Annotated in this window: 54 protein-coding genes, 3 tRNA genes, 1 pseudogene and 1 riboswitch (1 of these 59 only partly in view); of the genes and pseudogenes, 23 read left to right on the forward strand and 35 right to left on the reverse strand. The window is 72.8% G+C overall.

What is annotated here, in order from left to right:
* Positions 1–186: 186 nt before the first annotated feature.
* Positions 187–504, forward strand: coding sequence for a hypothetical protein (locus K304_RS0105055; RefSeq protein WP_027762862.1), 318 nt, complete (start codon positions 187–189; stop codon positions 502–504).
* Positions 498–797: a hypothetical protein gene (locus tag K304_RS0105060; protein WP_027762863.1), complete on the forward strand. Its 300-nt coding sequence runs from the start codon at positions 498–500 to the stop codon at positions 795–797. The genes K304_RS0105055 and K304_RS0105060 overlap by 7 nt, the downstream gene beginning before the upstream one ends.
* Positions 798–870: 73 nt before the next feature.
* Here K304_RS0105060 and K304_RS27355 read toward each other — a convergent pair whose 3' ends face one another.
* The 5 genes from K304_RS27355 to K304_RS0105085 form a co-directional block, all read right to left on the reverse strand.
* On the reverse strand, positions 871–1986 hold the full coding sequence (locus tag K304_RS27355; RefSeq protein WP_051307906.1) for a glycoside hydrolase family 5 protein: 1116 nt from the start codon (positions 1984–1986) through the stop codon (positions 871–873).
* A gap of 93 nt (positions 1987–2079) precedes the next feature.
* Positions 2080–2433: a DUF6256 family protein gene (locus K304_RS0105070; protein WP_027762864.1), complete on the reverse strand. Its 354-nt coding sequence runs from the start codon at positions 2431–2433 to the stop codon at positions 2080–2082.
* 13 nt (positions 2434–2446) lie between these two features.
* A complete protein-coding gene (locus K304_RS33230; RefSeq protein ID WP_158687297.1) occupies positions 2447–2665 on the reverse strand; it encodes a DUF6186 family protein in 219 nt (72 codons plus the stop codon).
* Positions 2666–2962: 297 nt separating this feature from the next.
* A tRNA-Ile gene (locus K304_RS0105080) sits at positions 2963–3036 on the reverse strand.
* Positions 3037–3270: 234 nt separating this feature from the next.
* A tRNA-Asn gene (locus K304_RS0105085) sits at positions 3271–3343 on the reverse strand.
* Between the two features lie 133 nt (positions 3344–3476).
* On the opposite strand from K304_RS0105085, the gene K304_RS0105090 reads away from it, so the two are divergent.
* The gene (locus K304_RS0105090; protein ID WP_027762865.1) at positions 3477–3776 is read left to right on the forward strand and encodes a hypothetical protein; all 300 of its coding nucleotides are present in this window, start codon (positions 3477–3479) and stop codon (positions 3774–3776) included.
* A gap of 254 nt (positions 3777–4030) precedes the next feature.
* On the opposite strand, the gene ligD is transcribed toward K304_RS0105090, so the two are convergent.
* Positions 4031–4921: a non-homologous end-joining DNA ligase gene (gene ligD, locus K304_RS0105095; RefSeq protein WP_027762866.1), complete on the reverse strand. Its 891-nt coding sequence runs from the start codon at positions 4919–4921 to the stop codon at positions 4031–4033.
* 32 nt (positions 4922–4953) lie between these two features.
* Here ligD and ku point away from each other — a divergent pair, with 32 nt between their 5' ends.
* Positions 4954–5958 carry a non-homologous end joining protein Ku gene (gene ku / locus K304_RS0105100; protein ID WP_027762867.1) on the forward strand — a complete coding sequence of 335 codons (1005 nt, stop codon included), beginning with the start codon at positions 4954–4956 and terminating at the stop codon, positions 5956–5958.
* A 5-nt stretch (positions 5959–5963) separates the two neighbouring features.
* On the opposite strand, the gene K304_RS0105105 is transcribed toward ku, so the two are convergent.
* The 13 genes from K304_RS0105105 to pgfA form a co-directional block, all read right to left on the reverse strand.
* Complete coding sequence (locus K304_RS0105105; protein WP_027762868.1) at positions 5964–6839, reverse strand: ATP-binding cassette domain-containing protein; 876 nt, start codon at positions 6837–6839, stop codon at positions 5964–5966.
* Complete coding sequence (cbiQ, locus tag K304_RS0105110) at positions 6839–7597, reverse strand: cobalt ECF transporter T component CbiQ (protein ID WP_027762869.1); 759 nt, start codon at positions 7595–7597, stop codon at positions 6839–6841. The genes K304_RS0105105 and cbiQ overlap by 1 nt, the downstream gene beginning before the upstream one ends.
* Before the next feature lie 6 nt (positions 7598–7603).
* Positions 7604–7996, reverse strand: coding sequence for an energy-coupling factor ABC transporter substrate-binding protein (locus tag K304_RS0105115; RefSeq protein WP_027762870.1), 393 nt, complete (start codon positions 7994–7996; stop codon positions 7604–7606).
* Entirely contained in the window at positions 7993–8724 is a 732-nt protein-coding gene (locus K304_RS0105120) for an energy-coupling factor ABC transporter permease (protein WP_027762871.1), read from the reverse strand. The genes K304_RS0105115 and K304_RS0105120 overlap by 4 nt, the downstream gene beginning before the upstream one ends.
* Positions 8725–8753: 29 nt before the next feature.
* A riboswitch (cobalamin riboswitch) is annotated at positions 8754–8950 on the reverse strand.
* Between the two features lie 97 nt (positions 8951–9047).
* Positions 9048–9812 (reverse strand): FkbM family methyltransferase, encoded by a 765-nt coding sequence (locus tag K304_RS0105125; RefSeq protein ID WP_027762872.1) that lies wholly within the window; start codon positions 9810–9812, stop codon positions 9048–9050.
* Complete coding sequence (locus K304_RS0105130) at positions 9809–10042, reverse strand: Trm112 family protein (RefSeq protein ID WP_027762873.1); 234 nt, start codon at positions 10040–10042, stop codon at positions 9809–9811. The genes K304_RS0105125 and K304_RS0105130 overlap by 4 nt, the downstream gene beginning before the upstream one ends.
* A complete protein-coding gene (locus tag K304_RS27365; protein WP_106965522.1) occupies positions 10029–11033 on the reverse strand; it encodes a DMT family transporter in 1005 nt (334 codons plus the stop codon). The genes K304_RS0105130 and K304_RS27365 overlap by 14 nt, the downstream gene beginning before the upstream one ends.
* A complete protein-coding gene (locus K304_RS27370) occupies positions 11033–11872 on the reverse strand; it encodes a class I SAM-dependent methyltransferase (protein ID WP_078528576.1) in 840 nt (279 codons plus the stop codon). Before K304_RS27370 ends, K304_RS27365 begins: the two co-directional genes overlap by 1 nt.
* Entirely contained in the window at positions 11869–13542 is a 1674-nt protein-coding gene (locus tag K304_RS27375) for a condensation protein (protein ID WP_486591575.1), read from the reverse strand. The genes K304_RS27370 and K304_RS27375 overlap by 4 nt, the downstream gene beginning before the upstream one ends.
* The gene (locus K304_RS0105150) at positions 13539–17858 is read right to left on the reverse strand and encodes an alpha-(1->3)-arabinofuranosyltransferase domain-containing protein (RefSeq protein WP_027762874.1); all 4320 of its coding nucleotides are present in this window, start codon (positions 17856–17858) and stop codon (positions 13539–13541) included. The genes K304_RS27375 and K304_RS0105150 overlap by 4 nt, the downstream gene beginning before the upstream one ends.
* Positions 17855–18565, reverse strand: a complete 711-nt coding sequence (locus K304_RS0105155; RefSeq protein ID WP_027762875.1) for a class I SAM-dependent methyltransferase — start codon at positions 18563–18565, stop codon at positions 17855–17857. Before K304_RS0105155 ends, K304_RS0105150 begins: the two co-directional genes overlap by 4 nt.
* A gap of 199 nt (positions 18566–18764) precedes the next feature.
* Positions 18765–19970, reverse strand: coding sequence for a glycosyltransferase family 4 protein (locus tag K304_RS0105160; protein WP_027762876.1), 1206 nt, complete (start codon positions 19968–19970; stop codon positions 18765–18767).
* 381 nt (positions 19971–20351) lie between these two features.
* Positions 20352–21326: a cell envelope lipid trafficking protein PgfA gene (pgfA, locus tag K304_RS27380; RefSeq protein ID WP_051307909.1), complete on the reverse strand. Its 975-nt coding sequence runs from the start codon at positions 21324–21326 to the stop codon at positions 20352–20354.
* A 501-nt stretch (positions 21327–21827) separates the two neighbouring features.
* Here pgfA and K304_RS27385 point away from each other — a divergent pair.
* Both K304_RS27385 and K304_RS31600 read left to right on the forward strand, forming a co-directional pair.
* Positions 21828–23105 carry a PucR family transcriptional regulator gene (locus tag K304_RS27385; protein ID WP_037789311.1) on the forward strand — a complete coding sequence of 426 codons (1278 nt, stop codon included), beginning with the start codon at positions 21828–21830 and terminating at the stop codon, positions 23103–23105.
* A gap of 311 nt (positions 23106–23416) precedes the next feature.
* On the forward strand, positions 23417–23608 hold the full coding sequence (locus K304_RS31600; protein ID WP_158687298.1) for an MDR/zinc-dependent alcohol dehydrogenase-like family protein: 192 nt from the start codon (positions 23417–23419) through the stop codon (positions 23606–23608).
* A gap of 173 nt (positions 23609–23781) precedes the next feature.
* Here the strand turns inward: K304_RS31600 and K304_RS0105180 are convergent, their stop codons facing one another.
* Together K304_RS0105180 and K304_RS0105185 are read right to left on the reverse strand one after the other, a co-directional pair.
* Positions 23782–24210 (reverse strand): organic hydroperoxide resistance protein, encoded by a 429-nt coding sequence (locus K304_RS0105180; protein ID WP_027762878.1) that lies wholly within the window; start codon positions 24208–24210, stop codon positions 23782–23784.
* Between the two features lie 149 nt (positions 24211–24359).
* On the reverse strand, positions 24360–25376 hold the full coding sequence (locus K304_RS0105185) for an MDR family NADP-dependent oxidoreductase (protein ID WP_027762879.1): 1017 nt from the start codon (positions 25374–25376) through the stop codon (positions 24360–24362).
* Positions 25377–25460: 84 nt separating this feature from the next.
* On the opposite strand from K304_RS0105185, the gene K304_RS0105190 reads away from it, so the two are divergent.
* The gene (locus K304_RS0105190) at positions 25461–25907 is read left to right on the forward strand and encodes a MarR family transcriptional regulator (protein WP_051307911.1); all 447 of its coding nucleotides are present in this window, start codon (positions 25461–25463) and stop codon (positions 25905–25907) included.
* Between the two features lie 78 nt (positions 25908–25985).
* Here K304_RS0105190 and K304_RS0105195 read toward each other — a convergent pair whose 3' ends face one another.
* Positions 25986–26915, reverse strand: coding sequence for an SGNH/GDSL hydrolase family protein (locus K304_RS0105195; protein ID WP_027762881.1), 930 nt, complete (start codon positions 26913–26915; stop codon positions 25986–25988).
* 304 nt (positions 26916–27219) lie between these two features.
* On the opposite strand from K304_RS0105195, the gene K304_RS0105200 reads away from it, so the two are divergent.
* Positions 27220–27714, forward strand: a complete 495-nt coding sequence (locus K304_RS0105200; RefSeq protein WP_027762882.1) for a DUF3145 domain-containing protein — start codon at positions 27220–27222, stop codon at positions 27712–27714.
* Positions 27715–27810: 96 nt separating this feature from the next.
* On the opposite strand, the gene K304_RS0105205 is transcribed toward K304_RS0105200, so the two are convergent.
* The 5 genes from K304_RS0105205 to K304_RS27395 form a co-directional block, all read right to left on the reverse strand.
* Positions 27811–29073: a beta-ketoacyl-[acyl-carrier-protein] synthase family protein gene (locus K304_RS0105205; RefSeq protein WP_027762883.1), complete on the reverse strand. Its 1263-nt coding sequence runs from the start codon at positions 29071–29073 to the stop codon at positions 27811–27813.
* Positions 29074–29146: 73 nt separating this feature from the next.
* Positions 29147–29395: an acyl carrier protein gene (locus tag K304_RS0105210; protein WP_027762884.1), complete on the reverse strand. Its 249-nt coding sequence runs from the start codon at positions 29393–29395 to the stop codon at positions 29147–29149.
* 119 nt (positions 29396–29514) lie between these two features.
* Positions 29515–30549, reverse strand: a complete 1035-nt coding sequence (locus tag K304_RS0105215) for a ketoacyl-ACP synthase III (protein ID WP_027762885.1) — start codon at positions 30547–30549, stop codon at positions 29515–29517.
* A 13-nt stretch (positions 30550–30562) separates the two neighbouring features.
* The gene (locus K304_RS0105220; RefSeq protein ID WP_027762886.1) at positions 30563–31498 is read right to left on the reverse strand and encodes an ACP S-malonyltransferase; all 936 of its coding nucleotides are present in this window, start codon (positions 31496–31498) and stop codon (positions 30563–30565) included.
* A gap of 101 nt (positions 31499–31599) precedes the next feature.
* A complete protein-coding gene (locus tag K304_RS27395) occupies positions 31600–32838 on the reverse strand; it encodes a PucR family transcriptional regulator (RefSeq protein WP_486591576.1) in 1239 nt (412 codons plus the stop codon).
* 42 nt (positions 32839–32880) lie between these two features.
* On the opposite strand from K304_RS27395, the gene K304_RS0105230 reads away from it, so the two are divergent.
* Positions 32881–33552 (forward strand): pirin family protein, encoded by a 672-nt coding sequence (locus K304_RS0105230; protein WP_027762887.1) that lies wholly within the window; start codon positions 32881–32883, stop codon positions 33550–33552.
* Positions 33553–33604: 52 nt separating this feature from the next.
* On the opposite strand, the gene K304_RS0105235 is transcribed toward K304_RS0105230, so the two are convergent.
* Both K304_RS0105235 and K304_RS27400 read right to left on the reverse strand, forming a co-directional pair.
* A complete protein-coding gene (locus tag K304_RS0105235; RefSeq protein WP_027762888.1) occupies positions 33605–34621 on the reverse strand; it encodes an aldo/keto reductase in 1017 nt (338 codons plus the stop codon).
* A 131-nt stretch (positions 34622–34752) separates the two neighbouring features.
* A pseudogene (locus K304_RS27400) lies at positions 34753–35217 on the reverse strand (MerR family transcriptional regulator); the annotation flags it as partial.
* A gap of 81 nt (positions 35218–35298) precedes the next feature.
* On the opposite strand from K304_RS27400, the gene K304_RS0105245 reads away from it, so the two are divergent.
* Positions 35299–36111, forward strand: a complete 813-nt coding sequence (locus tag K304_RS0105245; RefSeq protein WP_027762889.1) for a serine hydrolase domain-containing protein — start codon at positions 35299–35301, stop codon at positions 36109–36111.
* Between the two features lie 32 nt (positions 36112–36143).
* Here the strand turns inward: K304_RS0105245 and K304_RS0105250 are convergent, their stop codons facing one another.
* Together K304_RS0105250 and K304_RS0105255 are read right to left on the reverse strand one after the other, a co-directional pair.
* On the reverse strand, positions 36144–37055 hold the full coding sequence (locus K304_RS0105250; protein WP_027762890.1) for a DUF4429 domain-containing protein: 912 nt from the start codon (positions 37053–37055) through the stop codon (positions 36144–36146).
* Positions 37056–37134: 79 nt separating this feature from the next.
* Positions 37135–37758, reverse strand: coding sequence for a TetR family transcriptional regulator (locus tag K304_RS0105255; protein ID WP_027762891.1), 624 nt, complete (start codon positions 37756–37758; stop codon positions 37135–37137).
* A 112-nt stretch (positions 37759–37870) separates the two neighbouring features.
* On the opposite strand from K304_RS0105255, the gene K304_RS0105260 reads away from it, so the two are divergent.
* Positions 37871–39487: an MFS transporter gene (locus K304_RS0105260; RefSeq protein WP_027762892.1), complete on the forward strand. Its 1617-nt coding sequence runs from the start codon at positions 37871–37873 to the stop codon at positions 39485–39487.
* A gap of 375 nt (positions 39488–39862) precedes the next feature.
* A complete protein-coding gene (locus K304_RS0105265; RefSeq protein WP_027762893.1) occupies positions 39863–40255 on the forward strand; it encodes a peptidase inhibitor family I36 protein in 393 nt (130 codons plus the stop codon).
* 76 nt (positions 40256–40331) lie between these two features.
* On the opposite strand, the gene aceE is transcribed toward K304_RS0105265, so the two are convergent.
* Positions 40332–43064: a pyruvate dehydrogenase (acetyl-transferring), homodimeric type gene (aceE, locus tag K304_RS0105270; protein ID WP_027762894.1), complete on the reverse strand. Its 2733-nt coding sequence runs from the start codon at positions 43062–43064 to the stop codon at positions 40332–40334.
* A gap of 391 nt (positions 43065–43455) precedes the next feature.
* On the opposite strand from aceE, the gene K304_RS0105275 reads away from it, so the two are divergent.
* From K304_RS0105275 to K304_RS0105300, 6 genes are all read left to right on the forward strand, one after another.
* Positions 43456–43896 carry a DUF3052 domain-containing protein gene (locus K304_RS0105275; RefSeq protein ID WP_027762895.1) on the forward strand — a complete coding sequence of 147 codons (441 nt, stop codon included), beginning with the start codon at positions 43456–43458 and terminating at the stop codon, positions 43894–43896.
* A gap of 145 nt (positions 43897–44041) precedes the next feature.
* Positions 44042–44503, forward strand: a complete 462-nt coding sequence (locus K304_RS0105280) for a peroxiredoxin (protein ID WP_037789314.1) — start codon at positions 44042–44044, stop codon at positions 44501–44503.
* Between the two features lie 115 nt (positions 44504–44618).
* Positions 44619–45194: a TerD family protein gene (locus tag K304_RS0105285; protein WP_027762897.1), complete on the forward strand. Its 576-nt coding sequence runs from the start codon at positions 44619–44621 to the stop codon at positions 45192–45194.
* A 128-nt stretch (positions 45195–45322) separates the two neighbouring features.
* Positions 45323–45901: a TerD family protein gene (locus tag K304_RS0105290; protein WP_027762898.1), complete on the forward strand. Its 579-nt coding sequence runs from the start codon at positions 45323–45325 to the stop codon at positions 45899–45901.
* Between the two features lie 46 nt (positions 45902–45947).
* Positions 45948–47084, forward strand: coding sequence for a DUF475 domain-containing protein (locus tag K304_RS0105295; RefSeq protein ID WP_027762899.1), 1137 nt, complete (start codon positions 45948–45950; stop codon positions 47082–47084).
* A gap of 147 nt (positions 47085–47231) precedes the next feature.
* Positions 47232–47981, forward strand: coding sequence for a Tellurium resistance (locus K304_RS0105300; RefSeq protein WP_027762900.1), 750 nt, complete (start codon positions 47232–47234; stop codon positions 47979–47981).
* Between the two features lie 41 nt (positions 47982–48022).
* Here K304_RS0105300 and K304_RS0105305 read toward each other — a convergent pair whose 3' ends face one another.
* Entirely contained in the window at positions 48023–49000 is a 978-nt protein-coding gene (locus K304_RS0105305; RefSeq protein ID WP_027762901.1) for a TerD family protein, read from the reverse strand.
* A gap of 186 nt (positions 49001–49186) precedes the next feature.
* On the opposite strand from K304_RS0105305, the gene K304_RS0105310 reads away from it, so the two are divergent.
* From K304_RS0105310 to K304_RS0105320, 3 genes are read left to right on the forward strand one after another with little or no spacing between them, the layout of a single operon-like run.
* Positions 49187–50353, forward strand: a complete 1167-nt coding sequence (locus K304_RS0105310) for an HpcH/HpaI aldolase/citrate lyase family protein (protein ID WP_027762902.1) — start codon at positions 49187–49189, stop codon at positions 50351–50353.
* The gene (locus K304_RS0105315) at positions 50350–52917 is read left to right on the forward strand and encodes a phosphoribosyltransferase (protein ID WP_106965523.1); all 2568 of its coding nucleotides are present in this window, start codon (positions 50350–50352) and stop codon (positions 52915–52917) included. The genes K304_RS0105310 and K304_RS0105315 overlap by 4 nt, the downstream gene beginning before the upstream one ends.
* Before the next feature lie 2 nt (positions 52918–52919).
* Positions 52920–53741, forward strand: a complete 822-nt coding sequence (locus K304_RS0105320) for a hypothetical protein (protein ID WP_027762904.1) — start codon at positions 52920–52922, stop codon at positions 53739–53741.
* Between the two features lie 52 nt (positions 53742–53793).
* Here the strand turns inward: K304_RS0105320 and K304_RS31965 are convergent, their stop codons facing one another.
* The gene (locus tag K304_RS31965) at positions 53794–54015 is read right to left on the reverse strand and encodes an FmdB family zinc ribbon protein (protein ID WP_027762905.1); all 222 of its coding nucleotides are present in this window, start codon (positions 54013–54015) and stop codon (positions 53794–53796) included.
* A 66-nt stretch (positions 54016–54081) separates the two neighbouring features.
* On the reverse strand, positions 54082–55341 hold the full coding sequence (locus tag K304_RS0105330; protein WP_027762906.1) for a hypothetical protein: 1260 nt from the start codon (positions 55339–55341) through the stop codon (positions 54082–54084).
* Between the two features lie 129 nt (positions 55342–55470).
* Between K304_RS0105330 and K304_RS0105335 the strand changes: the two genes are divergently transcribed.
* Both K304_RS0105335 and K304_RS0105345 read left to right on the forward strand, forming a co-directional pair.
* Positions 55471–55545, forward strand: a tRNA-Val gene (locus K304_RS0105335).
* A gap of 699 nt (positions 55546–56244) precedes the next feature.
* Positions 56245–56514 carry the start of a M48 family metallopeptidase gene (locus tag K304_RS0105345; protein ID WP_027762907.1) on the forward strand. Its footprint extends 909 nt past the window's final position, so only the first 270 of its 1179 coding nucleotides appear in the window; the start codon lies at positions 56245–56247; its stop codon lies off the right edge, out of view.

Raw genomic sequence — 56514 nt, forward strand, 5'->3', positions numbered from 1 at the left:
GGCTGACGGGACGCGGCTGCATCTGTGGTCGTGTCACGGCGGCGCCAACCAGAAGTGGAACCTCCCCGACTGACCCGCGCCGCTGGCAGCTTGCTGCCAGAGCACGACCGTGTACACGTCAAAAGTAGGGGGTAGCTCCGCTTCCGGCGGCCGGGTCCACGGCCGCCGGAAGCGGAAAGGACCCCCATGCGAGCTCGAAGACTGGCGGCCCTGGGAGCGGCCGCCGTCGCCCCGTTGATCGCCCTGCCCACCGCCTCGGCACAGGCCGACCCCGTCGTCCCCGATCACGCGGTGATCGTGTGCCAGAGCGCCAGCTTCTACGCCAACTACGACAGCTCCTCCGGCCCGGTCGGTCTCAAGCGGACGCTGACGTACGGCAACAAGGTCGGTCACACCCGCGGCGCCCACCCCGTCTACAACGGCTGGGCCGCGACGTTCGACTTCGGGCCCAACGACTGGGGCTATGTCCGCGCCGAGTGCCTCGGAGGCTACGGATCATGGTGACCTCGCGTCTGCGCACCCGCGCCGTCTCCGTCGTGGCCACCGCCACGGCCACCGCCGCCGCCCTGCTGACCTTCGCCACGCCCGCCGGCGCGGCCGACGGCACCGTGGGCCAGCGCGAGACGGTCTGCGCCGACAGCCTCTTCGTCCGCACCGCGCCCGTCGGCGCCTGGATGGGCACGCTGCACAACCCGCAGACCTTCCTGGTCAAGCGGGTCCAGGGCGACTGGGTGTACGGCTTCGCCTACGGCGACATCAACCGCCACGGCTGGGTCCAGAACGGCTGGTTCTGCTGAACGGACCTGTCGCGCACTCCGTGCGGGGCCTCCGGGGCACGGGAGGCCCCGCACGGAGTGCGCACCCGTCGTTTCAGGACCTGATCCGGTCCCGGATCCAGCGGCCCGACTCCTTCAGCGCGTCCGCGCCGCCCCAGTCGCCCGCCGCGCAGGTGCCCTCCCGGAACACCGCACCCGAACGGTGGTCGTCCGAGTAGTTCCAGTTCGTCCAGGAGATGTTCTTCTCGGCCATCAGGTCGAGATAGCGCTGCGCCATCGTGAAGTCGTTCGGGCCTTCACCCGCGTAGTCCTGCGTGCCGAACTCCGTGACGAACACCGGCAGCCGTTCGGCCGCCTCCTCCAGCGTCCGCAGGTACTCCTCGCGGTGCGACGCCGCGTAGAAGTGGAAGGTGTACATGATGTTCTCGGCGTCGACCGGGTCCGCGACGACCTCCTGCTCGTCCGCGCCCTCCGAGACGCCGAAGGACGACCAGGCGCGGGTGCCGACCAGCACGACGCCGTCCGGGTCCTGGGCCCGTACCACCGGGACCAGTTCCTCGGCGTAGGACCTGATGCGCTGCCAGCCCACGCCGTTCGGCTCGTTCGCGATCTCGTAGAACACGTTCGGGTGGTCGGCGTACCGGGACGCCATGTCCGTGAAGAACCGCTTGGCCGATCCGGTGTTCGCGTGCGGGTCGCCGGAGCTGAGCATGTGCCAGTCGATCACGGCGTACATGCCGCGCTCGATCGCCTGGTCGACGATGCGCTGCGCGAGACGGGTGAAGCCCTCCGGGTCGGTCTCGTAGCCGCCCTCCTGCACGTAGGTCGAGACGCGCAGCACGTCCGCGTCCCACTCCTGGGCGAGAACGTCGAGCGAGCCCTCGGTCGCGCACTGGGCGTACCACTGCGTGCCGTGCGTGCTCATGCCGGTGAGCTGGACGGCCCGGCCGCGGCTGTCGCACAGCGTGCGTGCGCAGACCGACAGTCGTCCGTGCTCGGCGACCGGGGACCCGGCGGGCGCCGCGTCCGGCGGCGGGACGGCCGTCGCCGGTGCGGGCGGTGCGGGTGCGGGCGCTGTGGGTGGTGCGGGCGGTGCGGGTGCGGCGTCGGCGCGGAAGGCGTCGGTCGCGGCCGGTGCCGTCAGAGCGGTGAGGGTGAGCGCCAGGGCCGCCGCGCCGGTGCGGGCCCGGCCGAGGTGGTGGTGCCGCATGCGGGGTGCCTCCTTCGTGGGGGAGAAGGATCCCGGAACGCGGAGGGGAACTCCGGGAAGTGGCGTGCAAATTAGAGCGCTCTCATCCCCGCGTCAAGGGCGCCCGCGCCACCGCGCCACCACCCAGGACACCACCAGGAACACGGGCACCACCATGCCGATCAGCAGCAGGCTCTCGGTGACGGCGGCCGCGAGGAAGTCACCGCCGAGCCCCGCCACCCCCTCGTAGTAGCCGACGACCACGGCCATCAGTACGACGTACCCGCCGACGGCCGTCCCCGCCACCCGCCGCACCAGTCCCGGCCATCCGGTGGGCGTGGCCGGACGCCTGGGCGCCGGGCCATCCCGGCCCTGCCTCCGGGCGAGGCGCAGCCCGACGGCCAGGCACCCCATCACCAGCAGGTAACCCGTCGCCATCACCGCGAAGTTGAGCCACGGGGGCAGCATGCGCGGTGCTCCTCTACGACGGGTCCCGCAGCAGGAAGTGCCAGCCGCGCACGAACGTGTGCCAGCCGAACCAGAGCCACAGTGCGAACAGCGCCCACCGTCCGGCCGGATGGCGCATCAACGCGCCCAGGGTCTCGCTGAGGGTGGGGAAGCCGTCGCCGATCCGCATCAGCGCGAGCCCCTCCCACGCGAACAGCGCCCCGAACAGCACGGCCCACACCACATACCCCACGACCGGATGCTCCACCTGTCGTCGCCTCCCGTCTCGCCCGTACGCCGCACGGCCGTTGCGCACGCCGGCACGGTTCACGCGGCCCTGCGCGGCGGACCGCACCCCGCCGTTCGTGCCGGAGAGCATAGTGTCACCGCATGTCCGCTTCGTCGTCTTCCCGGTGCGTCGCGAGGACGGGGGACCGCGCCCGGCGCAGGCGCTCCGGGCGGGACGACGACAGGGCCGCCGCGTAACCCGCGGCGGCCCTGCTCGTTGACGTACACGCAGCTCGGAAGCCGACGGCTTCGTCGCTGCCGGTGGGGCGGGTGGGACTCGAACCCACGGCCGACGGATTATGAGTCCGCTGCTCTAACCGGCTGAGCTACCGCCCCTCGCGGCGCGCCGCACACGTCCGTGCGCGCCGTCTGCCGCAGCATAGCTGCTCATACGATCTCTCGCCCGTGACGGGTGCCATCGTGACGATCTCCGTACACCAGGACTCCGCGCACCCGCCGGACGGTTCCGCCGTACCCCGCGTGGATCGTGCGGGAGTTCCTCGTCCGCGCTCGCCGTACGCCTCCGCGCACGACGAAGGGCCCCGTCTCCGGGGCCCTTCGAGTGGCGTGCTCCCCCGACTGGATTCGAACCAGTAACCTGCCGGTTAACAGCCGGCTGCTCTGCCGATTGAGCTACAGGGGACTGCCCTCACGGGGATCACCGCCCGGTTCCCGGGGGCGTTCCCTCGCTGCGAGCAATACATTAGCGCATGCCACGGGGTACGCCGAAATCCGTTCCGGTCCGGCCCCGCGGAGGCATCGACGAAAGGGTTGTCATGCGGTACCGAGTCAGCTTCGTCCTCGGCCTGGGTATCGGGTTCGTCCTCGGCGCGCGGGCCGGCCGGGAGCGCTACGAGCAGCTCCGCCGGCAGGCCCAGCGGCTGAGCGAGAACCCCGCCGTGCGCAACGCCGCCGAGTCCGCGGCGACGAACGGCCGCCAGTTCGCGAGCCGGGCGTACGACACGGTGAACGAGCGGACCGGGCACCGCATGCCTGACGCGGTGAGCGACAAGGTCCACTCGCTGACCGACCGGCGCGCCGCGCAGAACGACGACTGGGGCTCCGGCAACGCCTGAGCCCATGCCGGTGAGGGCGGGCGTTTAGGACCTGTCCGGCGGATCTTCTCGGGCCCGCGACGACGGCTGCGGCACCTCTCCCCCGTGACCCTTCGGGCACGGGGGTGCCCCCACCGTTGTCGCCTCGTGCGAGTACGACAGGCACGAGCTGCGCGTCCTCCGCCTTGCGATGCGTCCCCACGGTCCTGGCGGACCTGGGGAGCCCCATGCACCAGACGCCGCGGGCCGACCCTCAAGGATCCGCCGGACAGGCCCTAGTCCCGGGGGAGGGCGGCGGCCCGCCGCTCGTCGAGCAGCGGCGCCATGAGATCGCCGAGGCGCCGCACCCGCCCGGGGACGTCCTCCGCGGTGAACACCAGGTCGTCGGGGGTGCCCGCGGCCGCCAGCTCCTCCCAGGTGACGGGAGCGGAGACGGTCGGCTGCGACCTGGCCCGCAGGGTGTAGGGGGCGGCGGTGGTCTTCGCCCACGAGTTCTGCGAGTGGTCGACGAAGACCTTCCCCGCCCGCAGGTGCCGGGCCATCCGGTGCAGGGCGCGCTCGGGCATCGCCAGCTCCGCCTCCTGCGCGAGCCGCTTGGCGTAGGCGGAGACCGCCGAGGAGTCCGTCGCCTCCACCGCGGCGAGCAGGTGCAGGCCCTTGGAGCCCGAGGTCTTCGCCAGCGCGGAGAAACCGTCCGCCGCGAGCCGGTCGCGCAGCCACACGCCGACCTCCCGGCAGTCCAGGATCGTCGCCCCCTCGCCGGGGTCCAGGTCGAAGACGATCCGGTCCGCCCGCCGCTGGGCGTCCACCCGCCACTGGTGGGTGTGCAGCTCCAGTGCGGCCAGGTTCGCCGCCCACACCAGTGTCGCCAGGTCCTCGATCACCACCTGGGTCTCCCGCTTCTCGCCCGTGCGCACCACCGCCGCCGTCCTCACCCAGTCGGGGGTGCCGGGCGGCACGTTCTTGGCGAAGAACGCGGCCGCGTCCACGCCGTCCGGGAAGCGCAGGAAGGACACCGCCCGCCCCTTCAGGTGGGGGAGGACGGCGTCGGCGACGGACACGTAGTAGTGGATCGCCTCACCCTTGGTGAACGCGGCCGCCGGATAGAGCACCTTGTCCAGGTTGCTGAGGGAGAGGCGGTGGCCGTCGATCTCCGTGATGGGCATACTCGAAAGAATCCCACAGAAGGGACAAATCGATGCGTTCCATCTGGAAGGGGGCCATCTCCTTCGGCCTGGTCTCCATCCCGATCAAGGTGGTCTCCGCCACCGAGAGCCACGGCGTCTCCTTCCGCCAGATCCACACCACCGACGGCGGCCGCATCCGCTACCGCAAGGTGTGCGAGCTGGACGGCGAGGAGGTGCCGAGCGAGGAGATCGGCAAGGCGTACGAGACCGTCGACGGCAGCCACGTCGAGATCACCGACGACGACCTCGCCGCCCTGCCGCTGCCCACGGCCAAGACCGTGGAGATCCTCGGCTTCCTCCCGGCCGAGGACATCGACCCCATCCGGCTGGACCGCTCGTACTTCCTCACCGGCGACGGGCAGAGTGCCGCCAAGCCGTACGTACTGCTGCGCGAGGCGCTGGCCCGCTCCGGCCGGGTCGCCGTCGCGAAGCTGGCGCTGCGCAACCGGGAGAGCCTCGGCATGCTCCGCGTCTACCAGGACACCCTCACCCTGCACACCATGCTCTGGCCGGACGAGGTCCGCTCCGCCGACGGGATGGCGCCCGGCGAGAACGTCAGCGTCCGCGACCAGGAGCTGGACCTGGCCGACGCGCTGATGGAGACCCTCGGCGAGTTGGACCTCGACGACCTGCACGACGAGTACCGCGAGGCGCTCGAGGCGATGGTCGACGCGAAGGAGGCGGGCGAGCCGCTGCCCGTCGGCGCGCCGGCACCCCGCGAGGGCAAGGTCGTCGACCTGATGTCCGTGCTGGAGAACTCGGTGCAGGCCGCCCGGCAGTCGCGTGGCGAGGACGACGGCGAAGCGGAGGTGCACCAGCTCCCGCAGAAGAAGACGGCGTCCAGGAAGGCCGCGAAGAAGGCCCCCGCCAAGAAGAGCACGGCGAGCAGGAAGAGCACGGCGGCCGAGAAGTCCACGGCGAAGAAGACCGCCAAGAAGACGACGGCGAAGACGGCGGCGAAGAAGACCGCCAAGAAGACCACCGCGACGAAGCGCAGCCCCCGCAAGTCCGCGTGACGGGCTCAGGCCCCCCGCACAGGGGGGCCGGGGCGGGCGGAGGCCGACCAGGCTGCGGTCTCCTCCGGGGTGCGGGGGCCGGCCGCACCGTCGGCGAGCAGGCCGTGGGCGCGCAGAGCGGCGGCCACGGCGGTGGCCCAGGGCAGGCGCAGCCCGGCCGACGCCGGCAGGTCCGGGTCGGCGAGGAGCGCCGCCGCCGGCCCGGTGCGCAGCCCGTTCGGGGTGAGCACCGCCGCGTCCTGCGCCCAGCGGACCGCCAGGTCGACGTCGTGCGTCGCCATCACCACGGTCGTTCCGGACCGCTGGAGCCCGCCGAGGACGGCGAGCAGCCGCTCCTGCCCGTGCGGGTCGAGGCCCGCCGTGGGCTCGTCGAGGATCAGCAGCCGCGGCCGCATCGCCACCGCCCCGGCGATCGCCGCCCGCTTCCGCTGCCCGTAGGAGAGCAGGTGTGTCGGCCGGTCGCGCAGCTCCGTGATGTCCAGCGCCTCCAGCGCCTCGGCCACCCGGCGGCGCACGTCCGGCTCGGGCACGCCCAGGTTCAGCGGGCCGAACGACACGTCCTGCCCGACCGAGGCGGCGAAAAGCTGGTCGTCCGGGTCCTGCACGACCAGCTGGACCGCCGCACGCAGCCGGGTGAGGCCGCGGCGGTCGTACGCGACCTCGCCGCCCTCCAGCAGCAGCCGCCCGGAGGTGGGCCGCAGACCGCCCGAGAGGACACGGAGCAGCGTGGTCTTGCCACTTCCGTTGCGGCCGAGGACGGCCAGCGAGCGGCCGGCGGGCACGGCGAAGTCGAGATCCTGCAGCACCGGCGGGCCGTCCTCGTAGCGGAAACCGGCGCTCTCCAGTGTGACGAGCGGCGGGTGCGGCGACGTCGGCATCATCAGGGGAACCTCCTCAGCGTGAGGGCGAGGACGGCCAGGCCCGCGAGCAGCAGCGCCGTGGCCGTCAGGAAGCGGGGCGAGAGCCGGGCCGGCGGTACGAGCACCCGCAGGGTCCCGTCGTACCCCCGCGCGGCCAGCCCGGTGTGGAGCCGCTGCGCCCGTTCGAAGGCGCGGACGAACGCGGTCGAGGCGAGCCCCGCGAGGGACCGCCAGGCCGCCGCCCGCGTGGTGTGGCCCAGCCGGGCGGCCTGGGCCTGACGGACCCGCCGCACGGAGTCGAGCAGCAGGAAACTCATCCGGTACATGACCAGCGCCACGTCGACCACGGCGGGCGGCACCCCGGCCCGTACCAGGCGCGGCACCACGTCCGAGACGGGCGTGGTGAACGCGAACAGCAGCAGGCCGAGGGAAGCCGCCGAAGTACGGGCCAGCAGCTCACCCGCACGGACGGGCCCGTCCGGGGCGAGCGCCAGCCACGGCACCGGGCCGCCTCCGGCGCCGCCCAGCTGGAAAAGAAGCGGAACGGCGCCGGTCACGCAGAAGCCCAGCGGCACCCGGAAGGCCCGCCACAGCGCGCGCCCGGCCACGCCGGCCGGGCCCAGCAGCACGGCCAGGGTCGCCGCCGCGACCAGGGGCGCGCCGGGCCACGGTGGCAGGCTGATCGCCAGCACCGTGAGGCCGAGGCCGAGCAGCGCCTTCTCCAGGGGATGGCGGTGGCGCCAGCGGCTGCTGTGCGCCGCCGCGTCGATGGGCAGCACGGTCGGTCAGGCCGAGGCGGGCGTGTCGCGGCCGCCGTCCGCCCCCTCCTCCGCGGACGGGCCCGACGGGTCGGGAGCACCCGCCGGGCCCGCCGCGGACCGCGCCTCGCCCTGGCGCCGGCCGCGGCGCAGCCCGAAGTAGTAGGCCAGCACGCCCGCGCCGAGTGCCGCCTGCAGCGCGAAGAGCGCCGACTCCACCTCGCCGGACGGCGGTTCGTACAGGGGGGAGAACCAGGGCTCGTAGTCCGGGGCGTTCTCCGTGATCGCCGTCTCCGCCTGCGCGTCGGCGCCCGCGAACGGCTCCTCCTCGTGGTCGCCGGGACCGAGGACCAGCGGCAGCACCGCGAGCGCCGCGACGACCGCGACGAGCAGCAGGTTGATCCGTGTGTCGCGCTTCATCGGGCCGTCTCCTCCTGCTCGGACTCGGTGCGGTCCGCGCCCCGTGCGGCGGCGGCCCGGTCGGCGATCCTCGTCAGCACCCCGAGACGCCGCAGCTCGCCCGCGCTGGACCGCGTCAGCAGTCGCATCACCAGCACGGTCAGCAGGCCCTCGCTCACCGCCAGCGGGATCTGGGTGAGGGCGAAGATCCCGCCGAACTTCGCCAGGGCGCCGGCGAACCCGGTTGCCGGGTCCGGGAAGGACAGCGCGAGCTGGACGCTGGTGACGCAGTACGTGCTCAGGTCGGCGACGAAGGCGCCGCAGAACACCGCGGCCATCAGCGGCGCACCGCTCCGCCGCAGCAGCCGGTAGACGCCGTACCCGGCCCAGGGCCCCACGATCGCCATCGAGAACGCGTTGGCGCCCAGCGTGGTCAGGCCGCCGTGTGCCAGCAGCAGCGCCTGGAAGAGCAGGGTGAGGGTGCCCAGTACCGCCATGATCGGCGGCCGGAACAGGATGGCGCCCAGGCCGGTGCCCGTGGGATGCGAGCAACTTCCCGTCACGGAAGGGATCTTGAGGGCGGACAGGACGAAGGTGAAGGCGCCGGAGGCGCCGAGCAGCAGGGTGGACTCCGGGTGTTCCCGGACCTCGCGGGTCAGTGTGCGGACGCCGTGGACGACGAACGGAGCGGCGGCGGCGCTCCAGGCGACCGCGTGCCACGGGGGCAGATACCCCTCGGCTATGTGCATGTCGGGTGAGACCTCTCCAGCACCTCGTGGATGGACGACGCGCCCCGGCCGGTCTCCTGGCTGACGGGTCATGCCGCCCGGTCTCCGCCTTCCCGGCCCGCGCGGTCTCCCGCGGCGTGCCAGTGGCTTCCCTCGACGGGGGAGGAGCCGGACTTCCCGATCACAGTGGCGAGGGCCGCACCGGTTCCGCACCGGTTTCCCGAACACCAAGGCCCTGCGACAGTAGACCGCCGCAGTTCACCGCCACAACCATCGCCGGCCCGACGGACCGCGGTTCCGGGTGGACGTTCGTCACACCGCGCGCCCCCGTCGCAGGCCGGGGGTCACCCGGCTCCGGGCCGACTCCCGGACGGGAGGAACAGCACCGAGTTGACGTACCGGCGGTGCGGGGCCAGAGAACGGCGAAGCAGGCCGTGTTCGGCCACGTGCGCGGTACGGGCCTGGTGCCCGGCGAGGTCGAACGACGCCAGCGGCAGCCACCGGCGGGCCGGCCGCACCCAGCCCGTGTAGCCCAGCGCGGACAGGTACGACAGCACCGGTCCGACCGGCTGGATACGCTGCTCCAACTCGACGAACAGCGCGGGCCGTTCGCGGCGCAGCGTCTCCTCCGCGCCGCGCAGCACGGCCGCTTCGCTGCCGTCCACGTCGACCTTGACGAGAGTGAGCCCGTGCAACTCCAGTTCGTCCAGGGCCAGGCAGGACACGTCGACCGCGCTGCGGTGGACCTCGCGGCGCACCAGCGAGGAGACCCCCCGGTCGCCGCGCCCGCCGTGCGGCAGCCAGAGGGTGGCGGTGCCGTGGTGGTCGGTGGCGGCGGCCTGGAGCACCTCGACGTTCGGGGGGCTCGTCGCCCGCAGCCGTCGCGCCAGATGCGGGACGGGCTCCACCGTCACCACCCGGTCCGCCCGCCGGGCCAGCCGGCGCGTCCACGGGCCGTACCAGCCGCCGACGTCGACGGCCGTCCCGCCGCGCGGGCAGAAGTCCGCCAGCCGGGCAAGCTCCGGCTCGAACCGCGGGTACAGCAGGTCCGTCGCGACGTTCACGGGCCGGGCCGGAAGACGCGGCGCCAGCCGCGCGGCGAGGGTCACGGAGCCGGCTCCTCCGGGACGTCGGGACCGAGTCGCTCCAGGATCGCGGCGTGCTCCCGCTCCGAGACCTGCTCCCCGGACGAGGGAAGCAGCTGCGGCACGGCGTCCACGACGCGGTAGCGGCGCCGCAACCGCGGGTTGTAGAGGACCTGTTCGTCCTCCAGCAGGGCCAGCGGGCCCTTGTCGAGCGGGCAGGCGAGGATACCGAGCAACGGGTCATCGGGGGACATGCGGGCGGCCTTCCGGGTGAGGGGTCAGGTGCGGGAGCAGCGGGGTGCGTCCGGTGGCGCTGAGAGTCCGCCCGACGAGCCGCGGCGCCGCCCGAGCCGCCGTCCCGGCTCGTGGCGCGGCGTCGTGCCGGGGGAGGGCGAGCAGCACCGAGACGGCCAGCGCCGAGCCGCCGAGCCGCAGCAGCAGCCGCACCGGCTCCGACGGCAGCGGCTCGGCGAACGCGAACGACCCGCTGACCACGGTGAACAGGAACGTCACGGTCGTGCACACCGGCACCACCAGCGAGGCGCGGCAGCGCTGGAGCGCCGTCTGCGACAGCACCAGTCCGCCGGCCCCGGTGCACAGCAGCAGGTACGGGTAGGGGGAGGCGAGCACCGCGGTGGCGGTGCCGGCGAGGTCGGCGACGTCCAGCAGCCCGGCGACGCCCTTGATCGCCAGCGAGCTGACGCCGTAGAGGAAACCGACCGCCACGCCGTAGGGGACCCCGGCCGTCGGCATCCGGTGCCGGCGCCGGGACCGGCGTTCGGCGGCGAGGAACAGCCCGACGCCGAAGATCAGCCCCGGTACCGCGATCAGCAGCATCACCGGGGCCGGGGCGGCACGGCCGATCTCCTCGTCGCTTCCGGGCAGCGACAGCACGATCATCACCAGCGCGGCCAGGATCGCCACCATGCCGCGCCGCTCCCGCCCGCTCGGCTGTTCCCCGAGGAAGAGAGCGGACAGCAGAAGCAGCATCACCAGCCCGGTGACGAACAGGCCCTGCGCGGCGACCAGCGGCAGCGTCCGGTAGACGACGAGCTGCGCGCCGAAGCCGAGCAGCAGGGCCGCGGCTCCCACCAGCCACAGCGGGCTGCGCAGCAGATGGACCAGGAGGGCGGCGGGGCGGGTGGCGGACAGCGGCGGCAGCGCGGACAGCGCCCGCTTCTCCACCACGAAACCGACGCTGAACAGCAGGTTGGCCAGCAGCGCCGCCGCGACACCCCAGAGCATCAGCCGCCCGCCCCCGCTCCGTGCCCCGCGCCGCCCGCTCCGTCCGCGTCCTCGTCCGGGCGGGGCAGTCTGCGCGCGTGCACCAGCAGGATCGAGGCGAGCGACGGTGCCCGGCAGGCGAGGCGGTCCAGCGGACGCAACGGGCGCGGCACGTCGTGGTACGGCGCGCCGGCGACCCCCAGCACCTCGAAGCCCGCGGCGGGCAGCATCGAGCGCAGCGCCCGGGCCGTGTAGAGCCGGAGGTGCCCCACCACCTGGGCGCCGGGCCGTCCGTGGACGCCCCGCAGGCTCACCTCGGTGAACACCGGCTGCACTCCGGCCAGCAGAAGGCCGCGGTTGTACCAGGCCGCCAGGTTGGGTGTGGACAGCAGCAGGTGGCCGCCCGGCCGCAGGACGCGGTGCAGTTCGTCCAGGGCCGCGTCCGGGTCGACCAGGTGCTCGATGACCTCGCTGAACAGCACGGCGTCCGCGACCCCGGCTGCGAACGGCAGCCCTGGACCGGTGAGTTCACCGCGTACGGCCGTCAGGTGGCGGGCCGCGCGGCGCAGCGCGTCCTGCGACCAGTCGACACCGACGACCCGGTGCGGTGCCAGCAGCGGACCGGCGACGGCCGCGGCCGAACCGTCTCCGCAGCCGACGTCGAGCACCGTCTGCGGCACCGGGCCGAGCGCCCGCGCCAGGATGCGCGCCTGCCGGCGGCTGCGGTCCGCACCGGAGGCGACCGGCGTGGCCGGGTCCTCGTACAGGCCGCGGAGTCCCTGCGGGGTGTCCGCGCCGGTGCTCGCGTGGACACCCCCGCCGCGGCCGTGCGCGGACCGGTGGGTGTGCGGCGTGCTCATCCTGCACCGCCTTCCCGGACCGGGCCGGGCCCGGTGCCAGGGGCATCCTGCGCGGTCGCTTCCAGCGACGCGGCGAACAGCGCGCCGAGCCGTGCCCCCGCACCGTCCCCCAGCCTCCGGTGCGACCAGCGCAGCGCGAGCTGGAGCCGGCCGCCGGTCGACACCGTCGTCACCGACAGACCGCGCGGCGCGCGGGTCGGGGCGGAGAACCAGACGGCTGTGGCGCGGCCCGCGTCGCCGAAGTCCAGCGGGTACGGCACGCGGCCGATGTTGGACAGCAGCGTGGTGGACGCCCACGGCCCGGCCGCCGCGCGCAGCGTCCGGGTCGCGGCCGCCCGGAGCCCGACGGGCAGCAGCGGCGACGTCAGCAGGCCGCCGCTGAAGCCCAGTTGGGGCCGGTCCAGGGCCTTCAGGGCCCGGGTGCGGGCGGACGTCGCCCGCACCAGGCGGGCCACCACGCCGGGGTCGGGGCCGCCCGGGGCGGTGAGCCGGTCGTGCAGCGCGCGCTCCTCCGGGCCGAAGGTCACCTCGACGAGGCGGGTGCCGTTGCCGATCGGCATGTCCGCGGTGCGCGGACGGTCGTCCACCGGCATGGTGATCCGCACCGGGCGCACCGGCCGGTCGTGCATGCGGTTCCAGCGCGCGGCCGTCAGCCAGGTGGCCACCAGCAGCTGGTCGTTGACGGTGTACGCGGCGGGCTCGCCGGGGACGCGTGGCGGGCGCGCGGGGACGGGCAGTTCGGTGACGAGCATGCCGTTGCCGGGCGTTCCCGGGCGCGCGTCCTCGGCGGCGACGCGGGCGGGCCGCCGCCACGGTGAGCCGCCCGGGGCGGGCGGCTCCGGCGCGTGGCCGGCCCCCGTCCCGGCCGTACGTACCGGCGGCGGGGCGGGGGAGTTGTCCGCACCGCCGTACAGTTCCGCGGCGGTGGCCAGGACGCGGAGGCAGGCCGGGCCGTCCAGCGCGGTGTGGTTGAGGGTGACCACCAGCACCCAGCCGCCCTCGTGCGCCACCACCTCGACACGGACCGGAGGCGACGCGTCCAGGGACGGGCAGCGGGTGAGCGCCCGGCGCCGCGCCTCGGCGAGCGTGCCGCCGGGGTATGACACCGGCGCACGGTCCGGGGCGTCCGTCAGCTCCCAGTGGTAGCGGGAATGCCACCACCGGGACGGCACCTGCCGCATGAGGAGGCGCGGATGGCGGCGCAGCGCCGCGTCCACGGCGGCCCGCAGCCGTTCCGGCTCGGGGCGGTGGGGCAGGTGGATCTCGATGTGCACGGTGTCGGGTTCGTCGTCGTCCCGGCAGTGCCGGGTGATCTCGTCGACCACGGGGAACGGCAGCCGCGCCGGCGGCTTCCGCCGCGCGGGCGGGACGGGAGCCGCCGCGCAGGGGTCGGGGCCGGTGCCGGGGCCGGGGGCGCCGGGGAACGACGGGGCCGGGCCTGCCGGTTCACCCCCACTGGCGCCGACGGCGCTCCGTCCGGGTGCGCCCGGCCCGGTGATGTCCGGCCCGGGCGGCCGCGCGGGCGCGTCCGGGCCGGGGGAACGGCTCTCGTCGCCGTGCCCGAGGCCGGGCGAACCCGGCTCCCGGCAGGCACTCTCGAGCTGCCCCACCCGGGCCGGGGGCCGGGCCGCTGCGGCGTCGGGGCCCGGCAGAGGTGGCGTCGCGGTCATCGGCGCGCCTCCCCACCCGGTACGGGACCGCCGCCCGGCACCGTGGGCATCGGCCTGGTCGGCGGGTCGCCGCCGGGCCGTCCGGGGCCCGGGGGCGGCGGCGCGCCGTCGGGAGCGGCATCGCTCCGCTCACGGCGGTCGGCGTCGCCGCTCTCGTGCCGGGCCGGGAGGGTGACCAGCGCGGCGGAGAGCGCCAGCAGGGCGAGGGCCTGCGCGACCGTGCCGAACGCCCCCTCGCCGTCGCCGATGCCGGGGCCGCCGCCGAGCACGCCGACCACCGCGGCGACTCCCGCACCGGCCATCGCGACCAGGGCGATCGGCACCAGCAGGCGGGTCCGGAAGCGGGCCACCAGCGCCAGCGCCGGCACCACCAGCGCGTACGGTCCGGACACCAGCACCATCACCGACGTCAGGACGAGCGTGCCCAGCACCCAGCTCGGTCGCGGCACGGCCGCGGGGTCGTCCTCGCCGAGCGGCTCGCCCGCCCGTCGCCGGAACAGCGCCAACCCGAGCAGCACCGCGATCCCGGCACCGCCCGCGAACAGCGAGGCCGTGTACCAGGGCGCCGGTTCGTACTCCAGGGTGATCAGGCCGCTCCCGCCCTCGGGCACCAGGAAGCCCTGCTGCCAGCCGTCCAGGCGGAGCGGGGCCAGCTCCTCGCCGTTCAGTGTGGCTCTCCAGCCCTCGTTGACGTTCTGGAACGTCTGGAGGTAGGCGGCCGCGCCGTCCCCGACGCGCACCGTGCGGCTGTCGCCGGACCAGTCCTCGACGGTCACGTCCCGCACCGCCGTCTCGGAGGAGCCACCCGCCCCGCCGGCGGAACCGCCGGGAACGTCGGCGGCCGTGCCCCGGGCGAGTGCGACCCCGGTGACGGCCAGGGGACCGTCACCGCCCGCCCGGACGGTGTGCCGCCCCTGCTGCAACGTGAGGCCGTCCGCGCAGAGTTCGACGTCCACCTCCCCGCCGCGCACGAGGTCGGCGACCGTGCCGGACGCCTTCGTCCGGTACCGGGTGCCGTCCACCTCGACGCGCGGTCCGTCGCCGCAGCGCAGCGAGAACCCCTCGTCCGGGTCGGGTGGCGGCGTGCGCAGCTCCTCCAGGGCCGGTACGTGCACCTCGGTCAGTCCGACGGGCAGTTGCAGGTGCCGGTCGGCGAAGGGGTTGTGGACCGTCTTGTCCTCGGCGGCGGTGACGGTGAGGTCGAGGGCGTCGGTGGTGATCGGGTCGAAACGGACCCAGCCGTTCTCGTCGACGCCGACCGTGGCGGCACCGTCCGGGGAGGAGATCCGCACCTCGGTCGGCCGGGAGGTGATGCCACCCGCACCCGCGAGCACCAGCCGGTCGATCTCCGTCTCCTTCTCCCAGCGCAACCGGACGGTCGGGTCGTCGCCCGCGATCCAGGCCGTGGTGAGGTCGCCGTCGACCAGGCTGCGCGGGCCGACGGTCGCGCCGAGCCGGCTGGTGGACTCCGCGGTGGCGGTGATCCGTGCCCGCTGTTCGGGCGCCACACGTGCCAGCAGTGCGTCGAGCGCGTCGCCCGGCACCGCACGTGCGGTCGCCGTCATGCGCCAGTCGCCCGCCGTCCCGGTCGCGAAGCGCCGGTTCATCGCGCCGCCCTCCTCGGCGACGGGCAGCAGCCCGCCCGAGTCGAACGCGCGGTGCAGCGAGACGATCTCGCCCGCGGCGGCGGTGTCCGACGCGTCCCGCGGGAGGCGCAGCAGCTTCTCCACCCGCACGTCCGGCACGGCGATCTCGGCGAAACCCGCCCCGGTCAGGCCGGGCGAGGCGCTCTCGGTCGCGGTGAGGGTGACACGGAGCCAGTCGGACGGACCCGCCGGGGCCCGTACCCGCTGCGTCGAGCCGTCCGGGCGCAGCGGGCTCTCCTCGCTGCCCTGCTCGGTGGTGACCCGGATGCGTGTCGGCGTGGCGCGCACCTGGTCGCCCGGCAGCGGCGTCACCTCCAGGCCCGGGGGGACGTCGGTGGTGCCGTCGAAGTCGACCTGCACCCACTGGCCGACCGGCTCCGCCGCGCTGCCCTCGGCCCACGCCGTGTCCGGGTCGCCGTCGAAGGCGTGCACCGGCTCGAACTGCGGGAGGTGGAACAGCCAGTTGCCGCTGCTGGACGCGCTCACCGACTCCGCGCCGCGCAGCGCGGCCGTCGTCTGATGCCGGACGCCCTCGACGGGCAGGATCTGCTTCGGCGGCTCGCCCGCGTCCTGCACGGCGTCCGGATGGTTGCGCTGCCCGGGCGTGTACACGGCGGACGTGTTGTGGTTGAGCAGACCGAAACGGGTGTCGGTGAGGCGCAGTCCGTCGCCGCGTACCTGGAGCGCGGGTTCGTCGAGGCCGGGATGCGCGTCGCCGGTCAGCACGGTGGGACGCCCGGCCAGCCGCGGGTCGCCGGCCAGCGGCAGCAGCGACTCCGGGCCGCCGCTGACGGACGCGGTCTCCGAAACCGCGCGTGCGGTGACCCTCCCCGGAGGCTCCACGCCGGTCGGCCGGTAGATCTCGACGGCCTGCGGGCGCGGGTACAGGGCGGCCACGTCGAGCGGGGTGTCCGCCGCGATCCGGCCGGCGGTCACCTTCGGCCCGAACGCGGCGACCCGTTCGTATCCGGAGGACTTCAGGGTGCGTTCCACCGTCTGCGGGGGGACGTACCCGACCTGGTCCGGGTCGAGGTCGTTGCGGACCACCACGTGGTGCAGGCCCGCGCGTGCCAGGTAGGCGGAGAGTCCGGGCACCTCGGTGCCGGACGCCATCGCCCGCTCGACGGCGTCCAGCGCCCGCCGGTTGCCCGGAGTGCCGAACGGCACGAAGTCCCGCTGAGCCCAGGGCGATGCGGCCAGCACGTGCAGCGGGTCGTCGATCGGCGAGCCCCAGGTGTAGATGCCGTGCGCGGTGGCCGGGGTGACGTACGCGCGGCTCTCCGGCGCGTGCTCCTCCAGCCAGTCGGCGGTCTGCTGCCAGTGCCGGGGCAGCTTCTCGAACGCCCCGGGCTGGAGAACGTCCACCCGGAGGAACGGCAGGGCGAGCCCGGGCAGCACCAGCAGCGCGGCCAGTCCCGGCAGCAGCCGCCGCGCGGGCAGACCCCGCGAACCGGCCCGCCGGGCGGCGACGCCCACCAGGTGCGCCAGCCCGAAGGCGAGCGCCAGCGCCAGGCCGGGCTGGAACTTGTAGATGTTGCGGAACGGCCGCAGCCGACCGTCCAGCCAGCCCTGCACCGTCGGAGCGAACGGGCCGCCCAGCGCACCGGCGTAACCGGCCAGCGTGACGGCGGCGACGGCGACGGCGGTCAGCACCAGCCAGCGTCGTTCGGGCAGGTCACGCCGCGCCAGCCCGGCCAGCCCGAGCGCCGCGGCCAGCGCGCTGCCCGCGATCGCGAGCACGCCGGTGGCCATCGTCCAGCCGGCCGGCAGCCAGGGCTCGCCGTGGAAGAGGTAGGCCGTCCAGTTCCCGGCACCGCGCAGCATCTCGGTGGCCGCCATCGTGCCGGTGGTGGTCTCGGCCTGTTCGACGTACGGCATGAAGTCCTCGCCGTAGCCGCCGAGGAGCAGCAGCGGCACCACCCACCACACGGTCGCCAGCAGCACGCCGGGCGTCCACCAGGCGATGAGGGCACGGCGGCGCCGGCCGGTGCGGCTGAGCAGGTACAGGCCGACCGGCAGCAGCGAGGCCAGTGTGGAGGCGGCGTTGACGCCGCCCATGAAGGGGATCAGCAGAGCCGACCGGGCGGCCGCCACACGCGGCGAGGCGGTCTTCGAGGTCAGCGGCAGCAGCACCCAGGGCAGCAGCGCGCCGGGCAGCGCGGCGGCCGAGGTCGAACCGACGACGATGGTGAACGTCGGCCACAGTGCGTAGCAGGCCGCGCCCAGCAGCCGGGAACGCGAGGTGCCCACCCCGAACCGTTCGGCCAGCCGCAACGCGCCCCAGAAGGCGGCGGTCACCACCAGCGACAGCCACAGGCGCTCCGCGAGCCAGACCGGCAGGCCCAGCAGGTCGGTCAGTGCGTGGTAGGGCAGCATCGGGAAGGCGTAGCCGACGTACTGGTCGGCGATGCCGCCGAAACCCGCCCGGTCGTGCCACAGTTCGCCGAGATCGCCGAGGAACCGCCACGGGTCCGTGACCACGCCCAGTTTGGTCTCGAACGTCATCCGGCCCGGGGACGGCACCAGGAAGCCGACGAGGGCGACGGCCCAGAAGCCCAGCAGCCAGCGCCTGCTCCGCCGTTCCGGCCGGTCGGGCGGCCCGGGCGTGCGCGCCGGCCGGGGCCGGCCCGGGTCCGGCGGGGACTGCGGAGGACTGAGCGTCGAGGTCATGGGCACCGCCGGAGGATGAGGAGGAGGTTCCAGGTGGCGATCTCGCGGAGCAGCGGAACGCGGGTGATCGCGCCCGGCAGGAACGGCCAGTAGCGGGAGCGGGCGGAGACGATCCGTACGTCCGGCCGGGCGCGCACCTGCCGCAGCGTGGGACCGATGTGCACGGCGAACAGGTTCTCGCCCAGGGTGTGTTTGGCCTCCCGCCCGGTACGCCGCCGGTAACGCGTGCGAGCCCGCGCCGCACCGAGGTAGTGCCAGGGCGCGGTCTCGTGGCCGCCCCAGGGGGAGTACCAGTTCGTGAAGGCGACGTAGATCAGTCCGCCGGGACGCGTCACCCGGACCATCTCGGAGAGGAACGTCTGCGGGTCCGCGACGTGTTCGAGGACGTTGGAGGAGAAGCAGACGTCCGCCGCGCCGTCCGCGAGCGGCAGCAGGTAGCCGTCGGCGAGCACCGCACCGTGCGGGCGCCGGTCGTCGGCGTGCAGCTCGGCGGGGTCCGGTTCGAAGAGGAACGCCCGGGCGCCGCGCCGGCGGAACTCCTCGGTGAAGTGGCCCGCCCCGCCGCCGACGTCGACCACGGTGGCGCCGGAGAGCGGGTGATGCCGCTCCACCTGGTCGGCGGCGTCCCGCGCCAGCAGGCCGTAGGCGTGGGCGGGGTCGGTCTGCTCCCGGAGGAAGGCGCGGAAGAGCGCCGCGGACCGGCGCAGCGACGGGTCGGGGTGGGAGGGCGCCCGCGGCGTGCCGGCCTGCGGGGGTGAGGACTGGGCCGGTGGCGTCTGGGTGGGTGGAGTCTGCGGGGGCCACGGGTGCCGGTCCGTGGTCTGCGGGGTCGTGGTCTGCGGAGTCGTGGTCTGCGGGGCGTGTGCGTGCTGCCCGTCTGCTGCCGTGTCCGTCACCTGCCGCCCCTCACGCCGTCCGGGCCGTGCCGGACCGCGCGTACGCCTCGGCCGCGACCGTCCGGAATCCCTGCACGGTGTTCTCCCAGCTCAGCCGCTGCGCCCGGAGCCGGGCGGCGGCGCCGAGCGCGTCGCGGCGTCGTGGCGACAGGGCGACGGAGCACCAGTGCGCGGCGAACGCGCTCTCGCCGCGGGCCAGCAGACCGGTGCGGCCGTCGTCGACCGAGTCGCGCAGTCCGGGGATGTCGAAGCCGACGGCCGGGGTGCCGCGGATCGCGGCCTCGGTCACGACCAGCCCCCAGCCCTCCACCAGCGACGGGTGCAGCAGCAGCCACGCGCGGCAGAGGAGCCGGTGCTTCTCCGCCTCGTCGACGCGCCCGGCGAACGTCACGCCCGGGCCGGCCATGGCCTCCAGCCGCGCGCGTTCGGGGCCGTCGCCCACGATCACGAGCCGTCCGCCGGTGACCGGGCGCACCCGTTCCCACAGGCGCAGCAGCAGATCGATCCGCTTGTACTCGACGAGCCGGCCCATCGCGAGGAACAGCGGCTCCTCGTCCTCGGCGTGCAGCGTGCCCGGCTCCTCGACGCCGTTGTGCACGACCCGGATCTCGTCGTCCGGAACGCCGAGTCCGGCCAGCGCCTGCGCGGTGGAGCCGGACACGGCGACCTTGAGGTTGCGGCGGTGGCTGCCGGCCAGCGCCCAGTGCTCCAGGCGGCGACCCAGCCGCGCGGCGGGAGCCGGATAGCGCATCGACCACAGGTCCGTGTGCACGTGGTTGACGAAGCACAGCGTCGGACCCCGGTGCCAGAGCGGCGCGAGATACGGCATGCCGTTGCAGACCTCCACCAACAGGTCGCAGGCGCCGACCTGACGTGTGAGGGCCCGCCGCGCCCGGAGGAAGTGCCCGGCGTCGCCCCCCGCGGACACCACCCGGTAGTCGCGGTACGCGGCGGGACCGCCGCACAGCAGCGTCACCTGGTGCCCGTGAGCGGTCAGGCCCTCAGCGATCCGGTCGATGAGCAACTCGGAGCCCCCGGCGGCCGGATTGCCGAGGTCGCGCCGGGCGAGGAAGACGATCCGGCGGGGCGTCGCCGCCTCGTCGGCGTCCTGCCGCGGGCGGGGGAGGCGGGCGGGCGCGTGCACGGCGGCGGCGCCGGCTGCGGGGCGGGCCGCGCCGGGCGGGACGGCGGGCGCGCTCGGCACGTGCTGGGGCATGCGTGCTCCAACTCGTCTCGGTGTGCGGGACGGGTGCGTGTGTGGGTGCGGGTGGGCCTCGGGCATGAGCGGCCTCGCGTGGGTGGGGACGCCGCGGCGGGGAGGCCGCGGGGTGCGGGTGGGCGTGCGTGCCCGGCGGTGCGGTGCGCTGCGATGCGGCGTGGTGCGCGTACGGGGCGAGCAGTGCGCGTGCGGGTGGTACGCGCTGTGGGTGCGCGTGCGGTGTGACGCGGCTGCGGTGCGCGGTGCGGCGTGCGGTCGGGCGGGTCCGTGGGGCGGAACGGGCCGGTTTGCGCGGCGTGGGCTCAGTGTTCGCCGGAGCGGACGCGCGGGCTACTCACCCGCGTGACAAATTCGGGGACGAATCGGGCCGCTGCTTCATCACTTCGCGCTGCCCGTGGCGTGCGGAGTGCCGGAGCGTGGGCGTCCGCGCACCACGAGTACCGCTCCCAACGGGGCCAGTACGGCTCCCGCCGCGGCGGCGCCGATCGGCGCCGTCTCGCCCACGACCTGCAGTTTCCTGCTGTCGGCGGACGCCAGCTCGACCTGTTCGCGCTGCGTTGCTTCCGTGAACTCCAGCTTGTCGCTACGCAACAGGGTGACCTCGTCCTGCTCGCCGCCGGGGGCGCGCAGCGTCACCTCCGGCGCGATGCTCACCCGCAGGATCCGGCCGGTCCGCTGGTCGACGACGATGTCGATGTCCTCGTTGGCGTACCACTCCTCGGCCTGCACCTGGCCGGTGTCCGGGCTGCCGACGAGGAGCCCCGGCACCTGCCGGGACCCGACCCGCACCTGCTCCACGGAACCGGTGAAGCGCAACCCCTCATAGCCCTGGACCTTCGCGCGGCCGGCGTACCGCAGCGGCACCGTGCCTCCCAGCGTGCCGTCCCACCAGGTGTAGGACCGCTCCTCCACGTCGAAGGGGAACTTCAGGTACGCCTCCCCGCCGAACTCCTGCGGGGCTTCGCCGCAGCAGTGCACCGGCCGGTTGGTCGCCGGGTCGGTGACCCAGCGCTCGGTCTCCCACTGGAAGGAGCGCCGGGGATCGTCCAGTTTCGCGGTCTTCGGGGTGTCGATGGTCTGTGACACGTCCCACACGGCGACGTCGTTCCTCTCGCTCTCGGCCACGTTGCCGAGTACCCGCCGGGTGACGGTCAGCCGCTGCTCGTCCTTCGTCTCGACGTCCTCCTGGTCGAAGTAGCTTCCGGTGCCGGTGAGCACCGTCGTCGAGACGACGTCCACCGGCGTGCGCTGGGCCCTCGGCTCGACGTACCAGGTCAGCATGGGTGCGAGGACGAGCAGGAACACGCCGAGCCCGAGAAGGGTCAGCGAGAGAGGGGAGGCGGAACGGCGCATACGTGACTCCGTGGGTGAGGCCGGGAGAGAGCGCGGCGGGGGTGACCGGTGGAGCGCGGGTGATGCCGAGGGCGCGGGCGGATTCGTGCGCGTTCGGAGGAGACCGGTGAGGGCCTCGTACGAGACCGGAAACGTAGAGGACGCTTGACATGGCGTCAATGGCTAATTAACACTCGAGTAACTTCCAGAGGGTCACAGCCCTGGGGCGGGCTGGTGCGCACTGACGAAAGAGGTTCGTCGCGCCATGCACAGACTCCTCACAGCTACTCTGACCTGCGTCGCAGCGGCCGCACTGGCGGTCGGGGCGGGGTGGGGGATCGTCGCCGCGCTGCACGCCACGCCGGAGCAGCCGAACGTCCCCCTGGTCGAGTTCCGCACGTCCACCTCCCCTCCGCGGCCCTCGCAGGAGCCGTCCCCGCAGTCCTCGCCGCCACGGTCTTCACCGTCTCCGTCTTCGCCGTTCCCTGACGCCGGGGCCGCCGGGGACGAGGGTGAGGGGCCGTGACCACTGCAGCCGTCGCCGGATCGGCCTGGAGCGAGGTGCCGCCGCTGCGGGTGAGCCGCTTCACCGCTCGCGCGCTCCAGGAGGTGCCTCAACTCGCCGAGGACATCCTCGGGGAGATCCGGCGTGAGCACCCGAACCTGCCGCTGATGCTCGACGACAACGGAGAGCCTCTGGCGCTGGTCGGCATCCGGGACGCCATCGAGCACTTCCTCGGCCACCTCACCACGCACGGCCTGAGTTCCGATCTGCGTCCGCCGCCCCGGATCTTCCAGGATTTCGGGCGCGGGGAGGTGCGGGAGGGCCGCAGCCTCGACGCCCTCCAGGCCATCTACCGGCTGGGCATACGCCTCGCCTGGCGCCGCTTCTCCGAACTGGGCACCCGTCTGGAGATCCCTCCGCCCGCCATGTACGAGCTGGCCGACGCGGCGTTCGTCTATCTGGACAGCCTCGTCGCCGCCTCGGTGCATGGCTATGCCGAGGCAGCCGCCCGGCAGGCCGGCGAGCGGCTGCGGCTGCAGCGTCGCCTGCTGGATCTGCTGCTCACCGAACACCACCGGACCCCGGCCGACTTCACCGAACTCATCGCGGACCGCGCGGCCCGGATCGCCTGGCCGGTGCCGCGCACCGTGGCTGTCGCCGTGCTGCAGCGCCCGGCGCGGTCGGCCGTGCCGCCGGCCGTCGGCGACGAGGTGCTGCTGGACATGGAGTGCGAGCAGCCCCGGATGGTGGTGCCCGACCCGGACGCACCCGGCCGCGCCGAACGGCTCCGCCGGGCGACGGCCGGCTGGGCGGGGGCTCTCGGCCCGCCCGTTCCCCCGGCGCAGGCGGTGAAGTCGCTGCACTGGGCACAGTCCGCCGTGGCCCTGATGGAGCGCGGGCTACTGCCCGCAGGCGAACTCCTTCCCTGCACCGAACACACCGAGGCACTGGTGCTCCTGCCTCCCGAGGAACTCATCGGGGACCTCGCCCGCCGCCGGCTCGCCCCGCTGCGGGACTGCGGCCCCACCCACAGCCGCCGGCTCGCCGAGACACTGCTCGCATGGCTGGAGACCAGAGGAGGAGCCCCCGAAGTCGCCGCCCGGCTGGGAGTGCATCCCCAGACCGTCCGCTACCGCCTGCGTCAGATACGCGAGTTGTGGGGTGATGACATCGACGCACCGGAAAGCCGCTTCGAACTCGAATTGGTGCTCCGCACGATGCGGCTGCGCGGCGAACTGGGTCCGCCCGGTGTCCTGCGCGCGGCCCGATGCCCGGAGCTCTCCCGGCCGGTGTGACGACCGTTGTCCCTCGCCGGCCTCGCCCGGCGTCCGGGGCCCGGGAGTGCGACGGCGCCATGCCTCCAGCAAGGTCCGCCCGCCCGCCGGGTCGGAGGGAGAGGCCGGTGTCCACGAGCCCCTTGGCACGAGCGATCGTCATCGACGGCGCCGACGAGGGGGTTCGACCTGGTGCTGGAGACGTCCGGGCTGTCCGGCGCGGCCCGCACGGCCTGTGACCTGGCCCGGTGGACGCGTGATCCTCGTCGGTGACGCCTGCGCCCGTGGCCGGAAAGCCGAACCGATCCGGCTCGCGGCCGAGGGGGTTCACCTTGCGTACGGTGTTCGGCGCCCGGTCCTTCGCCTGGTCTCACGCGGTCAACGCGCTGGCCTCCGGACGGCTCGACGCCGCACCGTTGATCAGTTGCCGCCTGCCGCTGACCGGATTCCCCGAAGCGATGGGCCGGCTCGCCACCGCTTCCGACGTCCCGACCGGCAAGATGCTGCTGCATACGGCCGACTGACGAGCCGTCGGTCGACGGGCACCGTGCCGACGTTCTCGAGCGGTTCGCGGATCCGTCGCGCGCGGTGGACGGCGGCGGGGTGGACGGACGGGCGGCGCCACCCACCCGTCCACTCCTGCCGAGCGGCCGACCGTCCGGCCTGCCGTCAGCCGTCAGCCGTCAGCCGTCAGCCGTCAGTCGACGGTCAGGGTGACCTCTATGTTGCCGCGGGTCGCGTTGGAGTACGGGCAGACCTGGTGCGCCTTCTCCAGCAGCTGCCTTGCGGTCGCGGCGTCCACCTGCGGAATGCTGGCGCGCAGGGCGACGGTGAGACCGAAGCCGCCCTCGGGCGTCTTGCCCATGCCGACCTCTGCGGTGACCGTGGAGCCGGTGATGTCGGCCTTCTCCTGCCGGGCGACGACGCCGAGGGCGCTCTGGAAGCAGGCGCTGTAGCCGGCGGCGAACAGCTGCTCCGGGTTGGTGCCCTCACCGCTGCCGCCCAGTTCCTTGGGCGGGTTGACGACCACGTCGAGCTTTCCGTCGTCGGACGCGACCCGGCCGTCGCGGCCGTTGTGAGCGGTGGCCACCGCGGTGTACTTGACGTCGAGGGATGGGATGGACATGAAGATCCTCTCGTTCCTTGTCCGACCGGGAGGCTCGCGCCCACGACCTCTGCGGTCCGGTCCGAGCCTAGAGGATCGGATGCGGGCGCCGGCATGGCGGGGAGCCCCCGTGGGGTCGGACGATCGGCTGTTGCTTCGGGTCGCTGCCGTCAGTCGGTGAGTCGGACGACCATCTTTCCGGTGTTCTCGCCCTTGAGCATGCCGAGGAAGGCATCCAGGGCGTTGTCGACGCCGTCCACGACGGTCTCCCGGTAGGTGAGTTCACCGGAGCGGATCCAGCCGGAGACCTCGGAGACGAACTGCGGCTGCAGCGATGCGTGGTCGCTGACGAGCATGCCCTGCATCCGGATCCGCTTGCCGATGAGCAGGGCGAGATTGTGCGGTGCGGCAGGTGGCTCCGTGGCGTTGTACTGCGCGATCATGCCGCACACCGTGACGCGGCCGTGCACGTTCATGGCACCGAGAGCGGCCTCCAGGTGGTCGCCGCCGACGTTGTCGAAGTAGACGTCGATCCCCTCCGGGGCGGCGGCTCGGAGCTGCTCGGCGATCGGGCCCGACTTGTAGTTGAAGGCCGCGTCGAAGCCGTACTCCTCGGTCAGCAGCCGCACCTTCTCGTCCGAGCCCGCACTGCCGATCACCCGGGAAGCTCCCTTGAGCCGAGCGATCTGGCCCACCTGGCCGCCCACGGCACCGGCCGCACCGGAGACGAACACCGCGTCGCCCTCGGTGAAAGCTCCCACCTCCAGCAGACCCGCGTAGGCGGTGAGGCCCGGCATGCCGAGGACTCCGAGGTAGGTGCTGAGCGGCGCCAGGTCGGCGGAGACGACGGTGGCGTGCCGGGCGTCGAGCGTGGCGAACTCCCGCCAGCCGAGCCCGTGCAGGACGTGGTCGCCCACGGCGAAGTCCGAGGCCTCGGAAGCCACGACGACGCCCACGGCACCGCCGTCCATGGGCGCGTCGAGCTGGAAGGGCGGCACGTACGACCGGACGTCGTTCATCCGGCCGCGCATGTACGGGTCCACGGACAGGTAGAGGTTGCGCACGAGGATCTGGCCCTCCCCGGGGGCCTCGACCGGGACCTCCCGCAGCGCGAACCCGTCGGGCGTGGGCCATCCCTGCGGGCGGGCCGTCAGATGCCAGGCGCGACCGGCGGTGGGCAGAGTCATGTGGTGCCTCCAGATGCTTCAGATACTGAAACAATGCTGCACCTGGATATTTCATGTTGTCAAGCTTTGAGGTAGACTGAGGTCATGTCGACCGGCTCACCCTCCGTCCCGCCCCTGCCCGACGTCCTCACGCGCGAGGTCGTCGAGCTGATCGGCGGCGTCGTGGCGCGCTACCACGCGGAGTACGAGGTGGCCGCCGCCGACCACGCGCTCACCGGAGCGCAGGCGCGCGTTCTCGCCCTGCTCGACCGTGAGCCCACGCCGATGCGCCGCATTGCCGAGCAGTTGAGGTGTGAGCCGTCGAACGTGACGGGCATCGTCGACAGGCTGGAGGCCCGGGGCCTGGTCGAGCGGCGGCCCGATACGGCCGATCGCCGCGTCAAGCTCGCCGCGGCCACGGAGCGCGGCAGCGCGACGGCCGCGAGCCTGCGGGGTGCGCTCGGGTTCGCCCGGGAGCCGCTCGCCGAGCTCACGCCGCTGGAGCGGCGGGTGCTCCGTGATCTGCTCATACGGATGCTGGACAGTCCGTGACGCCGCGCACCCGGGGGCCCGGCGCGACCGGCACCCCGGGGCCCCGGGGTGCACGGCGGCCCCGGAGGTCTCGTCCTTTCAGCCGTCCGTGATGCGCTCGTAGGCGAGTTCGGCCAAATCGCTCTGTCCCTCGCGGCTCGGGTGGAACCAGTCCCAGCGGCTGAGGGCGTTCGCGGTGAACCGGTGGTCGTGCACTTCGCCCCCGTCCCAGCGGCATCGCCTCACCTCCGTGCAGACCTGGCGCAGCACGGAGTTGTAGGCGTCCACGCGCTCCGAGACCTGCGCCCGGCGTGCGGTCGCGGCCTCACCCGTGTCCCGTGGCGCGTCCAGCATGGAGCGGCAGATGCCGTAGTCCCACACCCGGCGGGCGTCCGGCTCGTCGCGTCCCACCTGCCAGAGTCGCTGCAGGTCCGGGATGCTCGCCACGTACACCTGGGAGCCGGGAGCCTCCTCCCGGAGGGTGCGCAGTGCCTGCTCGAAGTCCGCGCGGAAGCCGGCCACCGGTGTCATCGCGTCGACCGACGGCCTGCACGCGTCGTTGGCGCCGACGAGCACCGTCACCAACTCCGGGTCGCGGTCCGCAGCCTGCGCCATCTGCCGAGGAAGGTCGGCCATCATCGCGCCGGAGACCGCCAGGTTCCAGCTGTCGCGGCCGGGGCGGTCGAGGAGCCGGGAGGCGAGACTGGCCACGGCCGGGTCGGTGCCGGTGGCCCAGGACGACTTCGGGCAGTCGGCGAGCGGCCCGCAGGCATCGAACGCCCGGGTGATGGAGTCGCCGACGGCGGCGAGGGAGTCGGGGTCGGTGTCCCATGCCGGGGAGGCCGAGGGTGCCGCGGACGCTCCGGGTGACGAAGGGGACGTACCCGGCCGCGTCCCGGATGCCGAGGAGGAGGGGGGTGAGGAGCCCTCTGGCGAGGAGCCGCCCTGACAGGCCGCCAGGGAGCACCCCAGGGTCATGGCCAGGGTGCCGGCCACCGCCATCCGGGCGGTGTGTCCGCGTGTCCGCATCGCCGCCTTCCCTTCCGCGTCGTCTCCCTTCCCGACCGTACGGCACCCGTGGCTGGAAGCGGCGCGGTAGCTTTCTCCCGTGGGGCGGGTTGCGTGCGTACAGGTAACCGAACACCCATCACATCGCGTCATATCCTGCCCGATTCGTGGAGGAATGACCACAATGGTGTTTACTGTTGGTCACCTCGGAAGCTGGTGGGCCAGTGATCGATGGTGCAGAATGTCAGGCGCCGGTCCGGCGCGTGACCGGCAGGTACTCGAGCCCGCCCGCGAGGCCGGAGCTCGAACCGCACTGGAGGTCCCGGTGACGACACGTGGAGTCCTGTTCATCCACTCCGCGCCCCGCGCGCTCTGCCCGCACGTCGAGTGGGCGGTCGCAGGGGTGCTGGGCGGCCGCGTCGCGCTCGACTGGATCAAACAGCCCGCCTCTCCGGGCACCTGGCGTGCCGAGTTCTCCTGGCAGGGGGAGCCGGGCACCGCGTCGAAGCTCGCCTCCGCGCTCCGCGGATGGCACATGCTGCGCTTCGAGGTGACCGCCGACCCGTGTGCCGCCGCCGAGGGAGAGCGCTACAGCTCGACCCCCGAGCTGGGCATCTTCCACGCCGTCACCGGCATGCACGGCGACATCCTGATCCCTGAGGACCGGCTGCGCGCCGCGATGTCCCGCTCCGTGCGGGGGGAGAGCGACCTCGAGGCGGAGATCGCCCGGCTGCTCGGCAAACCCTGGGACGACGAGCTCGAACCCTTCCGGTACGCCGGCGAGGGCGCCCCGGTGCGCTGGCTCCACCAGGTCGTCTGAGTCCCCTTCACCACGGCACCACGCGAAGACGCCCCGGCCCGCCAGGCTTCACGGCCTGGCAGGCCGGGGCGTTCGTACGTGCGGGCCGCGCGGAGGTCAGACCGTCCGCAGCGCCAGCACCACGTTGTGGCCGCCGAACCCGAAGGAGTTGTTGAGCGCGGCGATGCGGCCCTGCGGCAGCTCGCGCGGCTCGTCGCGGACGACGTCGGCGTCCGCCTCCGGGTCGAGGTTCGCGATGTTGATGCTCGGCGGAGCGAGGCGGTTGTGCAGCGCGAGCACCGTCGCCACCGTCTCGATGCCACCGGCACCGCCCAGCAGGTGACCGGTCATGGACTTCGTCGCGGACAGCGCCATGTGGTCCACGTCGCCGGAGAAAACCTTGCGCAGCGCCTTGATCTCGGCGATGTCGCCCTGCGGGGTCGACGTCGCATGCGCGTTGATGTGCATGATCTCGTCGGCGCGCAGGTCGGTGTGCTGCATCAGGTTCTGCAGCGCGTGCGCGATGCCGTTGCCGCTCGGCTCGGGCTGCGTGATGTGGTGGCTGTCGGCCGAGACGCCCTGGCCGACGGCCTCCGCGTACACCCGCGCACCGCGCCGTGCGGCATGCTCCGCCGACTCCAGCACGATCACACCGGCGCCCTCGCCCATGACGAAGCCGTTGCGGTCCGCGTCGTACGGCCGGGAGGCGCCCTGCGGGTCGTCGTTGTTCTTCGACATCGCCATCATGTTGCCGAACGCGGCGATGGGCAGCGGATGGATCGCCGCCTCCGTCCCACCGGCGACGACGACGTCGGCACGGCCCGTGCGGATCATCTCCACCGCGTAGCCGATGGCCTCCGACCCCGAGGCGCAGGCGCTGACCGGAGTGTGCACCCCGGCCCGCGCGTTGACCTCGAGACCCACGTTGGCGGAGGGGCCGTTCGGCATGAGCATGGGCACGGTGTGCGGCGACACCTTGCGCACACCCTTGTCGCGCAGCACGTCGTACTGGTCGAGCAGGGTGGTCACCCCGCCGATACCGGACGCGACGACCGCGCCCAGCCGGTCGGGGTCGACGGTGCCGTCCTCGCCCGCGCGCCCGGTGAAGCCGGCGTCCGCCCACGCCTCACGGGCGGCGATCAGCGCGAACTGCGCGGAGCGGTCCAGCTTCCGCGCCTGCGGACGCGGAATGACCTCCGAGGGGTCGGCGGCCGCCCGTGCACCGATGCGCACGGGCAGGTCGGCCGCCCACTCCTCCTCCAGGAGACGCACACCGGACCGGCCGGCGACGAGCCCCTCCCAGGTCGATGCGCTGTCGCCACCCAGCGGTGTGGTTGCGCCGATACCGGTGACGACCACGGCGGATGGGGTCGTGTTCATCGGAATTCTCTCTCCACGTGTCTGAGGTACGCGGTGACGCGTCGGCGCCACCGCAGGGCGGCGACAGTCCGGCTCAGCCCTGGTGCTTGAGGATGTACTCGGTGGCGTCGCCGACGGTCTTGAGGTTCTTGACGTCGTCGTCCGGGATCTTCACGCTGAAGCGCTCCTCGGCGGCTACGACGACCTCGACCATGGACAGCGAGTCGACGTCCAGGTCGTCGGTGAAGGACTTCTCCTCCTTGACGTCCTCGGCGGGGATACCGGCGATCTCGTTGACGATGTCGGCGAGACCGGCGATGATCTCTTCCTTCGTGGCGGCCATTGCGGCGCTCCTTCGTGTTGTGTCGGTCTCCCGGACGCGGCTTCCCGGCCCGGTGCTGTGCCACAGCGCTGCCGCCTCCGTGCCGGTGCGGCGTGCGCTGCGAGGTGTGTGGTCCTGCTTCAGGGGAGAGTAACGACGGCGGCCGCGTAGACGAGGCCCGCACCGAAACCGATGACCAGTGCCGTGTCGCCGCTCTTCGCCTGACCGGTCGCCAGCAGCCGCTCCATGGCGAGCGGGATGGAGGCGGCCGAGGTGTTGCCGGTGGTCTCCACGTCCCGTGCGACGGTGACCGTCTCCGGGAGTTTCAGAGTCTTCACCATCGAGTCGATGATCCGCATGTTGGCCTGGTGCGGGACGAAGACGTCCAGGTCCTCCGCGGCGACTCCGGCGGCGTCCAGCGCCTGCTGGGCGACCTTGGCCATCTCGAAGACGGCCCAGCGGAAGACCGTCTGGCCTTCCTGGCGCAACGCGGGGAACTTCAGTTCGCCGGCGTCGTCCACCGGCAGTGCGTTGACGTCCCCCACCCGGAACGCGTCCCAGGGGACGGTCTGCGTGATGACGTCGGCCTTGTCGCCCTCGGAGCCCCACACCACGGGGCCGATGCCGGGCTCGTCCGCCGGGCCGATGACCGCCGCGCCCGCGCCGTCGCCGAACAGGAAGGCCGTGGAACGGTCCTTGAGGTCGGTCAGGTCCGAGAGCCGTTCGACGCCGACCACCAGCGCGTACTCGGCGCTGCCGTCGACGACGAGCCCCTTGGCGATGCCCAGGCCGTAACCGAACCCGGCGCAGGCGGCGGAGATGTCGAACGCGGCGGCCTTGCCCGTGCCGAGACGGTGGGCGACCTCAGTGGCGATCGACGGGGTCTGCTTGAAGTGCGAGACCGTCGAGATGATGACGGCGCCGACCTGCTCCGGCGTGATCCCCGCGTCGGCGATCGCCTTGCCCGCGGCCTCCAGCGTCATCTCGGCGACGGTCTCCTCCGGACCGGCCCAGTGGCGGGTCGTGATGCCGGACCGCGAGCGGATCCACTCGTCGGAGGAGTCGATGTGCTTGAGGATCTCCTCGTTCGGCACCACCCGCGTGGGACGGTAGCCGCCGACGCCGTGGATGCGCGCGTGAGGGGAGCCCTTGGCGGGCCTGATCTTCGCGGTCATGCTCTCGATGCTCCTATTCCGCCGCGGCGGTGTGTTCGGCGACGAGCGTGCGGGCCGCCTCGAGATCGTCGGGGGACTTGAGTGCCAGCGTCCTGACACCCGGCATACCGCGCTTCGCCAGGCCGGTGAGCGTTCCGCCCGGGCACACCTCGATCAGGGCGGTCGCGCCGCGCGCGACGAACGTCTCCATGCACAGGTCCCAGCGCACCGGGTTGGCCACCTGCTGCACCAGCCGCCGTACGACCTCCGCACCGCCGTCCACGACCTGGCCGTCCGCGTTCGACACGTACGGCAGGACCGGGTCGTGCACGGCGACGTCGCGGACCGCGGTGTCCAACGCCTCGACGGCGGGCGCCATGTGCACCGTGTGGAACGCCCCCGCGACCTGGAGCGGCCGGACGCGTGCCCCCTCCGGCTTGTCTGCGGCCAGCGCCTCGAGCTGCTCGGCGGTGCCGGCCGCCACGATCTGGCCGCCGCCGTTGATGTTCGCGGGGGTGAGCCCGAGCTGCTCGAGGTGCGAGGTGACCGTGTCGGCGTCCCCGCCGAGTACCGCGGCCATCCCGGTCTCGGTCACCGCAGCGGCCTCGGCCATGGCGCGTCCGCGGATGCGTACCAGGGACATGGCGTCCGCAGGGGAGACGACACCCGCGGTGGCCGCGGCGGCCAGTTCACCGACGCTGTGACCGGCGACCGAGCCCACCGCCCGCGCCGCGTCGTGGCCCTCGAGCAGCGCCCCGGCGGACACCAGGGAGGCGGCCACCAGCAGCGGCTGCGCCACGGCGGTGTCCCGGATCTCCTCCGCGTCCGCCTTGGTGCCGTAGTGCACCAGGTCGAGTTCGAGGGCGTCGGACCATTCCCGGAGGCGGTCCGCGACGCCGGGGAGGTCGAGCCAGGGGGTCAGGAAGCCAGGCTTCTGGGCGCCTTGGCCGGGAGCGACGAGTACGAGCACTCTCACACTCTCTCTTGAGGACATGGGTCCCCGCCCGTGGGGACCGGGACGAAGAACAGTCGGGGGAATTGTGGCTCCCCGACAAACCCGCGGCGCTCAGCCTACGGCTCTCGATCACCGTCTGCGAGACGCCCCAGGATCAGCGCGATACGCAGAGTAAACGCTGAACGCACGTCGGAGGGGGACCACCCGGTGACGTCCGTCACACGTCGCAGCCGGTAGCGGACGGTGTTCGGGTGAACGAAGAGCATCCGCGCCGCGCCTTCGAGACTGCTTGCCTGCTCCAGATATACGCTCAGAGTTTCCAGCAGCGCCGAGCCGGCTTCCTCCAGCGGTCTGTAGATCTCCTCCACCAAAAGCTTCCGCGCCGCCGGGTCTTCGGCCATCGCCCGCTCGGGCAGCAGATCGTCCGCCAGCACCGGGCGCGGCGCGTCCGGCCACGCCGCACACGCCCGCAGTCCGGCGGCCGCGGCCTGCGCCGACCGCGTGGCCGACAGCAGATCCCCGACGACCGGTCCGGCCACCACCGGACCCGAAGCGTACGGACCGATCAGCGACTTGGCGGTGCGCAGCGGGTCGTCCGAGCCGCCGGCGATCACCACCAGCCGCTCGCCCAGCACGCCGGTCAGCACCTGGAGCTTGGCGTGCCGCGCGGCACGCCGGATGGCCTCCACCGTGAGCTCGCTGTCCCCGTCCGGCGCGGTGCCCAGCACGACGCAGACGTGTTCGGGCGAGTTCCAGCCGAGCGCCGCGGCACGGGACACGGCGCCCTCGTCCGCCTCGCCCGACAGCACCGCGTTCACCACCAGGGACTCCAGACGGGCGTCCCACGCGCCGCGGGCCTCCGCCGCCTGGGCGTAGACCTGTGCGGTGGCGAAGGCGATCTCGCGGGCGTAGACGAGCAGCGCCTCGCGCAGTACCGCTTCGTCCCCGGGGGCCGCGACCTCGTCGATCGCGGTCTCGACGACCTCGATCGTGGTGCGCACCAGCTCCACCGTCTGCCGCAGCGTGATCGCCCGCGTCAGCTCGCGCGGCGCGGTGCCGAACACGTCCGTGCTGATGGCCTGCGGCGTCTCCGGGTGCCGGAACCACTCGGTGAACGCCGCGATGCCGGCCTGCGCGACCAGCCCGATCCAGGAGCGGTTCTCCGGCGGCATGGCGCGGTACCACGGCAGCTGCTCGTCCATGCGGGACAGGGCCGCCGCGGCGAGCTTGCCGGAGGACTGCTGGAGCCGCCGCAGCGTGGCCGCGTGCGGATGCTCCGCCGACCGGCCGTCGGCGTCGTTCGCGGGATTTTCGTCGGATTCCGTAGGTTCGGGCACGGCACAAGCCTGCCTCATCCGGTGCCGTCCGCGGGTACGGGGGCGTCTACGGTGGTCTGCATGCTTGAGGTACGGCGAGCAGCCGACCGGTACCGCGGCGGCGACAGGGCCGCCGGGATCGACACCCGCCACGCATTCTCCTTCTCCGGCTTCTACGACCCGGAGAACGTCGGCTTCGGCCTCCTCGTCGCCTGCAACGAGGAGCGTCTGGAGCCCGGAGCGGGGTTCGGTCTCCACCCGCACCGCGACCTGGAGATCGTCACCTGGGTCGTGGAGGGAGAGCTGGAGCACGAGGACTCGACGGGCGCCGCGACGCTGGTCCGCCCCGGCGACCTGCAGCGCCTGGGGGCGGGATCCGGCGTCCGCCATGCCGAGCGCAACGCCGGGGCGGGGGTACTGCGCTTCGTGCAGATGTGGCTGGTGCCGGGAAGCTTCGGCGGTCCGCCCGAGTACGAGGTGGTGCGGGGGATCGCCGACGCGACGCCGTTCGCGATCCCGCGCACCGATGCCGTACTGCACGTGCGACGGCTCGGCGACGGCGCCCGTACGGCGGTGCCCGACGCGCAGTTCGTCCACCTGCACGTGGTCCGCGGCGGGGTGCGCCTGGGTGGTGAGCGGCTGGGACCCGGTGACGCGGCCCGCGTCACCGGGGCAGACGGCCTGGTCGCGGCCGCCCACGGTGACACGGAGCTGCTGCTCTGGGAGATGCACGCCGAACCCTCCTACGGCTGACCGCGGGACGGTGCGGCTTCCGCGGGGAGGTGCGGGTTCGCCGCGGAAGGGGCTACTCCCGCCCGGCCGAGGTGAGGGCCATGTCCGCGTACCGCGCGCCCGCCACCTGCGCGGCGACCGGCTCCAGCACGCTCAGCTCCTCTTCGGTCAGCGTGAGACGGGTGGCCGCCGTGTTCTCCTCCACCCGGCCCGGGCGCCGGGTGCCCGGAATCGGCACCACGCGCAGGCCGTGCACCGCCGCCCGCTGGTGTACCCAGGCCAGCGCGACCTGGCCGCTCGTGGCACCGTGCGCCTCGGCGATCCGTCGCAGCGGCCGCAACAGGGCCGCGTTCGCCGTCGCGTTGGCGCCGGTGAAGCGCGGCTGGAGGCGGCGGAAGTCGTCGCCGCCGAGGTCCCGGTCGGCGTCGGTGAACGAACCGGTGAGGAAGCCCCGGCCGAGCGGCGAGTACGGCACGAAGGTCACGCCCAGCTCGCGTGCGGCGCCGACCACGTTCTCCTCCACGTCGCGGCTGAAGACCGACCACTCCGACTGCACCGCGGCGACGGGGTGGACGGCGTGCGCGGTGCGCAGCTCGCTCCCCGTCACCTCGCTCAGCCCGAGCTGCCGGACCTTGCCCTCCCGGACCAGTTCGGCCATGGCGCCGACGGACTCCTCAAGCGGCACCCCCGGGTCCCGGCGATGCATGTAATACAGGTCGATCGTCTCCACGCCGAGTCGCTGCAGGCTTCTCTCGACGCATTCCCGCACGTACGCGCGGTCGTTGCGCACCCCGCGCGCCTGCGGGTCGTCCGGGTCGAGCACCACGGCGAACTTGGTGGCCAGGACGATCTCGTCACGATGCGCGCGCACGAAGGGCGCCAGGAACCGTTCGTTCTCGCCCGCGCCGTACATGTCGGCGGTGTCGTAGAGGGTGACACCGAGCTCCAGCGCCCGTTCCAGCGTGGCGCGCGCCTGCCTCTCGTCCGTGGGGCCGTAGGCGAAGCTCATGCCCATGCAGCCCAGGCCCTGGGCGCCCACCTCCGGGCCGTCCGCACCCAGCCGTTCCGTGCCGATCCGCTCCGTGTTCATCGCTGCCGTGCCGCCTTCCCGGAGGGCGACGCCTCCGTGGTCTGCTCTTCGGTGCTCCGCTCGTCGGCGGGCTGTGCTGCGCCGGGCTGCGCCGGACTGGTCGGTGGTTCCGTGGAGGGCGCCGGGATCTGCTGCTTCGCCGCGTAGACGCCGATCTTGTGGTCGAGCACCGCGAGGGTGTCCCGCAGTTCCGCGATGCGGAGACGCACGTTCCGCCGGGTCGTCTCGAGGAGTTCGCGCCGCGCGTCCACGGTGTGCTCGCCGGCCCGCACGAGTTCGGCGTACCGCACCATGTCGGCCACCGGCATGCCGGTGAGGCGGAGCTTGCCCACCAGTGACAGCCAGTCCAGATCCTTGTTGGTGAACCGTCGCTGCCCGGTGTGCGAGCGGTCGACGTGCGACATCAGCCCGATCCGCTCGTACCAGCGCAGGGTGTGCGCGCTCAGCCCGGTGCAGGCCGCGACCTCGCTGATGGTGTACCGGTCCCGCCCGTCCGGGCGCGGATGCACGGCGTTCCGGGTCGCGCAGAGGTCCGCGTCGGTCGCCTTGCCCGCTGTCTCGGTCTCGTCCGCCGTCTCCTGCTCCGTCACGGTCATGGGGGAAACGCTACGGACCTGGAGTGCACTCCAGGCAAGCGCATTTCGGGGGCCGATTTCCGCCGCGTTAGGCTGCCTGGCATGGACAGCGCCCTGCGGATGATCGAGACCTGGCCCGTGCCCGCCGCTGCCGCCGCCGTCGTCACGGCGGACGGCTCCCTGGCCGGGAAGTACGGCGAGACCGGACGGCGCTTCCCGCTCGCCTCCGTCACCAAGCCGCTGGCCGCCTACGCCGTGCTCGTCGCGGTGGAGGAGGGCGCGCTCGAGCTGGACGAGCCGGCCGGCCCCGAGGGCGCGACCGTCCGCCACCTGCTGGCCCATACCTCCGGTCTCGCCTTCGACGAGCACCGGACCATGGCGGCGCCCGGTGAGCGGCGGATCTACTCCAACACCGGCTTCGAGGTGCTGGGCGAGCACCTGACCAAGACCACCGACATTCCCTTCGCGGAGTACCTGAGAGACGCGGTCCTCGCGCCGCTGGGGATGACGGACACCGAACTCGCGGGCTCCCCGGCCAAGGACGCCGTCTCCACGGCGGACGACCTGGTGCGCTTCGCCGCGGAACTCCAGGCGCCCCGCCTGATCGCGCCGCAGACGCTCCAGGAGGCCACGGGCGTGGCCTTCCCCGGGCGCAAGGGCGTGCTGCCCGGCTACGGCAACCAGTCACCGAACGACTGGGGACTCGGCTTCGAGATCCGCGACGGCAAGACGCCGCACTGGACGGGCGACCGCTCCTCGCCGCGTACGTTCGGGCACTTCGGCCAGTCCGGCACCTTCCTGTGGGTGGACCCGGAGGCCGGTGCCGCCTGCGTCGCGCTCACCGACCGCGACTTCGGTCCGTGGGCCGTCGAGGTGTGGCCGGTCTTCACCGACGCGGTCCTTGCCGCGCTGTAAGCCGCCCGGACCCGGCCCCGCGTGCGCGGAGGTCAGAGCTCGGCGAGCAGGTCCGCCTTCTTGGCGGAGAACTCCTCGTCGGTGAGCAGCCCGGCCTCGTGCAGCTCACCGAGGTGCCGTATCCGTTCGGCGATGTCCGCCGGGTCGCGCCGGTCGCTCGCACCGGGGCCGGGACCTGTCGGGTTCGGCGCGGTGGCCGTGTCCAGCGCCGGGACCGGCTCCGCCTCCCGTACGGCGGCCAGCACGGCGGCCGCGAAGGGCAGCGACTCGTGGACCAGTCCGTAGCCCAGCCCGAACACCACGGCGGCCGGGTCCTGGTCCACCTCGACGCCGGGGAACGCGCGTAGCGCGGGCGAGGCGGCGCCGCGTGGGATCAGCCGCAGGTGGCCCTTGAAGACCTCGGGCGAGCGCCATTCCACGCCCTCCAGCTCGCCCACCGCGAACGTCTGGTCGCCCGCCTTCCACTTGGCCGAGGACGCCCCCGTCCAGAACCAGCGGAAGGACACCTCCTTGCCGTTGAAACGCGCCTTGCCGTCGTACGCCTTGAACGACAGCGGCGGCTCCGGTGCGGCGACCAGGTGCGCCGGGGCGGGCTCGGCCGCGTCCGGACCGAGTGCCGAACGCAGTTCGCTGACGTAGTAGTCGGCGAGCAGCTCGCGCTCCGCGGGGAGGACCAGCCGGTACGGATCGCAGGTCTCCTTGAGCTGTCCGTCCGCGGCCTCCACCAGCGGGTCGGCCCCGGCCCGCGGCACCGCGCGCATCACGATCGTGCCGCGCCGCCCGCCGGGGGCCAGCTCGATCCGGCTCAGTGCCTCGTACGGGATGCGCCGCTCTCCCAGCACGTGGAAGAGCTTCGGCGTGCGGATCCCCCGTTCGAAGCGGATGAGCACGGAGTCGGAATCGAACTCCCAGGAGGAGTGGATTCCCGCCAGAACGTCACCCATGTGGGTCATCGTATGCGGCGACCGCCCGCGCGTCCCCCCGCGCCGCGCGGTGCCCCTGGCCGAAGGTCCTCGGGGCGCGTCATCGGCGGCTCCAGTCGTCGCTCAGCGCGGGCGCCATCAGGTCGAGGTAGGTGTCCATGGTCCGGCGTGCCGCCTCGACCGTGACGTCCTCGCCCTCGCCCCACTCCCGTCCGGCCGCCCGCATCACGCCGGTGAACGACGCGACCAGCACCCGGGCGCGCCGGTCGTCGGGGGACAGGCCCTCGCGGGCGGTGAGCAGTGCGGCGAGGCGGGCCTCCGTCTCGGTGGACCGGCGCAGGTGTGCGGCGAGCAGCGACGGCGTCGTCTCGATGACCTGCCACATCCTCATGTACAGGCCGATCGGCACGATCTCGGTGATGGCCTCGCCGAAGTGGTCCCAGGTCGCGTCGAGGGCGTTGCGCAGGGCGCGGATCGGCGACTCCTGTGCCGGGCGGTCGCGCACCGCCTCGTAGAAGCCGGCCTCCGTCTCGTCCTGGAGCGCGAGCGCGACCTCCTCCTTGCTGGAGAAGTACCGGAAGAAGGTCCGCTGGGAGACGTCCACGGCGTCGGCGATCTGATCGACGGTGGTGTCGTCGTAGCCCCGGGTGACGATCAGCTCGTGCGCCACCCGGATGAGGGCCCCTCGGGTGCGCCGCTTCTTGCGCTCCCGCAGTCCGGTCACGTTCGGCCGCCTTTCCTGGACATGGGCGGCACCCTACCTGTGAGCGGAATGACAGCTGCAGACTGATGAATTGGTTTGTCAATTGTCAGACGCTGTCATTAGCCTCGCGGGCATGAGCTCGCACACCGCCACCGTCACGAAGGGGGCGCCCGAACCACCGAGCCCGCCGACAGCAGAGCCCGCCCGGCCCGGAGGGCTTCGCGGCCACCCGTGGCTCACGCTCCTCACGGTGGCGCTGGGCGTCACCATGGTCGCCCTCGACGGCACCATCGTGGCCATTGCCAACCCCGCGATCAAGCAGGATCTCGGCGCCACGCTCGCCGAGGTCCAGTGGATCACCAGCGGCTACCTCCTCGCTCTCGCCGTTTCGCTGATCACGGCAGGCAAGCTCGGCGACCGCTTCGGCCACCGGCAGGCGTTCCTCTTCGGCGTGGTCGGCTTCGCCGTCGCCTCGGCGGCCATCGGCTTCGCCCCCAGCGTCTCGCTGGTCGTCACCTTCCGTGTCTTCCAGGGCGTCTTCGGCGCCCTCCTGATGCCCGCGGCGCTCGGGCTGCTGCGCGCCTCGTTCCCCGCCGAGAAGCTCAACGCGGCCATCGGCATCTGGGGTGCCGTGATCGGCGCCTCCACCGCGGCCGGCCCGATCGTCGGCGGGCTGCTGGTCGAACACGTCAGCTGGGAATCGGTCTTCTTCATCAACGTGCCGGTCGGTGTCCTCGCCCTGGGCATGGGTCTGGCGTTCCTGCTGGACCACCGGGCGGAGAAGGCGGCGAGGTCCTTCGACCTGCCCGGCATCGTGCTCCTCTCCGGCGCGATGTTCTGCCTGATCTGGGCGCTGATCAAGGCCCCCGAGTGGGGCTGGGGCGATGCCGGCACGCTCGGCTTCCTCGCCGTCGCGCTGGTCCTCTTCGCCGTCTTCGCTCTCTGGGAGACCCGGGCACCGGAGCCGCTGCTGCCGCTGAGCATGTTCCGTTCCGTGCCGCTGTCGGCGGGCACCGTGCTGATGGTGCTCATGGCCTTCGGATTCATGGGCGGGCTGTTCTTCGTCACCTTCTACCTCCAGAACGTCCACGGCATGTCGCCGGTGGAGAGCGGCCTGCACCTGCTGCCGCTGACGGCAATGATGATCGTGTCGTCGCCGCTCGCCGGCGCTGTGATCACCAAGGTCGGGCCGCGTGGCCCCCTCGTCGCGGCCATGGTGATCACCGCGGTGGCGATGTTCGGTCTGTCGACGCTGGACGCAGGCAGCGGAACTCCGGCCACCTCTCTCTGGTTCGCCCTTCTCGGTCTCGGCCTGGCTCCGGTGATGGTCGGCGCGACCGAGGTCATCGTCGGCAACGCACCGCTCGAGCACGCCGGTGTGGCCGGCGGGCTCCAGCAGGCGGCCATGCAGGTCGGCGGGAGCCTGGGTACCGCCGTCCTCGGCGCCGTCATGGCCTCCCGTGCCGGCGGCGTGGTGGGGGAGAAGTGGGCCGAGGCCGGCCTGCCGCCCCTGAAGGCCCAGCAGGCCGAGCAGCTGGAGGACGCCGCCGCCGTCGGCTTCGCTCCGCCCGCTCCGGCGGGCACCCCGGAGAAGATCGCCGACCTCATGGCGAGCGTGGTGCACGACGCGTTCATCTCGGGCATGGGACTCGCCTTCACCTGTGCGGGAATCGTTGCGGTGCTGGCCGCGGGGGTCGCGGTCTTCACCAAGCGGGGCGCCCACGACGCGGGACCCGCCGTGCACGTGTAGCGGACTCGCACGGACGGAGCTCTCGTTCCGTTCCGCGCGATGAGGGGTGCAGGGGCACGGCCGAGGGGACCGTGCCTCTGCACCTGTCTATCCCGCCCACCTCACCGTCGCGGACCGCCCGCCGGATCTGTGGACGCACGGCATCCTGTGGACAACTCGGCCACCCCTACCGGTGACTTCCGGCGGTTGCGCTTGGCAGCGGCGGATGCGGGCCACCAGCCTTGATCACGACGCCGGGCGGATCCGCCTCCCGGCACCTTCACGGGGAGTGTGATCAGCATGTCCGCCGAGCGCCCGTCCGACCGGGACGAATCAGCCGTCCGGCACCGCGCCGCCCGCTCCGGCACGTCGGCCGCTCCGGCGGCACCACGCGGGATCGCCGTGACCGTGCGGCGGAGAGCCGCACGCGCCGCCGCGCTGCTGCCCGCTCTCGCCCTGGCGCTCGGGGCCGCGCCGGCCGCCGCCTCGGGGGACACCTCGCGACCGGTGCTCGGCGACTGCGGCGCCGGAGAGCTGTGCTTGTGGGAGAACCCGGACTTCACCGGAAGGCGGCTCGCCTTCGAGCTCGCCGGCACTCCCATCGAGAGCTGCGTCGTGCTCCCGCCCGGGCACACCGCCGACGCGTACGCCAACCGCACCGGCCGGCCCGTGACCCTCTACCAGAGCCGGGAGTGCGGCACGACAGGCGAGTTCCACACCCACCCCTCCGGCTCCTGGACGCCCCGCTCGGCCTACCAGGTCCGCGCCTTCAAGATCTGGGAACGCTGAGATGGCACGGGCATGCCGAGGGGCCCCGGCCCGCGGCCGGGGCCCCTCGACGGGGAAGTCGCGCGGTCCCGCCGGGTCAGGCGTCGCCGCCCGCGGTGCCGGGGTCGGCGGCGGACACCTCCAGCAGCTGGTACCGGTCCAGTGCCTGCTTCAGCGCGGACCGGTCGATGCGCCCTTCCCGCGCCAGCTCGGTGAGCACACCCAGCACGATCGACGGGGCGTCGATGTGGAAGAACCGCCTGGCGGCCCCGCGCGTGTCGGCGAAGCCGAAGCCGTCCGCGCCCAGCGACTGGTACGTGCCCGGCACCCAGCGTGCGATCTGGTCCGGCACGCCGCGCTCCCAGTCCGAGACGGCCAGCTTCGGACCGTCGGCCCCCTGGAGCTTCCGCGTCACGTACGGGACACGCTGTTCCTCCTCCGGGTGCAGCAGGTTGTGCCGCTCCACGTCGACCGCCTCGCGCCGCAGCTCGTTCCACGACGTCGCCGACCACACGTCGGCGCGGACGTCCCATTCCTCCGCGAGGATCTGCTGGGCCTCCAGCGCCCACGCGAGGGCCACACCCGAGGCGAGGATCTGCGCGGGCTGGGTCCCCCGCTCGCCCGCCCGGTAGCGGTAGAGGCCCTTCAGAATGCCGTCGACGTCGACGTCCTCCGGCTCCGCCGGCTGCTGGATCGGCTCGTTGTAGACGGTCAGGTAGTAGAAGACGTCCTCGCTGTCCTCGCCGTACATCCGGCGCAGACCGTCCTTGACGATGTGCGCGATCTCGAAGCCGAAGGCCGGGTCGTAGGCCACGCACGCCGGGTTCGTCGCGGCCAGCAGCATGGAGTGGCCGTCCGCGTGCTGCGTGCCCTCGCCCGTCAGCGTCGTCCGTCCGGCGGTCGCGCCCAGCACGAAGCCGCGCGCCAGCTGGTCGGCCATCTGCCAGAACTGGTCGCCGGTCCGCTGGAAGCCGAACATCGAGTAGAAGACGTAGACCGGGATCAGCGGTTCGCCATGGGTGGCGTACGCCGAGCCCGCCGCGATCAGCGAGGCCGTGCAGCCCGCCTCCGTGATGCCGTCGTGCAGCAGCTGCCCGGTCGGCGACTCCTTGTACGCCAGCAGCAGCTCGCGGTCCACCGACTCGTACGTCTGGCCCAGCGGGTTGTAGATCTTGGCCGACGGGAAGAACGAGTCCATTCCGAAGGTGCGGTACTCGTCCGGCGCGATCAGCACGAACCGTTTGCCGATCTCCTTGTCCCGCATGAGGTCCTTCAACAACCGCACGAAGGCCATCGTGGTGGCGACCTGCTGCTGCCCCGACCCCTTCCTGACCGTGGCGTAGGCCTTGTCCCCGGGCTGCGGCAGCGGCTTCGCCCGTACCACCCGGGTCGGCACGTAGCCGCCGCACTCCTTGCGGCGGTCGTGCATGTACTGGATCTCGTCCGAGTCCCTCCCCGGGTGGAAGTACGGCGGCGCGCCGGACTCCAGCTCGCTGTCGGGGATGGGCAGGTGGAGCCGGTCGCGGAAGTGCTTCAGGTCGTCGACCGTCAGCTTCTTCATCTGGTGCGTGGCGTTGCGACCCTCGAAGTTCGGCCCGAGAGTCCACCCCTTGACCGTCTGGGCCAGGATCACGGTGGGCTGGCCCTTGTGCTCCTTGGCCGCCTTGTACGCCGCGTACACCTTGCGGTGGTCGTGGCCGCCGCGGCCCAGGTGCAGGATCTGGTCGTCGGTCATGCCCTCGACCATGGCCCGCAGACGCTGGTCGCCGCCGAAGAAGTGGTCGCGGATGTAGGCACCGGACTCGGTGGCATAGGTCTGGAACTGCCCGTCCGGGGTGGTGTTCAGCTTGTTCACCAGCACGCCGTCGCGGTCGCGGGCCAGGAGCGGGTCCCAGGACCGGTCCCACACCAGCTTGATCACGTTCCAGCCGGCGCCACGGAAGGCCGACTCCAGCTCCTGGATGATCTTCCCGTTGCCCCGCACCGGCCCGTCCAGCCGCTGAAGGTTGCAGTTGACCACGAAGGTCAGGTTGTCCAGCCCCTCGCGCGCTGCGATGGACAGCTGTCCCAGGGACTCCGGCTCGTCCATCTCGCCGTCGCCCAGGAACGCCCACACGTGGGACTGCGAGGTGTCGCCGAGCCCCCGGGCCTCCATGTAGCGGTTCATCCGCGCCTGATAGATCGCACTGATCGGGCCCAGGCCCATCGAGACGGTGGGGAACTCCCAGAAGTCCGGCATCATCCGGGGGTGCGGATAGCTGGACAGGCCGTTCGGCGCCTTCGACTTCTCCTGCCGGAAGCCGTCGAGCTGCGCCTCGGTCAGCCGGTCCAGCAGGAACGCGCGGGCGTAGATGCCCGGCGACGCGTGCCCCTGGAAGAAGACCTGGTCACCGCCCCTTCCGTCGTCCTTGCCCCGGAAGAAGTGGTTGAAGCCGACGTCGTAGAGCGACGCCGAAGAGGCGAAGGTGGCGATGTGGCCGCCCACACCGATGCCGGGCCGCTGCGCTCTGGAGACCATCACGGCGGCGTTCCACCGGGTCGCGTTGAGGATCTTGCGCTCGACCTCTTCGTCGCCGGGGAAGAACGGCTCGTTCTTGGTCGCGATGGTGTTGACGTAGTCCGTGCTTCGCATCTCCGGCACGGCGACGCGCTGGGCGCGGGCCCGTTCGATGAGGCGGAGCATGAGGTAGCGGGCACGTTCCCGGCCGCGCTCGTCGACCGCCGCGTCGAGCGAGTCGAGCCACTCCTGGGTCTCTTCGGGGTCGAAGTCCGGGACCTGGCTGGGAAGGCCGCCAATGATGATCGGGGTGCGATCGGATCCGGAAGCCACGCTGTTCCTTCGCTGCTCGGTGGTGATCTTCGGCCGGGTCCGGTCGTGGGCCGGGCCGGATGATCTCTTGCTGGCTGCGCCGCCTCCATCGTGTACCGCGACCGGGCGTACGTCACCCCTACCGAGGGGTAACCGCGTGTCCGTCCTGGCGGTACGGCGCCGCGATCGTCGGGCGCGGCCGAAATCCCACCCTACGCCCGGAGAGCGCCGACCGCGGATGCTGTGGTGCGATGCGCCACGGATCGTGCATTGTGGGAGGAGACGTCGACGTTTGCGCGGGACGGAGCGCCGGGTACTTGCGCGATCCGCCCCGCCCGTGTGGACTACGCCCAAAGCCTCGCGCGAAGGGCGAGGCGCAACCCTTGTACCGGAACATGACAGGAGGCAATCCGTGAGCGCGACCGCGGACCACGCGGAGGAGCGGACCAACCCCGCCGCAAGGCTGGGTTTCCAGCCCGGGATGGTGGTCCAGGAGCTCGGCTACGACGACGACGCCGAGCAGGCACTCCGTGAGGGAATCGAGGCCATCACGGGCACCGAACTCGTCGACGAGGATCACGACGATGTCGCGGACGCCGTGGTGCTGTGGTTCCGCGAGGAGGACGGCGACCTGACGGACGCGCTGGTGGACGCCACCACCATGATCGACGAGGGCGCCCCTGTCTGGCTGCTGACGCCGAAGACCGGCCGTGACGGCTACGTCGAGGCCAGCGACATCGGCGAGGCCGCGCAGACCGCAGGCCTCGCCCAGACCGGCAACGTCAACGCCGGCAAGGACTGGACCGGCTCCCGGCTGATGACTCCCAAGGCGGCCAAGTCCGGTAAGCGCTGAGCGGTCCCCGACCCTTCTCGCGCCCCGTCCCGACGCACATCGCGGCACTCCGCCCGTCCCCGGCAGCCCAGGCTGCCGGGGACCGGCGTTCCCGGCCTGCGTAGGCTGGGCGGGTCACTCACCGCAACCGGAGGAGATCCCTGGCATGCAGCCCCTCGAGGTCGGCACCAAGGCCCCTGACATCACCCTCAAGAACCAGCACGGCGAGACCGTCACCCTCGCCGGGTTCAAGGGCGAGAAGAACGTCGTCCTGCTCTTCTACCCCTTCGCCTTCACCGGCGTGTGCACGGGTGAGCTGTGCGCCCTGCGTGACGAGCTGCCCACGTTCTCCGGGGACGGCGTGCAGCTGCTCGCGGTCTCGTGCGACTCGCCCTTCACCCTCCGGGTCTTCGCCGAGCAGGAGGGCCTGGAGTACCCCCTGCTGTCGGACTTCTGGCCCCACGGCGAGGCCGCCCGCGCGTACGGTGTGTTCGACGAGGAGAAGGGCTGTGCGGTGCGCGGCACCTTCATCATCGACAAGGAGGGCGTGATCCGTTGGACCGTCGTCAACGGCCTGCCGGACGCGCGCGACCTGGGCGACTACGTCAAGGCGCTGGAAACCCTCTGAGTGAACCGGTGGGGTGAGGGGAACCGCTCACCGGCATTCACTCGTTGACCCAGCGGCATCCGTTCAGTCCACGGGGGCACGCCGTGCTCCTCACGAACAATTCTCAGGAGGACTCGTGGGAGTCAGCCTCAGCAAGGGCGGCAACGTCTCGCTGACCAAGGAAGCCCCGAACCTGACCGCCGTGATGGTCGGTCTCGGCTGGGACGCCCGCACCACCACCGGTACCGACTTCGACCTGGACGCCAGCGCCCTGCTGGCCAACGGCGAGGGCAAGGTCGGCAACGACAAGAATTTCATCTTCTTCAACAACCTCAAGAGCCCCGACGGGTCCGTCGAGCACCTCGGCGACAACCTCACGGGTGAGGGCGAGGGCGACGACGAGGTCATCAAGGTGAATCTCGCCGGTGTGCCCGCGGACGTCGAGAAGATCGTCTTCCCCGTCTCGATCTACGAGGCCGAGACGCGCCAGCAGAGCTTCGGCCAGGTGCGTAACGCGTTCATCCGCATCGTCGACCAGGCGGACAACAACGAGCTGGCCCGCTACGACCTCAGCGAGGACGCCTCGACCGAGACGGCCATGGTCTTCGGCGAGCTGTACCGCCACGGGGCGGAGTGGAAGTTCCGTGCGGTCGGCCAGGGCTACGCCTCCGGCCTGCGCGGCATCGCGCAGGACTTCGGGGTCAACGTCTGAGCCGTACGGCGAGGACGTCCACCTGATCTCGGCAAGGCACGGCGCCGCAGGCTTCCCGGTCGGGGAAGTGTGCGGCGCCGTGTGCGTGCAGCACACTCGGGCCACACACTTCGGAGAGGAAGCAGCACATGAGCGTGACGCTCGCCAAGGGGGGAAACGTCTCCCTCTCGAAGGCCGCACCCAACCTCACACGGGTCGAGATCGGTCTCGGCTGGAAGGCCCGCTCCACCACCGGCGCCGGCTTCGACCTCGACGCCAGCGCCCTGCTGTGCGGCGCCGGCCGGGTGCTCGGTGACGAGTACTTCGTCTTCTACAACAACCTCAAGAGCCCTGAGGGCTCCGTCGAGCACACCGGTGACGAACTCGTCGGCGGTACCGGGAGCGACGACGACGAGACGGTCCTGGTGGACCTGGAGCAGGTGCCGGCGCAGGTCGACCAGATCGTGTTCCCCGTCTCCATCTACGACGCCGAGACCCGCAGACAGACCTTCGGGCAGGTCACCGACGCCTACATCCGGGTGCTCAACCAGGACGACGGCCAGGAGATCGCACGTTACGACCTCACCGAGGACGCCTCCTCCGAGACGGCGATGATCTTCGGCGAGCTGTACCGGCACGGGGTGGAGTGGAAGTTCCGTGCCGTGGGACAGGGGTACGCGTCGGGCCTCCGGGGCATCGCCCTAGACTTCGGAGTCAACGTTTCGTAAAGAGGCCCGGCCCACAGCCCCGGCAAGTTGAGAGATTGGGTAACCAGTGATCCTGAGAACCTTCGGCTGGTCCTTCGGCGTCACCGCCGCGGGTCTTGCCCTGGCCGCGTTCTTCTGGGGCTGGAAGGGCTTCGCCGTGGTGGCGATTCTCTCCATCCTGGAGATCTCGCTGTCGTTCGACAACGCGGTCGTCAACGCCGGTGTGCTGAAGAAGATGAACGCCTTCTGGCAGAAGATCTTCCTCACCATCGGCATCCTGATCGCGGTCTTCGGCATGCGGCTGCTCTTCCCCGTCGTCATCGTCGCCGTGAGTGCGGGCGTCGGCCCCATCGAGGCCGTGCAGCTCGCCGTCGACGATCCCGACCGGTACGAGCAGCTGGTCACGAACGCGCACCCGTCGATCGCCGCGTTCGGTGGCATGTTCCTGCTGATGATCTTCCTGAACTTCATGTTCGAGGAGCGGGAGCACAAGTGGTTCCCGTGGCTGGAACGACCCCTGGCGAAGCTCGGCCGGGTCGAGATGCTCTCCGTGTGCGTCGCCCTGATCACCCTGCTGATCTCGGCGATGTTCCTCGCCACACAGGCCCACCAGTACGGCGGCGAACACGCGGACAAGTCGTCCACCGTCCTCCTCGCCGGCGTCGCCGGCCTCGTCACCTACCTCCTGGTGCACGGCCTCTCCAGCCACTTCGAGAACAAGCTGGAGGAGGAGGACGAGCGCGAGGAGGAGGCCGCCGAGGCGGCCCGCAAGGCCGGCAAGGACCCGAGCGCCGTCGGTCTGGCCGGCAAGGCGGCGTTCTTCATGTTCCTCTACCTGGAGGTGCTGGACGCGTCGTTCTCGTTCGACGGAGTGATCGGCGCGTTCGCCATCACCAACCACATCTTCTGGATGGCGCTCGGCCTCGGCATCGGCGCGATGTACGTCCGTTCCCTCACGGTCTACCTGGTCCGCCAGGGCACCCTGGACGACTACGTCTACCTCGAGCACGGCGCGCACTACGCCATCGGCGTGCTCGCCGCCATCCTGCTCATCACCATCCGCTTCCAGATCTCCGAGGTGATCACCGGCCTGGCCGGCGTGGCGCTCATCGCCTGGTCGTTCTGGTCGTCGGTCCGGCGCAACCGCGCGCTGGAGAGAGAAGGAGAGGAGCCGGAGAAGACCGAGGTCACCTCCGGCGTCTGACGCTCGGCGGCCGGCGCCCCTGACTTCCCGTCAGGGGTGTCAGGTCCGTCCGATTGCGGAACGCTTCCCTCGGGGCGGCACCGAGCCCGGCTCGGTGCCGCCCCGACCGGCATGCGGCCTGGAACGAGTCTGTGGGGTGGGTACGAGATGGTCTCCCTGTGGGAGAACTGGCGGCAGGGCATGGGCAAGTGGCCGAAGTTCGACACGGTCGGCGGCCCATCGACCTACGCGGTGGAGCTCACCCGCCGCCACCCCGTGGTGTCGCTGACCAAGCAGGGCGCCGACAGCGGAAGCCTCCAGGTCAACCTCTCCTGGCAGATGCACGCCTCCGACTTCACCCGTCGCAGCAGCCTGACGAGCTCCTTACGACACCCGCTGCGGTCGCTCAAGCCCGAGGTCGTGCAGGCCCACACCCGCGGCGTGGACAAGGTCGACCTGGACCTGGCCTGCATGTACGAACTGGCCGACGGCAGCAGGGGCGTGGTGCAGCCTCTGGGCTCGCTCTTCGGCGACTTCCAGGCCGCCCCGTTCGTCAAGCTCACCGGTGACGACCGGTTCGGCGCCCCGTCCGGTGAGACGATCTACGTCAACCTCGACCACAAGGACGAGATCAAGCGCCTGCTCTTCTTCGTCTACATCTACGACAACACCCCCGCCTTCGACCGTGCGAAGGGACTCCTCACCGTCATCCTCAGCAACGGCGCCCGCATCGAGGTCGGTCTGGAGGAACGCGCCCCGCAGGCCCGCTCCTGCGCCGTGGTGCTCATGCAGCACGAGAAGGGCGAACTCGTCGTCCGCCGCGAGGTCCGGTACGTGTACGGCTTCCAGTCGGAGCTGGATCGCCTCTACGGCTGGGGCCTGCACTGGGGGCGCGGCTACAAGACCGACCGTGTCTGACCCGCCTGCAGGATCAGACCGTACGCACGCCCGCGCCCGGGTCAGCGCCGCAGGAACTGCGGCCCCTGCGGCGGCAGCGTGAACGCGGGGTCCGGCTGCTGCGGGTAGCCGTACGCGGGCTGCGGGTAGCCGTACGCCGGCTGGGTGCGCGGCGGGTGCTGCGGCGGCATCGGGTAGCCCGTACCGCCGCCCGGGCCGGGCTGCGGATAGCCGTACGGCGCCGTCGCCTGCTCGTCGGACGCGGCGAACGCGCCCACGCCCGCCGGGCGCGGCTGCGGGTCCGGCCCCGGCGGTTCGGGCATGGGTCCCGGGCCGGGCGGCACCGGTCCCGGGCCTGGCGGCTCCGGTGCGGGCCCCGGCTCGGGCTCGGGACGCGGCTCCGGGCGCGGTTCCGGCACCGGCGAGGGCTCGGGGAAGTCGGGCTCGGACGGCGGATCGGGCACCGTGCCGCCCGCAGCGGCGGATGCGGCGGCGTCCGCCTCGTCGGCCACCGTGATCCCGAACTCGGACGCCAGCCCGGTCAGCCCGGTGTCGTAGCCCTGGCCCAGCGCCCGGAACTTCCACCCCTCGCCGCGCCGGTACAGTTCGCCGCAGATCATCGCGGTCTCCGAGCCGGTCTCCGGCTCGATGTCGAAGGCCGCCAGGGCCTCGCCGTTCGCGGTGTCCAACAGGGTCAGCCGCAGCCCGGAGACCTGCGCGAACGTCCCGCCGTCGGCCGAGGCCACCAGCAGGATCCGGTGCACCTCGTCCTCCAGCGCCCAGACGTCGGCCTGCACTGCGTCGGTCGCGCCGTTCCCGTCCCGGCCCTTCCCCAGGTGCCGGATGCGGCCGGAGGGGTGCCGCGGCTGGTTGTAGAAGACGAAGTCGTCGTCCGCACGCACCCGGCTCGCGGCACCCAGCACCAGCGCGGACGCGTCCACGTCGGGCACCCCGGTGCCGGACGGCGTCCAGCGGAGCACGGCCCGCACCGCCGAGGCCGCCAGCGGAACGTTCGAGCCCTTGAGCATCGTGTGCGTCATACGTTCAATCCTGCCTTCCCGGCACACCCCCGGACAACGCGGGTGCCCCGCGGGTACCTCCGGGTAACGCGGATTACACCTCCTCGGGAACTCCGCAGCCCCTCCCGAACGTACGATGAGCGGCCGGATCCCGTCGTTCCGGGACAGGACGGCAGGGAACGCGGCACACGGGGAGGCGGTTGTTTCATGCGGCACTTCGGGCATCTCCCGACGCACCTCCGGAGCGAGCTGTTCCACCGGGAACCGGTCGCGTTCGACGTCGGCACGCCGCAACGCCTGCTCAGCACGTGCCTGGGCGCGACCCTCTACAGCCCCGCGACACGCCCGCAACTCGCCGCCGACATCGTCAAGCAGGCCGGGCGCGGGGTCGTCTCCATGGTGCTCTGCCTGGAGGACTCCATCGACGACGCCGACGTGGCGGCGGCCGAGGACAACCTCGTGCGGCAGTTCGCCGCCCTGCCTCCCGGCCGGTCGGGGGACCGGCTGCCGCTGCTGTTCGTCCGCGTGCGGACGCCCGGGCAGATCACCGACCTGATCCGCCGCCTGGGACGCGGCGCCGAGCTCCTCGCCGGGTTCGTGCTGCCGAAGTTCACCGAGGACCGCGGTGTGCCCTTCCTGGAAGCCGTCACCGAGGCCGAGGCACTCGCCGGACGGCGACTTTTCGCCATGCCCGTCCTGGAGTCGCCGGAGCTGCTCCACCTGGAGAGCCGGGCCGAGACCCTGGCGGGGATCTCGAGGGCCGTCACCAAGTACCGCGAGCGCGTGCTCGCCCTGCGTCTCGGCGTCACCGACTTCTGCTCCGCTTACGGGCTGCGGCGTACGCCTGAGATGACCGCCTACGACGTGCAGCTCGTCGCCGGCGTCATCGGCGACGTGGTCAACGTGCTGGGCCGCGCCGACGGCACCGGCTTCACCGTCACCGGCCCGGTGTGGGAGTACTTCCGTCTGCAGGAACGTATGTTCAAGCCGCAGCTGCGCAGCAGCCCGTTCCACAGCGGCCGTGCGGAGGGGCTCCGCGCCGAGCTGATCGAGCACGACATGGACGGCCTGCTGCGCGAGATCGAGCTGGACCGCGCCAACGGTCTGCTCGGCAAGACCTGCATACACCCCTCGCACGTGGCGCCGGTCCACGCGCTGTCCGTCGTCTCGCACGAGGAGTACAGCGACGCGACCGACATACTGCGCCCGGAGCGCGGGGGCGGAGGCGTGCTGCGCTCCGCGTACACGAACAAGATGAACGAGGTGAAGCCGCACCGCGCGTGGGCCGAACGTACGCTGCTGAGGGCCGAGGCCTTCGGCGTGGCGCGCGAGGGTGTGGGCTTCGTGGAACTGCTGGCGGCTGGAGTCAGGTGAGCGAGGACGTGACGGAACGGATACCGGGCCCGGACGGCGGAGTCTGGCCGGGGGAGTGGGTCGCACGCGAGCTGGGCGTCGAACTGACCGGCGGCGTGCGGGAGCTGGTCGGCCTCGCGCTGCGGCGCAACCCCAAGCGTGCGCACCTGCTGGTCTCGGACGTGCTCGGCAAGCACGTTCCGCAGCGTCCGCATCGGGTGTACGGCGCGGGTCTGGAACTCGGCCGCCGGGTGTGGGAACTCCTCGTCCCGGGCGACGACACCGCCGACGAAGCCGCGCTGCGCGGCACCGTGGTCCTCGGTTACGCCGAGACCGCCACCGGACTGGGCCACGCGGTCGCCGACGGCCTGGGCCCGGTGCCGTACCTGCACTCCACACGCCGCAGGGTCCCCGGCGCGACCCAGGCGGGAACGTTCGAGGAGAGCCACAGCCACGCCACCGGCCACCTGCTGCTCCCCGAAGACCCGGCGCTGCTGGCCGGAGACGGTCCGCTGGTGCTGGTCGACGACGAGTTCTCCACCGGCAACACCGTCCGGAACACTCTTCGCGCACTGCACGCCCGGTACCCGCGACGGCGGTACGTCGTCGTCGCCCTGGTCGACATGCGGTCGGCCGAGGACCGTGCCTCCCTGGAGAAGTTCGCCGCCGAACTGGGCTCCACCGTCGACGTCGTGGCCCTCGCCACCGGGGGTGTCCGGCTCCCCGCCGACGCCCTGGAGCGCGGCCAGGCCCTCGTCGCCCGGCACGACCCCGCCGCTCAGCGCGACCCCGCCGCCTCGGCCACCCCCGAACCGGCCACCGCCGACGCACCCGCCGCCGTCCCCGCCGCGCCCCACCGGATCGACCTCGGCTGGCCGCTCGGCGTCCCCGACGGCGGACGCCACGGCTTCCTGCCCGCCCACCGGGCCCGTCTGGAGACCGCACTGCCCGGCATGGCCGCCCGCCTCGCCGACGCGCTCGCCGCGGCGGGCGTCCCCGCCGGACCGGAGCACCTCCCGGGCCCCCCGCACCCGCCGCGCGTGCTCGTGCTGGGCTGCGAGGAGCTGATGTACGTCCCCGTCCGGCTCGCCTGCGCCCTGCAGGACCACCTCGGCGACCGCGCCGAGGTCCGCTTCTCCACCACCACCCGCTCACCCGTCCTCCCCGTCGACGACCCCGGGTACGCCATCCGCACCCGCCTCTCCTTCCCCGCACACGACGACCCGTCCGACGGCCCCGGCGAGCGCTACACCTACAACGTCGCCCCCGGAGCCGACCCGGCCCGCCGCTTCGACGTCGTCGTCGTCCTCGCCGACACGCCGGGGGACACCCCCGACCTGCACGCCCCCGGCGGCCTCCTCGCCCGCCTCGCCCCGCACACCGGCGCCGTCCTGCTCGCCGTCGTGCCCTCCCACACCCCGCTGCCGCAGCCTCTGCGCGGCCCTTCCTTCTCCTCCTACGACCCCGAGGACGTGGGCTGGCTCCTCCAGGACCTGTCCGGGGTGACCCTGGAGGCGCCCACCGAGGAACGCGAAGAGGCCATCCAGCGCGGGGGCGCGCACTACGCGGAGTCGCTGCCCGTCGAATACCAGCCCAGCGAGGAGTACCAGCGCCTCTTCCACAGCGCCCTGGACGTCTCCGCCGCCCGCATCGCCCGCGCCGTCGGCACCGTCACCGAGACCGTGCTCGCCGAACGCGGCCACGGCGCCGTCCTCGCCTCCCTCGCCCGCGCCGGCACGCCCGTCGGCGTGCTGATGCGGCGGTGGGCCCGGTACGCGCACGGCCTGGACCTGCCGCACTACACGCTGTCCATCGTCCGGGGCCGCGGCATCGACACCAACGCGCTGCGCCATCTCGCCGCCCGCCACGAGCCGTCCGGCGTCGTCTTCGTCGACGGCTGGACCGGCAAGGGCGCCATCACCCGCGAACTCGCCGCCGCCCTCGAACCGTTCCCCGGCTTCGACCCGGAGATCGCGGTGCTCGCCGACCCCGGCGGCTGCGTACGCACCTACGGCACGCGCGAGGACTTCCTCATCCCCTCCGCCTGCCTCAACTCCACCGTCTCCGGCCTCGTCTCCCGCACCGTGCTGCGTGCCGACCTGGTCGGCCCGCACGACTTCCACGGCGCGAAGTTCTACCGCGAACTGGCCGGCGCAGACCTCTCCCGCCACTTCCTCGACGCCGTCGCCGCCCGCTTCGCCGACGTGCGCGACGCGGTCGCCGACGACGTCCGCGCCCTGCTCGCCGCCGACCCGGCGGACCGCGCCCCCACCTGGGCCGGCTGGCGGGCGGTGGAGCGCATCAGCGACGCGTACGGCATCGGAGACGTCAACCTGGTCAAACCCGGTGTCGGCGAGACCACCCGGGTGCTGCTCCGCCGCGTTCCCTGGCGCATCCTGGCCCGCCGCGACGCCGGCGCCGACCTCGACCACGTACGCCTGCTCGCCGAACAGCGCGGCGTGCCGGTCGAGGAGACCGACGACCTGCCGTACACCTGCGTGGGGCTCATCCACCCCCGCTACACACGAGGTGCCACCGGCGCCGACGGAAAGGCCGTCACGACGGCCGGAGAGGCCACGCGGTGACCATGCGCACGGAGAGCCCCCGCACCGCGAGCACGCTGTTCGCCAGCGACCTGGACCGCACGCTGATCTACTCGGCCGCGGCCCTGAACCTCACCGTCGCGGACCACCGGGCCCCGCGCCTGCTGTGCGTCGAGGTCTACCAGCAGCGCCCGCTGTCCTATGTCACCGAGACCGCCGCCGCGCTGCTCCCGCAGGTCGCCGACGCCACGCTCTTCGTCCCCACCACCACCCGCACCCGCGAGCAGTATCACCGCATCCACCTGCCCGGCCCTCCCGCTCGGTACGCGGTCTGCGCCAACGGCGGGCACCTGCTCGTCGACGGCGTCTCCGACCCCGACTGGCAGACCCACGTGCGCCGGAACCTCTCCGACTGCGCGCCGCTCGCCGAGGTCCGCGACCACCTGCGCCGCACCGCCGACCCGGCGTGGCTGCTCAAGGAACGCGTCGCCGAGGACCTGTTCGCCTACCTCGTCGTCGACCGCGCCGAACTGCCCGACACCTGGGTCAAGGAACTCGCCGACTGGGCGGGTCCGCACGGCTGGACCGTCTCCCTCCAGGGACGCAAGATCTACGCCGTGCCGCGACCGCTCACCAAGAGCGCCGCCATCGCCGAGATCGCCCGCCGTACCGGCGCCACGCGGACGCTGGCCGCCGGAGACTCGCTGCTGGACGCCGACCTGCTCGACCACGCCGACGCCGGCTGGCGTCCCGGCCACGGCGAACTCGCCGACACCGGCTGGCACGCCCCGCACATCACCGCGCTGCCCGAGCGCGGAGTCGCGGCGGGCGAACGCGTCCTGCGCGAGGCGCTGCGCGCCGCGTGAACGGCCCGCGGCCTGCCGCTCGTGCACGGCGCGGGTGGCAGTCCCGTCCGGGTCAGCCGCAGCAGCCGCCTCCGCAGCAGCCACCGCCACCGCCGCCCGCCCCGGGCCCGGCAGCAGGGGCACTCGCCGTGCCGCCGACCGCGACCGTGGACAGGAGCTTCACCGTGTCCTGGTGCCCCTCCGGGCACGGCGCGGGCGCGGCGGACTGCGCCATCGGGCGCCGAAGCTCGTACGTGGCTCCGCACTCGCGGCAGCGGTACTCGTAACGTGGCATGCGACGCAGCATAGCCGCGTACGTCGTCCCAGGTCAGAGGAGAGTCCCCGAGGCGGGGTCACCGTGTCACCCGCCGGCCATCTCCCGCCGGATCTGATCCACCACCTCTTGCACGGCGTCCCGCACGGCGTCCAGCTCCGACACGAAGCGCCAGTAGTCCGGATGCCGCCCGGTCAGCCCCGCCACCGCACGATCCACCCGCTCCACCGAGCGGTCCAGCGGCTGCGCGTGCCGCGGGTCCGGAGTGCTGCGACCGGCCATCGCCAGCCGCTGCGCGTCCCGGATCGCGAACCGCGCCTTCTCCACCTCGCGGGTGTGGTCGAAACTCACCTCGTTCAGCCGCTGCAACCGGTCCCCGGCCGCCTTCACCGCCTCGTCGGTGGTGTTCAGCAGCGCCCGCACCGTCGCCAGCAGCGACGTCGCGTCCGGCCAGCGCTGCTCCTCCCGCGCCCGCTGCGCCTCCCCCAGCTTCTCCTCCGCCTGCCGCACGGCCCGCGCGGCCTCCTCCGGCACGGCCTGCAGGTCCTCCCAGCACGCCAGCGCGAAACGACGCCGCAGCTCGCTCAGCACCGGCTCGACCTTGCCCGCCCGGTTGTGCAGCGCCTGCGCCCGGGTCCGGAGCGACGCCAGCCGCTTGTCCGTCTCCGCCGCCCGCTCCGGCAGCCGGTCCGCCTCCCGCCGGATCGTCTCGGCCTCCCGCACGACCCGGTCGGCACGGTGCAGCGTCTCCGCCACCCCGTGGCGCCCGGCGCCCTCGTTCAGCCGCGTCAGCTCCGGCGACAGCGCCGCCAGGCGCGCCGCCAGGTCGTCCGCCTTCAGCCCGGACGCCCGTACGGCCTCCAGTGCCGTCGTCGCCGCGAGCAGCCCCTGCCGGGCCCGCTCCACGGCCGGCGCGAGCTGCGCCAACTGCGTCTCCGCCCGGTCCAGCAGCGACCCCAGCCCCTGCCGGAACCGCTCCAGGTCCGCCTTCGTCCGCTCCAGCTCGCCCCGCGCCTGATCCAGCTCGGCCCGCGCGCGGGCCGCCGTACCCGCGTCCAGGTCGTCCCGGTCCAGGTCGTGCGCGTCCACGGCGGCGATGTAGCGGTGACTCACCTGGTCGATCCGCGTCCCGAACTCCGCGAAGTCCGCGGCCGCCCTGCGCCCCTGCGGCGAGTCGTCCACGGCGGTGATCGTCTCGATGGAGATCCGCAGGTCGCGCTGCGCCGTGTCCAGCTCGTAGAAGGAGGCGGCTGCGGCGTCCTTCGCGGCCTGCGCGTCGGCACGCTTGTTCTCGGCCCGGCCGCCGCCCCATCCCCATCGGCGGGTGCCGCCGCCGCTCGCTGTCACCTGTGTCTCTCCCCGTCGCCGCCGCCAGTGGATCGCCCGGCCATTCTCCCACCCGCCTCCCCGGAACACACGGCCCGCGTTTGCCCCCGGTCTGCGGCGGCAGGGTACTCTGTTACCTCACCCCAGCCCGGGCGCATAGCTCAGCGGTAGAGCGCTGCCCTTACAAGGCAGATGTCACAGGTTCGATCCCTGTTGCGCCCACCAGCAAAGAGGACCCCCGACCGATCACGGCCGGGGGTCATCGACATCCAGGGCTGACGTCAACGGCGACGGTCTGTCGCGGTCGGGGCGGCACCTGAGCAGGCGATCCATGTGGCTGACCGCCTCGCGCCGGGTCTCCTGGACGACGTGCACGTACGTGTTCATGGGGCCGGCCGCCGTGAGAAGCGCGGCACAGCCATGGCCGAGCCCCGGTGACCCCGGACGAGTGAAGGCGCCCCCGCCCGCTGGGAGTCGGGCGGGGGCGTGCTGTGTCGGCGTCCCATCTCCCCGCGCTGGGACGCCGCCCCGTCCCGCGACGGAACTGTCACACGGGAGCGGAAGCGGTGCCCGCCGCCGGCGGACGACGTGGCACCGCGCAGGCCACGGGGGATCGGCAGCTCGGGCCTGCGTGATCGATGTTCCAGCGGTGACGCGATGACCGCAATCTGTAACGGCGTTGTAAAGCGGCTGATGACAGGTGTCATCGTGTGGGCTCGTGGTAGGGGCAGACGGGCTTCCAGCGGGGGCGATCCTGTCGGGTTCGTCCGGGAGCCAGGGGCCGCCGTGACCGCCGACGAACGAACCGACGGAGACGTTCTCGCCCGGAGGACCAACCCCTGGCGGGTCTTCGCGCTTCGTCGGCCCTCTCGCCGGATCCGCCCGTGTTTCCTATGCTTCGGAGAGCGAGACGGGGGAGGTCACGTGAAGGTGCGAAGAGTCGCCGCCGAGGCCGAGGCGGGTGGAGCGAGAGATCGGGTCGGGTGGCGGAGGGCCGGGGCGTACGGCATCGCCGCGGTGACGCATCTGCTTACGGCGGGCCTGCTCGCGGGTGGACTGTCGTTGGTCGTCCTCGGCTGGGAGACGGTCGTGCAGCCGCTGATCGGCCTGCTGCTGCTCGGGTTCGCCGCCCTTCTGCGTCCGCGGGTGAGCCGGCTCGACCCCGGTCTGCCCACGCTGCGACGGGCGGACGCG

The organism is Streptomyces sp. CNS606, assembly GCF_000426325.1.

Coding starts and splice junctions, on each gene's coding strand:
- K304_RS0105055 (WP_027762862.1), top strand. CDS start 187: ATGCGAGCTCGAAGACTGGCGGCCCTGGGAGCGGCCGCCGTCGCCCCG.
- K304_RS0105060 (WP_027762863.1), top strand. CDS start 498: ATGGTGACCTCGCGTCTGCGCACCCGCGCCGTCTCCGTCGTGGCCACC.
- K304_RS27355 (WP_051307906.1), bottom strand. CDS start 1,986: ATGCGGCACCACCACCTCGGCCGGGCCCGCACCGGCGCGGCGGCCCTG.
- K304_RS0105070 (WP_027762864.1), bottom strand. CDS start 2,433: ATGCTGCCCCCGTGGCTCAACTTCGCGGTGATGGCGACGGGTTACCTG.
- K304_RS0105090 (WP_027762865.1), top strand. CDS start 3,477: ATGCGGTACCGAGTCAGCTTCGTCCTCGGCCTGGGTATCGGGTTCGTC.
- ligD (WP_027762866.1), bottom strand. CDS start 4,921: ATGCCCATCACGGAGATCGACGGCCACCGCCTCTCCCTCAGCAACCTG.
- ku (WP_027762867.1), top strand. CDS start 4,954: ATGCGTTCCATCTGGAAGGGGGCCATCTCCTTCGGCCTGGTCTCCATC.
- K304_RS0105105 (WP_027762868.1), bottom strand. CDS start 6,839: ATGATGCCGACGTCGCCGCACCCGCCGCTCGTCACACTGGAGAGCGCC.
- K304_RS0105115 (WP_027762870.1), bottom strand. CDS start 7,996: ATGAAGCGCGACACACGGATCAACCTGCTGCTCGTCGCGGTCGTCGCG.
- K304_RS0105120 (WP_027762871.1), bottom strand. CDS start 8,724: ATGCACATAGCCGAGGGGTATCTGCCCCCGTGGCACGCGGTCGCCTGG.
- K304_RS0105130 (WP_027762873.1), bottom strand. CDS start 10,042: ATGTCCCCCGATGACCCGTTGCTCGGTATCCTCGCCTGCCCGCTCGAC.
- K304_RS27365 (WP_106965522.1), bottom strand. CDS start 11,033: ATGCTCTGGGGTGTCGCGGCGGCGCTGCTGGCCAACCTGCTGTTCAGC.
- K304_RS27370 (WP_078528576.1), bottom strand. CDS start 11,872: ATGAGCACGCCGCACACCCACCGGTCCGCGCACGGCCGCGGCGGGGGT.
- K304_RS27375 (WP_486591575.1), bottom strand. CDS start 13,542: ATGACCGCGACGCCACCTCTGCCGGGCCCCGACGCCGCAGCGGCCCGG.
- K304_RS0105150 (WP_027762874.1), bottom strand. CDS start 17,858: ATGACCTCGACGCTCAGTCCTCCGCAGTCCCCGCCGGACCCGGGCCGG.
- K304_RS0105160 (WP_027762876.1), bottom strand. CDS start 19,970: ATGCCCCAGCACGTGCCGAGCGCGCCCGCCGTCCCGCCCGGCGCGGCC.
- pgfA (WP_051307909.1), bottom strand. CDS start 21,326: ATGCGCCGTTCCGCCTCCCCTCTCTCGCTGACCCTTCTCGGGCTCGGC.
- K304_RS0105180 (WP_027762878.1), bottom strand. CDS start 24,210: ATGTCCATCCCATCCCTCGACGTCAAGTACACCGCGGTGGCCACCGCT.
- K304_RS0105185 (WP_027762879.1), bottom strand. CDS start 25,376: ATGACTCTGCCCACCGCCGGTCGCGCCTGGCATCTGACGGCCCGCCCG.
- K304_RS0105190 (WP_051307911.1), top strand. CDS start 25,461: ATGTCGACCGGCTCACCCTCCGTCCCGCCCCTGCCCGACGTCCTCACG.
- K304_RS0105195 (WP_027762881.1), bottom strand. CDS start 26,915: ATGCGGACACGCGGACACACCGCCCGGATGGCGGTGGCCGGCACCCTG.
- K304_RS0105205 (WP_027762883.1), bottom strand. CDS start 29,073: ATGAACACGACCCCATCCGCCGTGGTCGTCACCGGTATCGGCGCAACC.
- K304_RS0105210 (WP_027762884.1), bottom strand. CDS start 29,395: ATGGCCGCCACGAAGGAAGAGATCATCGCCGGTCTCGCCGACATCGTC.
- K304_RS0105215 (WP_027762885.1), bottom strand. CDS start 30,549: ATGACCGCGAAGATCAGGCCCGCCAAGGGCTCCCCTCACGCGCGCATC.
- K304_RS27395 (WP_486591576.1), bottom strand. CDS start 32,838: ATGAGGCAGGCTTGTGCCGTGCCCGAACCTACGGAATCCGACGAAAAT.
- K304_RS0105230 (WP_027762887.1), top strand. CDS start 32,881: ATGCTTGAGGTACGGCGAGCAGCCGACCGGTACCGCGGCGGCGACAGG.
- K304_RS0105235 (WP_027762888.1), bottom strand. CDS start 34,621: ATGAACACGGAGCGGATCGGCACGGAACGGCTGGGTGCGGACGGCCCG.
- K304_RS0105245 (WP_027762889.1), top strand. CDS start 35,299: ATGGACAGCGCCCTGCGGATGATCGAGACCTGGCCCGTGCCCGCCGCT.
- K304_RS0105250 (WP_027762890.1), bottom strand. CDS start 37,055: ATGGGTGACGTTCTGGCGGGAATCCACTCCTCCTGGGAGTTCGATTCC.
- K304_RS0105260 (WP_027762892.1), top strand. CDS start 37,871: ATGAGCTCGCACACCGCCACCGTCACGAAGGGGGCGCCCGAACCACCG.
- K304_RS0105280 (WP_037789314.1), top strand. CDS start 44,042: ATGCAGCCCCTCGAGGTCGGCACCAAGGCCCCTGACATCACCCTCAAG.
- K304_RS0105290 (WP_027762898.1), top strand. CDS start 45,323: ATGAGCGTGACGCTCGCCAAGGGGGGAAACGTCTCCCTCTCGAAGGCC.
- K304_RS0105300 (WP_027762900.1), top strand. CDS start 47,232: ATGGTCTCCCTGTGGGAGAACTGGCGGCAGGGCATGGGCAAGTGGCCG.
- K304_RS0105305 (WP_027762901.1), bottom strand. CDS start 49,000: ATGACGCACACGATGCTCAAGGGCTCGAACGTTCCGCTGGCGGCCTCG.
- K304_RS0105310 (WP_027762902.1), top strand. CDS start 49,187: ATGCGGCACTTCGGGCATCTCCCGACGCACCTCCGGAGCGAGCTGTTC.
- K304_RS0105320 (WP_027762904.1), top strand. CDS start 52,920: ATGCGCACGGAGAGCCCCCGCACCGCGAGCACGCTGTTCGCCAGCGAC.
- K304_RS31965 (WP_027762905.1), bottom strand. CDS start 54,015: ATGCCACGTTACGAGTACCGCTGCCGCGAGTGCGGAGCCACGTACGAG.